The sequence below is a fragment of the Flavobacterium sp. genome, from assembly GCF_024710485.1.
Classification (GTDB): Bacteria; Bacteroidota; Bacteroidia; order Flavobacteriales; family Flavobacteriaceae; genus Flavobacterium.
Window position 1 is genome coordinate 115,344 of sequence record NZ_JANJUQ010000038.1, and the last position, 41,840, is coordinate 157,183.

Here is a 41,840-nt window from a genome sequence, read left to right on the forward strand (position 1 = left end):
AACCAAAGAAGATTACCTCGACCCGAACTTGGTTAAAAACACCGAAAGCCAACTCAAAGCCAAAGAAATGGCCGAGCAATCCTACGGTGGCAAAGTAGTTTCGTTAGAAGGCCAAATCCAAGCCATCCGCAAAGAACGTCAGCTGAAATTGCAACAAGCCAACAACAAAATCCGTCAAGCCATCTTAAAAGTCAAAAGCGACAGTATGGATTTGGTAGCCGTGCGTACCCAAATTAAAATTGCCACTACCCAATTCAATCGCTCCGTAGCATTAAATAAAGAAGGCTTGAAACCGATGACCGATGTGGAAGAAAAACGCTTGAAATTGCAAGAAACCGAAGCCAAAATCATCACACAGGAAAACAAATTATTGGCCAGCGAAAACGAATTGATTAACGCCAAGGTTGAAGTCAATCGCATCGTTGCCGAATACAACGAAAAAGAGCAAAAAGCCAGCAGCGACCGATTTACCGCCTTGAGCAGTCAGTACGATACTGAAGCGCAAGTTAACAAACTCAAAAACCAATACACCAATTACCAAATCCGAAACGGGATGTATTACATCAAAGCACCGCAAAGTGGTTATGTAAACCGTGCGTTGCAATCAGGAATTGGTGAAACCATTAAAGAAGGGACTCAAATTGTAAGCATCATGCCGGCCAAATACGACATCGCCGTAGAAACTTTTGTTTCGGCTACCGATTTGCCTTTATTGCACAAAGGAGAAAAAGTCCGAATCTGGTTCGATGGTTGGCCCACTATCGTATTCTCTGGTTGGCCAAACTTGTCTTACGGAACTTTCGGTGGTAAAATTGTAGCCATCGAAAACTTTATCAGCGACAATGGTAAATTTCGCGTTCTGATTGCGCCGGATGAAAACGAAGAAGCGTGGCCAAAACAAATCAGCATCGGTTCGGGTGCGCAAACCTTAGCGTTACTCGACAATGTTCCGGTTTGGTTTGAGATTTGGCGTACGCTGAACGGATTTCCGCCAAACTATTACCAGCCTAAAAACAGCACTTCAAAAGACAAAAAATAATGAAATCGATTCTCATAGGTTTTTTATTGTTCGGATTTTCGGTTTGGAGTCAAAACACTTCCAAAGAACTTACCTATAATGAGTTTTTGGGCTATGTTAAAAAATACCATCCGCTGGTGAAAAGCGCCAACTTAGAAATCAATCAGGCTCAAGCCAATTTAATGATGGCACGCGGCGGTTTCGACCCGAAAATTGAGGTTGACTTTGAACAAAAGAAATTCAAAGACAACGAATATTATTCGATTTTAAACAGCAGTTTTAAAATCCCGACATGGTACGGCGTAGAAATCAAGGCCGGATTCGACAATAACGAAGGGATTTACCTCAACCCCGAAAACACCGTGCCTAACCAAGGGCTGACTTCCTTAGGGATTTCGGTTCCGCTTGGACAAGGTTTATTTATCAACCAACGTATGGCCGATTTGCGAAAAGCTAAAATCCAAGTGAAATTGAGTCAGGCCGAAAGAAATTTAATGGCGGTTTCGGTTTTATACGATGCTTCGGTGGCGTATTTCAATTGGAAACGAAACTACAACGAAGTCACACTGTATCAAACCTATCTCAATAATGCCAACATCCGCTATCAAGGAATATCCAAGTCGATTGAACAAGGTGACAAACCCGCCATTGACAGTGTTGAAGCCGGTATAATCGTTAGAAACAGAAAATTGAGTTTGGAAGAATCACAGTTGAAACTGGCCAAAGCCAAATTGGAATTGGCCAACTTCCTATGGTTGGAAAACAATGTGCCGCTCGAGTTGCAAGACGAGATTATTCCGGAAGAGAATTTGATGCTGACCATCAAAGAAACTTTGCGTACTAACGACCTGATGTTGGACAATCCATCCTTGGAAAATCATCCGAAAATTAACGCTTTGGAACAAAAAATCGAAATGCTCGAAGTGGAACGAAAACTCAAAGCTAATATGTTGTTGCCGAAAATCGACTTAGGATATTCCTATTTATCCGAACCACGGTATTTTGATAATTATCGGTTTCAGGATTACAAAGTTGGTTTGAATTTTTACTTTCCCCTTTTTTTGCGAAAAGAACGCGGTAGTTTACAATTGGCTAAGTTCAAGTTACAAGATGTGAAATTCGATTTGGATTTGGAGCGCGTTTCCTTGAAAAACAAGATCAAAGCACAACAAACCGAAATCAGCTCCTTAGAAAAACAAAAACAGTTGATTGACAATCTGGTCGTAGATTACAATACGATGTTGACTTCGGAGGAACGATTGTTTTCCTTTGGAGAAAGCTCCATTTTCTTAATCAACACCCGAGAAAACAACTTGGTTTCGGCCCAATTATCCAAACTGTTGATAGAAAACCGTTACTTCGATTCGAATGCCAAACTGTTTAAAATCATGGCCAATCCTGAATAAGTAAGCTTAAAATAATTACTTTTGCAACCTCATTCACGGCAACAGGCCTGAAGTAAAAGTCAAATTACAGCAGATGATTATTCAAAAAACCGCAGAAGAAATCGAATTGATGCGCGAAAGTGCCTTATTGGTTTCCAAAACCTTAGGCATGATAGCCAACGAAATAAAACCGGGAGTTACTACGTTACAACTCGACAAATTAGCCGAACAATTCATTCGTGACCATCAAGCGGCTCCGGGATTTTTAGGTTTGTACGGCTGTCCGTCAACTTTGTTGACCAGCGTAAACGAGCAAGTAGTTCATGGTTTGCCTACCAATCGCCCTATCGAAGAAGGCGATGTGGTATCGGTAGATTGTGGCGTTTTGAAAAACGAATTCTACGGCGATCACGCCTATACTTTTGAAATAGGCGAAGTAGCTCCGGCGACCAAAAAATTATTACAGGTTACCAAAGAAAGCTTGTATGTTGGGATTCGCGAATTTAAAATCGGGAACCGCGTGGAAGATGTGGGTAATGCTATTCAAAAATATACCGAAGCACACGGTTACGGTGTAGTTCGTGAATTAGTCGGACATGGCTTAGGGCGCGTCATGCACGAAGCACCCGAAATGCCAAACTACGGTAAAAGAGGTCGTGGCAAATTATTTGTTGAAGGTATGGTGGTTGCCATTGAGCCTATGATTAATATGGGAAGTCGCAACATCAAAACCTTAAAAGACGGCTGGACAATAGTAACTGCAGACAAAAAACCAAGCGCGCATTTTGAACACAATGTAGCCTTGGTAAACGGCAAGCCTGAATTGCTTTCGACTTTTGCCTATATTTATAAAGCTTTAGGTATCGAGAGTAACGAAGAAGATGAATTCCGTCAAAAACCTCTGGTACTGTAATGAAAAAACTATTCAAATTCATCTTAAACACAATTCCGAGACCTATCTTAATTCGGTTAAGCATAGTGGTGCGTCCGATTTTGGCTTTTGTTTTGAAAGGCAGTCGTTTCACTGATCCGATTGACGGAAAAAGTTTCCGCATGTTTTTACCCTACGGTTACGGCAATCAGAGAAACAATGTGTTGTCGCCGAGTACACTTTCGTTGGAAAGACACCGTTTGTTGTGGTTGTATTTGCAAAACGAAACCGATTTTTTTACCGCTAAAGAGAAAAAGAAGGTCTTGCATTTTGCGCCCGAACAGGAATTTTACAAACGTTTTAAGAAACAAAGTAATATCGAGTATACGACTACGGATTTACTGTCGCCTTTGGCAGATGTGAAGGCCGACATTTGCAACTTACCTTTTGAAGACAACCACTACGATATCATTTTTTGCAACCATGTTCTGGAACACATTCCGGATGACACTAAAGCCATGCAGGAATTGTATCGTGTATTGAAACCGGGCGGCATGGGCATTTTCCAAATTCCGCAAGACTTGTCGAGAGCGGTAACTTTTTCAGATGACAGTATCACCGACCAAAAAGAGCGCGCTAAAATTTTCGGTCAATATGATCACGTTCGCGTGTATGGCAGGGATTATTTCGACAAATTGAGAAGTATCGGTTTTACTGTAGTTGAGGAAGATTACACCCATAAAATCGCCCCTGAATTGGTCGAGAAATACTGTTTGGCTAAAGGCGAAATCATTCCGGTTTGCTTTAAGTAAAATATAAGATTTGGCATTATTCTGGTTAAGAATATATTAGTATCTTTACTATTCTGATAAAAAAGCTATGATTCAAAGAATTTTTGCCTTTAGTATGCTGTTATTGACTTGCTGCGTTGCTGCTCAAGTTGAAAAAGAAATCCCGCCACCTTACAACATCAAAACCGTTAGCTTTGTTCAAAACGGCCAAAATGCTATCCCGATTTTCCGATTGGGAGATACGTTTCAATTCCAATTTGACGATTTATACGGTAACGAAGCCAATTATTTTTACACCATCACACATTGTGATTACGATTGGAAGCCTTCGCAATTGTTTAAAAACGAATACTTGAACGGTTTCGACGACCAACGCATTCAGGATTATACCAATTCGCTTACCACGCTTCAGCTGTATTCGCATTATCGATTGACTTTCCCCAACCGATTTACCCAATTTCGAGTAAGTGGCAACTACATTATCAAAATTTTAAACGATGACAAAGAAGTCGTTTTTACTAAAAAATTCATTTTATACGAAGAATTGGTAACCGTTCCGATGCAAGTCAGAAGAGCGCGAAACTTATCAGTCATCAACCAAAAACACAATCTCGATTTTACTATCAAATCGACTACTATTACCTTCCAAAGTCCGTTGCAAAACGTAAAAGTAATGCTGTTGCAAAACGGTAAATTTGACAACGCCATAACCGGAATCAAACCGCAGTTTACCATAGGTAACGATTTGGTGTACCGCTACGATACCGAAACCCAATTTTGGGCCGGGAATGAGTTTTTATTTTTTGAGAATAAAGACATCCGAGCCGCCAACAACAGTATAGGTCGCATCGATTCGAATGGTGGTATTTACAATGCACATTTGTACCGAAACGAAGCCAGAGCCAACGTACCATACACTTATTTCCCGGACATTAACGGGAACTTTATTGTAAAAAACATCAACGCTCAAAACAACGAAATCGAAGCCGATTACGCTTGGGTGTTTTTCACACTTTCAGCGCCAAATTACTTCGGTAAAAAATCCATTTATGTCAATGGTATGTTCAATGGTTTTGCCATAGGAGAAGAGAACAAAATGGAGTACAATGCCGAAAAAGGCGTTTACGAAAAAGCCATTATGATCAAACAAGGATTCACCAATTACCAATATGTTATTGCGGATGCCAATGGTAAAGTTGATGAAGAAAACGCTATCGACGGTAATTTTCATCAAACCGAAAACAATTATTTTGCCTTGGTTTACTATCGAGAAAACAACCAACGTTTCGATCGCATCATCGGTAAAGGAATTGCCAGCTCAGTCGATATTACTTACTAATCAAAATTTAACATCTAATTCACTTAAGCAAGCGTATTTTTTGTAAATTTGACAACCTAATAGAATGAATACTACATGGTTTCACAAATAACAAGAGGCATTAAAATTTCGGTTTTGACTAGTTTTGAAGGTACTTACTTCAAGAACTACAAGATTCATTTTGCCTTTAGTTACGAAATCACCATAGAAAATCACAGCAAAGATTCGGTACAACTTAACTCGCGTCATTGGGAAATTCTGGATTCGCTCAATGAGAAAGAAATCGTTGACGGCGAAGGTGTGATTGGTAAAAAACCGGTACTCAAACCGGGCGAAAAACACACGTACAATTCGGGTTGTTTATTGTCTTCTCCTTTCGGAGCGATGAGCGGTTACTTCAACATGATTAATTTTACGACCACCAAAACCTTCAAGGTAATTGTACCAACCTTTAAGTTGAGCGCGCCTTTTGCGTTGAATTAATTTTGGTCCAACATCTTACCGAAATTTCAAATTTTCCTTTGTACTTTTGTGTAAAATTCAATAATCTGCAGCGTTTGGATTATTTGACTTTAAAATTGTCTAATTTTCAAAAACAACATCACTATGCCAAAAGGATTTTTTCATGTCCCTAAAGCGGTCAATGAACCTGTAAAATCATACGCTCCTAATTCGCCTGAAAAAGCAGCCGTTTTAGCAGCCTACCAAAAAATGTGGAACGAAACAATTGATGTTCCTAACTATATTGGCGAGGAAGAAATTCGCACCGGAAACACTAAAAATATGACGGCACCACACGACCACCAACACGTGGTTGGAAAATACCATTTGGCCGAAAAAGTGCATATAGAAAAAGCCATTGCCACCGCCTTAAAAGCCAGAGAAAAATGGGCTGCCATGGCTTGGGAACAACGCGCCGCCATCTTTTTAAAAGCAGCCGAATTGATTGCCGGACCTTACCGTGCCAAAATCAACGCGGCAACAATGATTGCACAATCGAAAACCATTTTCCAAGCCGAAATTGACGCCTCTTGTGAACTTATCGATTTCTTGAGATACAATGTGCAGTTCATGACACAAATCTATAACGACCAGCCAAACTCTGTTTCTGATGTATGGAATCGTGTAGAATACCGTCCGCTGGAAGGATTTGTTTATGCCATCACGCCATTTAACTTTACTGCCATTGCCGGTAATTTACCATCAAGTGCCGCTTTAATGGGTAATGTGGTGGTTTGGAAGCCTGCAGCAACACAAGTCTATTCAGCTAACGTAGTCATGCAAATTTTCAAAGAAGCCGGCTTACCGGATGGCGTTATCAATATGGTAATGGGCGATTCGAGTATGATTTCGGAAGTGTTGCTAAACAGTCCACATTTAGCCGGTGTTCACTTTACGGGTTCAACAGAAGTGTTTAATGATATTTGGGCAAAAATCGGAAGCAACATCAGCCAATACAAATCGTATCCGAAAATCGTTGGAGAAACCGGAGGAAAAGACTTTATCATTGCGCATCCTAGTGCCAACGTAAAACAAGTCGTGGCCAATACCATTCGCGGTGCGTTTGAATTCCAAGGACAAAAATGTTCGGCTGCTTCGAGAGTGTACTTCCCTAAATCGCTTTGGCCGGCCATTAAAGAAGAAATGGGCAAAGAATTGGCTACCATCAAAATGGGAAGCCCTGAAGATTTCTCTAATTTCGTTACGGCGGTTATCAGTGAAGCTTCTTTTAATAAATTGACCAAATACATCGACCAAGCCAAACAAGACGCTGATACTGAAGTTATTTTTGGCGGCAATTACGATAAATCAAAAGGATATTTTATAGAGCCAACGGTCATTTTAACTTCAAATCCTAAATATACTACTATGGAGACCGAATTGTTCGGCCCGGTATTAACTATTTATGTGTATGAAGATTCTAAATGGAGTGAAACTTTAAAATTAGTCGATGAAACTTCGAACTATGCCTTAACCGGAGCGGTTTTCAGCAACGACCGTTACGCTATTGAAGAAGCTGCATCCGCATTACAAAACAGTGCCGGGAATTTCTACATCAACGACAAACCAACCGGAGCGGTTGTTGGAATGCAACCTTTTGGAGGTGCCAGAGCTTCGGGTACCAATGACAAAGCAGGTTCAATGCAGAATCTATTGCGTTGGGTATCGCCTAGAACCATCAAAGAAACCTTTGTTACGCCTGTTGATTATCGCTATCCTTTTTTAGGCGAATAATCGTATCTTATTCAAAATCAAAAAAGTCCGAGTATATACTCGGACTTTTTTTTATTCTCAGAATGGTATTTTTTGTATATTCGAACGTCAAAATCAAAAATTGAAACTATGAAAAAAATTACGTTACTGATTTTTTGCTTTGTATCACTGTTCTCAGCAGCGCAAAATCAATCTTGCGACTTACTCAGAGAATTAAGCGAAACCAAAATTATTTACGATCGGGTTTTCGGTATTTCCAACGCCACTCAAAGGCTACAAACCGAAATCAGTTCGAATGATTTTCTTCAAGTTTACCACGAAATACAAAGGGCCGATTTTTTGTCGCGTTTGCCTAAAGTCGAAGTACTGAGAGAAGCTGCCAAGTTAGGAGCCGTGAAAAACGAAATTCCTCTCGGAGTTTTAATAACCGATTTCGAAAGCTTAAGCCCCGATGCGATTCAAAAAGGTGCTGTTTTTTTGAATGCCCAACAACAATACCAACTTAAGAATGGCGCGACAGCTATTTTTCAACGCCACGCTTTGAATATGATATCACCGTTGGTTCTCAAATCCAAAACCAATGTGGTGACTTTCGTTTTGAAAGACGAGTTTATTTTCAACACTACCGCTCGAATCATTAGCAACATTGCTTACCAAACCAGTGAAGATAAAGAATGGAGAACTATCAAGCAAAACCAACCTTTTACCATTCATTTCAATAACGATGGCCAACAAACAGTAAATTGTCGTATTCAATTTAGCAATGGTGAAACGGTTCATCAAACATTTGTCATTCAGGTTGCAACTGGATTTAACAGTACCGCCAGAAACAATCAAAACTCCTATGCACCAAATGCGATTAATACGGTAACGGCCACCATTCCATACCAAGGTTTTGGGGAAACTGCCGCTTTCTTAGGTCAAGGTGAATACGAGATTTTTCCCGATACTGTTGACGGTATTTTGGACAAACCGGTTTTTTTAGTAGATGGTTTTGATCCGGGCGACTCCAGAAATATTCCTGCTTTATATGCCAGTTTAAATTACGGTACCAATCAAAATTTAGCCGATTACTTAAGATCACTCGGATTTGACATTGTTTTGGTGAATTTTCCAAACTATATACGTCCAAACTCTACTGTAGTAGTTGATGGAGGTGTAGATTTTATACAAAGAAATGCGTTTGTTTTGGTGCAAATAATTAATCTCATTAACGCACAAAAAGTAGGTGTTGAGAAAAACGTTATCATCGGACCAAGTATGGGCGGATTGATTTCGCGTTACGCGTTACGCTACATGGAAATGAATAATTTGGATCACGACACTCGTTTGTACATTTCGTTTGATTCACCACACCAAGGAGCTAACGTCCCTATTGGCTTCCAACACCTGTTTAATTATATGGCCTACGGACCCTTAGGCAGCACAGCAGTTCAACCGGTAGTGGACGGTTTAATTAAAAGTCCTGCGGCCCGACAAATGTTGATAGATCATTTAGAAGGTCATTTACAAACCGGAAGCGCTTTTGAATTCAACACTGCAAGCAATTCATTGTTACCAACCGGAGCACCTAACTTTAGAAACGCGTTTCAAAATGAATTGAACACTATGGGATTCCCTACTACCGTAAGAAACGTTTCTATTGCTAACGGAGCCGGAAACGGAACTATGAATTACACTCCGAATTTTGAGGTAATGAACCATACCTTCAACGTAAATTCTACACAACGCGCCATCATAAACCTGCGTTTTACCCCTGCAGCAAATCAAACGAATCAAGTGAGCCGATTCCGCGGACAAGCTTTTCTTTTTACTTGGCTAACTGTTTATGAAAGTTTAGCGAATTCTAAAGCCCCGACAGATACTGACGGATTGGACACAGCTCCAGGTGGAAGATTTGACATGAGTGGTTTTCAAGCCGATTTGGGAACCGACCCTTTATTAACGGAGTTCTTTAATAACTTAAACGCTGATTATTTTACATTTATTCCCACTTGGAGTTCGATGGCTATCTCCGGAACTAACAATTTGTATGCTCCGGTCACCGGTTCATCAACAACTCCGTTTGTGGCATCTTCAATACCAACAGTTAATGAAAATCACGTGACTTTAAACTCCAACAACGTGACTTTTGCTTTGAATGAAATTATCAGTGGCGCTTTATCTACCAATGACCAAGTACTAACTTCACTTTGGATCAAAAATCCGGCTGACAAAACCATCGAAATCAATAGTGATTACAGTATAGAAAATGCGGCTATTACAGTAACTGATATGTTAGGCAAAATCATTTATAGTGTGAAGCATCAAAACATCAACGGAACACTTGAGATTCCGGTGACCTTAACCAAAGGCATTTACCTGATAAACATCAATACCGAAAACGGAAGCATCACCAAAAAGATCATCAAAAACTAAAAAAAGCCTCTCGATCGAGAGGCTTTTTTATGGCTTAAATTGTAACGGTAAATGCACTACTTTTTTGGTTTCGAAAAAAGAATCAGAGAAAAAGTCGGCTATATTGTATTCGGTGGCTTTCGGAAAATCTTTTAATTCTACGGTTAAATCGCCACCTTTTAAATACAAAATACCGTTATGTAAGGTGTGTTTGTTTTGCTTTTTAATTTTGTCTTTCACCCAACCATAAAAATCAGGCATATTGGTCACGGCTCTGCTGACGATAAAGTCGTAGTCGCCTTTTACATTTTCGGCTCTCATTTGTTCTGCTTTGACATTTTTCAAACCCAAACTTTCAGTAACCGCTTGTACCACTTTGATCTTTTTAGCAATAACGTCAATCAGGTAAAAACGCGTTTCGGGGAATAAAATAGCCAAAGGAATCCCGGGAAACCCGCCGCCTGTACCTACATCTAAAATGTAAGTTCCGGGTTCAAAAGGTTGGATTTTGGCAATGGCCAACGAATGTAAAACGTGTTTGGTGTACAATTCGTCGATGTCTTTTCGGGAAATAACGTTAATCTTCGCATTCCAATCGTGATACAGCGCTTCCAATTTCTGAAACTGTAAAAGCTGATTATCAGTAAGATTAGGAAATTGTTTAATAATTTCTTCCATAAAAAGAGTTTTCAACAAAAATAGCGTTTTAGTTGATATTTATGATAGCTTTATCATCTTTAAAATAATTATATAATTATCTTTACAGAAATTTTTAGAATACCCTTTATATTTATGAATACCACAACACCTGTTTTCTCTAAGAACGATAACCTTAAGTTTTTCAGAACCCTAAACTCCAGAGTAAACAACTACTTCAAAGAAAACAACCTCGACAAAACCGGAAATTGGAAATTACACCTTAAAACCGTGGTGATGTTCACCATCTTCCTCACGCCTTATTTCATTTTATTAGCGATGGACATGCCGTTTTGGGCTTATCTATTGCTCAATGTTGTCATCGGAATCGGGATGGCCGGCGTTGGTATGAACGTAATGCACGATGGCAACCACGGCTCTTATTCCAACAAATCATGGGTAAACAAAATCATGGGTGGCAGTATTTATATCCTAGCCGGAAACGTATATAATTGGCAAGTACAACACAACGTTTTGCACCACACCTATACCAACATTTTAGGACACGATGAAGATTTGGAAGCCGGACGAATTTTGCGTTTTTCCAAAACCGCTAAATGGTATCGTTTCCACAAATTCCAACACTACTACTCGATTTTCCTTTACGGATTACTGACTTTCAATTGGGCCATTACAACAGATTTTCTTCAAATGAAACGCTATTTAAAAAGAAACTTATCTTATGGCGAATTCAAAAAACCGGTAATCCGCTGGACCACATTAATCATTACCAAAATCATTTACTTCACCATTTGGTTAGTTATTCCAATGGTTATGGGCATCACTTGGTGGAAAGTAGTTTTAGGCTTTTTAGTAATGCATTACACTGCAGGAGTAATTTTGAGCGTCGTATTCCAATTGGCGCACGTGGTAGAAGATACCCACAATCCTATCCCGGATGAAAACGGCGAGATTGAAAACACTTGGGCGATTCACCAATTGTTTACTACCGCTAACTTTGCCCCAAAAAACTGGTTGGTCAACTACTACACCGGCGGATTGAATCACCAAATCGAGCACCACATTTTCCCGAATATCAGCCACATTCACTACGGCAAAATCGCCGAGATTGTCAAACAAACAGCCAAAGAATGTGAGTTGCCTTATTACGAATTTAAAACCACGCGCGCAGCTATCATTTCTCACTTCAAACATTTGAAAGAACTGGGAAGACAACCTCAACTAGCCTAATACCAAAACAGACGCCACTTTGGCGTCTGTTTATTTAACCCCATTTTAAACACAACACAATGAGTATTTTATCGGACAGAATTAACAATCTATCTACCTCACAAACCTTGGCTATGGCAGCCTTGGCCAGAGAATTAAAAGCCCAAGGCAAAGACATCATCAGCTTGAGTTTAGGTGAACCCGATTTCAACACGCCCGACTTCATCAAAGAAGCAGCCAAAAAAGCCATCGATGACAACTACAGCACCTACACTCCGGTTGACGGATATGTAGAACTGAAAGAAGCCATCTGCCGCAAGTTTAAAAGAGACAACAATCTTGATTACAAGTCAGGTAACATTGTAGTTTCCACAGGTGCCAAACAATCCTTATACAACGTGGCGCAAGTCATGTTAAACGAAGGCGATGAAGTCATCCTTCCCGCACCGTATTGGGTTTCTTACTTCGAAATCATCAAATTGTCCGGCGGCGTTCCGGTAGAAGTCCCAACATCGGTTGAAAGCGATTTTAAAATCACACCCGAGCAACTGGAAAAAGCCATCACGCCTAAAACCAAAATGATGTGGTTCAGTTCACCCTGTAACCCAAGTGGTTCAGTGTACAACCGTGAAGAATTAGAAGCCATCGGCAAAGTCTTGGAAAAATACCCAAACATCTATATCGTTTCAGACGAAATTTACGAACACATCAACTTCTCAGGAACATTTTGCAGCATCGCTACTATTCCGGGCTTGTTCGACAGAACCATTACGGTTAACGGTGTCGCCAAAGCCTTCGCCATGACCGGTTGGAGAATTGGTTACATCGGCGCACCCGAAATCATCGCTAAAGCGTGTACCAAAATGCAAGGCCAAGTCACTTCAGGCGCTAACTCAATCGCACAAAGAGCCACCATTACTGCCGTAGATGCTGATCCAAGTGTGTTAAACGACATGGTTTCCGCCTTCAAAAATCGCAGAGACTTGGTAGTCGCCTTAGCCAAAGAAATTCCGGGCTTCAAAATCAACGTGCCCGAAGGTGCCTTTTACCTTTTCCCTGATGTTTCGGCGTATTTCGGTCAAACCTTACGCGGAAAAACCATCAACAACGCCGACGATTTCTCGATGTATTTGCTCTCCGAAGCCAACGTAGCCACCGTTACCGGCGACGCTTTCGGAAATCCAAACTGCATCCGCTTGTCCTACGCCACCAGCGAGGCCTTACTAACAGAAGCTTTCAAAAGAATCGCAGCAGCACTAGCTTAAAACCATACGCCTCAAGGAAACTTGGGGCTTTTTTATAGCGTTACCCTTTGGGTCAGGCTTTCGGCTTTATCTCTCCGCTACACTGCGAGGATATCGCCTCAATCCTTAACGCAAACCAGACAGCTTAGACATTTTAGAATATTAGACACTTTTGCAAAAGTTCTGATTTTTTTTTAGATCTAAGAAGTCTAAAAATCTAACAATCTAAAAAGTCTAAACATGTCTAAAAAAATACTACTCCTCGGTTCCGGCGAACTAGGCAAAGAATTCGTCATCGCCGCCCAACGCATCGGACAAACCGTTATTGCTGTCGACAGCTACGAAAACGCTCCGGCCATGCAAGTGGCCCACGACTTTGAAGTCATCAACATGCTCGATGGTGCCGAACTCGACCGTATCGTAGCCAAACACCAACCGGATTTTATCGTTCCCGAAATCGAAGCCATTCGCACCGAACGTTTTTATAATTATGAGAAACAAGGCATCACTGTTGTGCCATCTGCAAAAGCAGCGAACTTCACCATGAACCGTAAAGCCATCCGCGATTTGGCTGCCAAAGACTTAGGCTTGCGTACCGCCAACTATAGATATGCAACCTCAGCCGAAGAACTGCAAAAAGCAGTAGTGGAAGTAGGCATTCCTTGTGTCGTAAAACCGTTGATGAGTTCCTCCGGCAAAGGCCAATCCACCATCAAAACCGAAGCCGATATTTTAAAAGCCTGGCAATACGCCGAAGAAGGTTCGCGTGGCGACATCATCGAAGTCATCGTCGAAGCCTTTGTGAATTTTCATTCCGAAATTACTTTGTTGACCGTTACTCAAAATGGCAATCCAACGTTGTTCTGTGCCCCAATCGGTCACCGTCAAGAGCGTGGCGATTACCAAGAAAGTTGGCAACCGGCCAAGGTTTTCGACAAAGACCTTCAAGAAGCACAAGACATGGCTAAAAAAGTCACCGAAGCTTTAGGCGGCGCAGGTTTATTCGGCGTCGAATTTTTCCTGACCGACGAAGGGGTTTATTTCTCAGAATTATCACCACGTCCGCATGATACCGGTATGGTCACTTTAGCCGGCACCCAAAACTTCAACGAATTTGAGTTGCATTTACGTGCCGTTTTAAGCTTGCCCATCTTTGAAATTACGTTGGAAAAAGCCGGAGCCAGTGCCGTAATCTTGGCCGGTGGAAACTCGACTAACCCAACCTACAGCGGAATTTCCGAAATAGCGGCCTTACCCAAAACCGATTTTCGTATCTTTGGGAAACCAAGTGCTCGACCGTACCGCCGAATGGGCGTTGTATTGACTCACGATTCAGTAGCAACACCCATAGAAACCGTAGTGGAAAGAGCCAAAAAAACCGCAGAATTAGTAACCGTAAATTTATAATCATGAAAAAATTATTGTTAGTGGCTTTCCTAACTTTTGGAATCAACGCCATCAATGCCCAAGAAAAAAAACCACAAGTCGTTGAGGCTTCTTGCGGACAATGTCAATTCGGAATGAAAGGCAAAGCCGGTTGTGACTTAGCCGTTCGCATCGATGGAAAAGCCTATTTCGTTGACGGAACCGACATCAACAAACACGGCGATGCGCATGCCGAAGATGGTTTTTGCTCCGCAGTGAGAAAAGCCGAAGTAGTCGGAGAAATTAAAAACGGCCGATTCGTAGCTTCAAGTTTTAAGCTATTGCCTATGAAAAAAGATGACCATAACAATCACGACGGTCACAAACATTAAAAAAAACCAAAGCGGTCTTTCCCTTCTGAGAAAGACCGCTTTTTTTAGGGCTTATTTTCGTACTTTTGAAATCATGAGCCTGATTTTACAAAATATCGCCAAACACATTTCCTTAACACCCGAGGAGGAAAAACTATTTTTGTCTAAAACCGAAACCCGAAAAGTTAAAGCCAAAACGATATTGCAAAATGCCGGTCAAGTTTGCAAAGACGGCTATTTCGTGAATTCGGGCTTACTGCGCAGTTTCAATATTAATGACAACATAGTCGAACACGTGATGAGCTTTGCCTGCGAAGGTTGGTGGATCAGCGACATGTACAGTTTACTTTCTCAAAAACCCGGCAATCTGTTTATCGAAGTACTGGAAGATGCCGAAATTATTGTTCTTTCCAAAGAAAATCAGGAACAGCTTTACCTCGAAATCCCAAAATTGGAACGATTCTTCCGAATCTTAACGGAGAATTCTTTAGTAGCCAACCAAGAGCGTTTGATGGACAATTTAAGCCTGACTGCCGAGGAACGCTATGAAAAATTCTGCAAAAAATACCCAACGCTCATTCAAAAATTGCCACAAAAGCAAATCGCTTCTTATATTGGTGTTACACCGGAATTCTTCAGCAAGATGAAAGCGCGAATGCTTAAAAAATAGTCTCAGTACTCAGTCCCAGTTTACAGAAATACTAAACTGAAAACTGTGACTGCAACTGTAAACTCACTTCTTAATCTACATTAAGTGTCTCAGCCCATACTTGATTGTAAATTTGTATCATAATAATTACTAAATTTATACATCATGGCATCGAAACTTTGTTTCGATTGCATTTGACCATTAAAAAACAAACTAAAAAAGCAAATGAAAAATACTATTTTACACAAAGCCGAGACCAGAGGACATGCTAATCATGGTTGGTTAGATGCCCACCACACCTTTAGTTTTGCGAGTTACTATAATCCCGACCGAGTACAGTTTGGCGTATTACGCGTGTTAAACGACGACATCATTGCCGGCGGTATGGGCTTCGGAACGCATCCGCACGACAATATGGAAATCATTACCATTCCGCTCGAAGGCGATTTGGCGCATAAAGACAGTATGGGTAATACTGAAGTCATCAAGTTTGGCGACGTACAAGTCATGAGTGCCGGAACCGGAATCCAACACAGTGAGTTCAATCCGAATCACGACCGCAGAACCAACTTATTGCAAATTTGGGTCTTCCCGAAATACCGCAATGTGGAACCGCGTTACCAACAAATAACCTTAGACACCACCGACCGTCACAATAAGTTACAACAAATTTTATCTCCTAACACCGATGATGCCGGTGTTTGGATCCACCAAGATGCTTGGTTTCACATGGGCAATTTAGACCAAGGCGTAACTTTGGAATACAGCCGTAAATTAGAAGGCAACGGACTTTACGTATTTGTAATCAAAGGAAGTGTGAAAGTAGACGGACAAGACTTGGCCCAACGCGACGGTTTGGGGATTACTGATTTTGACAATGTAACTTTTGAAGCCACTTCCGATGCTGAAATCTTGTTGATGGAAGTACCAATGTTTCAATAATTCACTTGTCATTTCGACGAAAGAGAAACCTTTAGGTTCAGCGGAGCTAAATCGCATTGTATTAATCAAAGCTATGTGATTTCTCCCGTTGGTCGATTTGACAAAACCAAAAAAGCAACAAAATGCAAAACGAGGTACAACTTACAATAGACGGTAAAAAAGGATTCTTTTATATCGAAGTCGATGGTAAACAAGAAGCCATGATGACTTTTGTTTTTGCCGGTGATGACAAAATCATCATCGACCACACCGAAGTCAATCCCGGAAATGAAGGCAAAGGCTTTGGCAAAAAAATGGTCAACAAAGCCGTGGAATATGCTCGAGAAAACAATATCAAAATTATCCCGCTCTGTCCGTTTGCCAAAAGTGTATTTGATAAAGTTTCCGAATTCAGAGACGTTTTATAAACTTAAAATAGTATGGCAACACTTTTAGAAAACAATGTAGAAGGTAAAATCGGCACCCAAAAATACTTGTGCTCCATTACTTGGCGCAATGGTACTTTGCTGATGGATGAACCGGAAAACGTAGGCGGACAAAATATCGGTCCCGATCCGTTTTCGACTTTTTTAGCGTCGTTGGCCGGTTGTACTTTGTCTACCTTGCGCATGTACATCGACCGCAAAGGTTGGGACATTCCGGAAATTCATATTTCACTAAACTTGTCTCAAGAAAACAACAGTGGGTTGGTCACTACCATCACCCGTGATATTTCGTTTTCCAACGAAGTGACTCCGGAAATCAAAGAACGGTTATTGCTGATTGCCGAAAAATGTCCGGTCTCTAAAATTCTGAAAAACCAAATACAAATAGACACTAAAATCTAAAATCATGGATGCTAAAAACCTGACCAAAGAATACACCAACGGCGAAGTGACCATCGTTTGGCAATCCGGTAAATGCATACATTCCGGTAATTGTGTGAGAAACAATCCGGATGTTTTTAAACCGGCAGCAAAACCTTGGATTACCCCTGAAGGTTCCACCACTGAAAAAATCATCGAAACTGTAAACAAATGTCCGTCGGGCGCCTTAACTTATCATCTCAACAATAAAAAATGAAAAAGATACTAGCCTTTGGTGGTTCGTCGAGCAGAAACTCCATCAACAAACAACTGGCAGTTTATGCAGCAAGTTTATTTGAAAATTCTATTGTTGAAATTTTAGATTTAAACGATTATGATATGCCCGTTTTTTCAGTTGACCGTGAAAAGGAAAACGGGATTCATCCGTTGGCTCAACAGTTTTATGACCAAATCGGAAGTGCTGATTTCATAGTGCTTTCTTTGGCAGAACACAACGGCGCTTATTCAGCCGCTTTCAAAAATATCTTGGATTGGGCATCTCGTATCAACGCTAAAACCTTCCAACAAAAACCCATGCTTTTATTGGCTACTTCTCCCGGTGCTCGTGGCGGTGCCAGTGTATTAGAAATCGCTTCAAAACGATTTCCTTTTCAAGGCGCTGACCTGAAAGGAAGTTTTTCTTTGCCGAGTTTTCACGATAATTTTAAAGACGGAAAAATTGTTAATTCCGAATTGGATCAGGCATTGAAAGAAATAGTTTCGAACATCAACTTATAAAAAAAGCCCTAACAGTGGTTAGGGCTTTTTGATTATTGGTACGCTTTATTGTCAAATCGGGTGACATCGATTATTTTTTCTTCATCAATATCAAATGAAATTTCTACACTATCGCCCACTACCGTTATGGGTAACTCTCCGGATACTTGGGTAGAACCCACAAATATTCTCGGATAATCTTTGATAGTGAAATAGTAAAAACTATTACCGTTTTTCACATCATTCTGAATTCGAGTAATTACAGATTTTATGCTTTTTTTAGCTTCCGCACTACTCGGGTTTATTTTATTGCCGGAAGAGTTGTAGGCACTCTTGAAAGCCGTTAAAGTTTCTCTCATCGAGTTGCCAACACCTACTATAGTATAATCGTTAATGGCTACCATCGCGTACATTTTGACCAAACCGCCGTCATCTTTTAAAGTCATTACATAAGTGGGAATATTGTTGATGTTATAAGGAATGGGCAACGAAGCTCGATAACCTTTCTCTTGCACTTTCCCTTCAGCCGATTGCTGAGCGGCGTATTCTGTAGCACCACTTTGTTTGTAAAAAGTAGTTTCTTTGGTTCGGGTATCGACTAAAACAAAACCAACAGCACTTTCATCGCTGCCTACTGAAGTCAAACCGGTGTACCAATACGAACGGTCATTTTTGCCGTAAACCAAAGTCAACCCTTCGGTGATTTGCAATTTGTCTCGGTTGGAAAAATTCCAATAGCCGTTAATCAGTTCACCCCAATCGTTCAATTGCTCTTCGATAATTACCGCAGGTTGAATGCGATCTACCCAAGCCGGTGTATCGGTTATAGCATATTGTTGTATCACTCCGGTTTGGGCATCTACCACCAAAACACCGGTAGCATCTTTACCCGAAAACCCGATTTCTTTTTGGTAAGTGGAAATTACCCAATACGGATTTCCTTTTTCGTCAATTTCAAAAACAAAATCCTCCAAACCGGTAGATGCATAACCGTTAAAATAAACATGTCTGTGAATATCACTTTGGAAATAGGCACTCGGTTGGTATTTTATTTTGAGCGGTTTGTTGTCTATCGTTTCTACCAATCTAACATCGCGTTCGTTGGTGGCGGAAACCATCACATAGCCAGGTGTTCCTTCTTGGTTGTTAAACCATTTGAAAAATCCGGAGTGCAACAATGGCGCCACCCAAAACAATTCGTTGTTGACCTTTTGTATCGAAAATCTCCCCAATTGAATCTGACTTCCGAGAGCCGGTTGAGAACCGATAATTTTTTCTCCTAACAAATACGCTAACTCCTGATCGACTACTCTGATTTTGTCCATAGAAATCGGTGCTATATGTTTGGAAATCTCATTCCCTTTCTTCACTTCGCCAATCATTTTTTGATATTTGGAAGAGTACAAAAAGGTGGCTGAAGTGATTAAAGGCAATACCGTTACATAAGCCAGAACGACAGCCATAGTCAAAAGTATCCACTTTTTGGGCTTTTGATTTACAATAAATTTCTTTCCGGCTTTATCTGTAGTAATGCCCAAAGAAAACAAGAACAAGAAAAACAACAATACTAAAACAATGAGGCCAACACTGTAAAATCCGTAGTTGAGAACCGGCATTGCTAAATAAATGAGCAAAAAGAAAAGAATTACAAACAGTAAATACTTCTTCATAGTTTTTGGGTGTTAAGTTTGCTATTGGACGTAATACTACACTCAAAAGTTACAATTTCACCTGAGTTGTTCTTTATTCGACAGTTATCCTTATTTTTGTCCTCTAATTTTATTCCAATGAAAGCATACGTATTTCCCGGTCAAGGCGCTCAGTTCACCGGAATGGGCAAAGACTTATATGAAAATTCGGCTACCGCTAAGGCCTTATTTGAACAAGCCAACGACATTTTAGGCTTCCGTATCACGGACATCATGTTTGAAGGTACTGCTGAACAATTGAAAGAAACCAAAGTAACCCAACCGGCCGTGTTTTTACACTCGGTGATTTTAGCCAAAACCTTAGACAATTTCCAACCGGATATGGTTGCCGGACATTCGTTAGGTGAATTTTCCGCATTGGTAGCCAATGGCACTTTGTCGTTTGAAGACGGCTTGAAGTTAGTTTCCCAACGCGCGATGGCGATGCAAAAAGCTTGCGAAATTACACCTTCGACTATGGCCGCAGTTTTAGGCTTAGACGACAAAACTGTAGAAGACGTTTGCGCTTCTATTGACGGTGTTGTGGTTGCGGCCAATTACAACTGTCCGGGACAATTAGTAATTTCCGGAGAATTTTCTGCGGTTGAAAAAGCCTGTGAAGCAATGAAAGCTGCCGGTGCCAAAAGAGCTTTGTTGTTACCGGTAGGTGGTGCGTTCCACTCGCCTATGATGGAACCGGCACGCGAAGAATTGGCTGCGGCTATTGAAGCTACCACGTTCCACACACCAAGTTGTCCGGTATACCAAAATGTAACGGCCAGTGCAGTTTCGAATGCCGATGAAATCAAGAAAAACTTAATCATCCAATTGACGGCTCCGGTAAAATGGACGCAATCGGTACAACAAATGATTCAAGACGGTGCGACAAGTTTTACAGAAGTTGGCCCCGGAAAAGTATTGGTTGGCTTAGTCAACAAAATCGATCGCGAAGTGGAAACGATTTCTGCTTAATCGCATTTCAAAAATAATTACAAAATACAATCCTCGTGAAACATTGATTTTGCGAGGATTGTTTATTTTTGTGTACCATGAATCCAATACACGATATTTTACAACAAACCGAAGCGGCAAAAGTCATTGCTCCAGCAATAGAATATACAGATTATGTAGCTTTAGATTTATCGGTCAACAATGACTATTTGGCCAAACACAAACCAACTACTGCGGCCGATTATGAACATTACATTCAGCGGCATTTGGACCACCATCGAGCAAAAATTGCTTTCGGCGGCTACAACGAAATCCGAAATTTATACCAAAGAAGTACCGTTTTCAAAAACGAGAACACCGACGAGCGTAATATTCATATCGGCTTAGACTTATGGATCAACGAAGCTGCGCCGATATATGCCGCTTTAGAGGGTAAAATCCACAGCTTTCAAAACAATGCCGCTTTGGGTGATTACGGTCCGACTATTATTTTAGAACATGAAATTAATGGTTATTTATTTCACACACTTTACGGTCATTTGAGTTTAGACAGTTTAAAAGACAAAAGCGTGGGACAAACAATAGCGAAAGGTGAACAAATTGCCACCTTAGGTTTACCTCCGATAAACGGCGATTACGCACCGCATTTGCATTTTCAAATCATCATCGATATGGAAAACAAACAAGGCGATTATCCGGGTGTTTGCAGTGCAAAAATATTGGCATTTTATTTGCAGAATTGCCCTGATCCTAATTTATTATTAAAAATTAAATAAAATGAAAAAGATTGTTTTCTCCTTAACCTTATTGGCTTTGCTATCTTCTTGTAAAGATGCAACCCAAGAAAAATTAGATGCTGCCAAAGATGCTTTAAAAGAAGAAGTGAACGAAACCATAGATTCGGCCAAAATTAAAGCAGATATCAAATTGGATTCTTTGAAAGAAAAAACCAAATCAAAGATTGACAGTGCCAAATTAAAAAGTGCAGAAAAGATGATAGAGGCTGCTCAAAAATTAAAAGAATCTGTAGAAAAATAAAACCAAATCCCATGTGAGAGCGTGGGATTTTTTATTGGCGCTTGTAGTTGGTGATAAAAACCCCTAAAATAATCAACACTGCAGCAATCAGAAAATCGGAAGTGATTACCTCATCCAGCAACAGCCAACCTAAAAATACGGCAATGGCAGTGTTGAAATAATTCAGCACCGTAATTTGAATGGCTGACACCCGTTTCAATGCATAATGGTAAGCGAAAAAAGCAATCACCGAGCCAAAAACCGAAAGGTATAAAGTGGCCCAAATACTGCGAGCACTCCATGTTGTAAAATCTACATTTGGATTCAAGAATAAAGCCAACACCAATTGCACTACAGCGGCAATGGTAAACTGATAAAACAAATTCAGTGCAATGTTATTGGATTTGTGCGTGTGTATTTTGGTGTAAAGAGTCCCGAACGACCAGGATAAAATGGCGATACTGAGAAACAACACACCGGTTTTGTAATTCGGATCTAAGATATCTCCCAAACCATCCCGAAAAATAAAAACCACTCCCAAAAAACCAATCAAAACCCCGATAAATCCTTTGAGTGTTGGTTTTTGCAAACCGAACATAGTGCCGCCCAAAAAAACGATTAACGGAGAGAGTGCACTTAAAATGGAAGTCAATCCGCTGGGTAGGGTTTTTTCGGCTATAGTGGTAAAGCCATTGGCTACAACTATCATCAAAATAGCCGGAATAAATTGGAGTTTGAAGTTTTCCCAACCAATCCAAGCTAACTGTTTTTTGTACAATAAAATAGCCAATACAATTAAAGCGGCCAATCCTTGACGGCTAGAAGTAATGTACCATTCGGGGATGGTTTCAACAGCTACTCGAATTCCTAAATAAGTCGTACCCCAAACTACCGCTACAATGAATAAGCAGAGAAACAGTTTGAAATCGGGTTTTGGAGTCATTAAATAAATAGATTCGAAACGGTATTAGCTTCTGATTTTTTGTTCCCATTTCCAAGCAGAAGCCAAACTTTCTTCCAAAGTCAATTCGGCTTTCCAACCCAAAACGGTATTGGCTTTATCGGTGTTGGCAAAAGCCGAAGTAATATCACCTTCTCTTCTGCCTACTATTTGATACGGTAGTTTTTGACCGGATACTTTTTCAAAGGCTTGAATGACTTCCAGCACTGAACTACCTTTTCCTGTTCCCAAATTGAAAGTTTCGACTTTTTCGGCGTTTTGCTTGTTCAGTAATCGTTGCAAAGCCACCACATGTGCTTTGGCCAAATCTACCACGTGTATGTAATCGCGAATGGCTGTCCCGTCGGGCGTTGGATAATCGTTGCCGTAAACGGAGAGTTGCTGACGTAATCCCATACCGGTTTGCGTAATAAACGGCACCAAGTTTTGTGGAACACCATTAGGTAATTCTCCGATTTCTGCACTTTGATGCGCACCTACCGGGTTGAAATAACGCAATAAAATGGCGTTGATGTTGGTCACTTTAGCCGTATCGGTAATGATTTCCTCGCCAATTTGCTTAGTGTTTCCGTAAGGCGACATGGCCGGTTGCACAGAAGCGTCTTCGGTAATCGGCATTTTTTCAGCTTGCCCATACACTGTACAAGACGAACTAAAAATAAAATTAGCTTCCGGCATCTGGGACAATTCCTGAAGAATGTACACCAAAGTATTCAAGTTGTTCTCGTAGTACAATAAAGGATTTTCAACGCTTTCTCCCACGGCTTTGGAGGCTGCAAAATGAATCACACCAACTACATCTCGGTGTTGGGCAAAAAAATCTTGCACCGCAGCTTTGTCACGCAGGTCTATATTTTTGAAAAAAGGTTTGTGGCCGATGATTCGTTCAATTCCGTCTAAAACCGAAATAGAAGAATTGGATAAATTATCGATAATAACCGCTTCAAAACCGGCATTGTGCAACTCTACTACGGTGTGTGAACCAATAAAACCTAAACCGCCTGTTACTAAAACTTTTTTCATGATTAATTGAAGAATTCTAAAACACTGTCCGTAATGTATTTGATTTGCTCGTCATCAAGTTCAGTGTGCATTGGTAAAGAAATTACTTCTTTGACTAACTGATTGGTTACCGGAAAATCTTCTTCTTTATAGCGAGCATCAGCATAGGCTTTCTGACTGTGTAATGGAATCGGATAGTAAATAGCACAAGGAATACCTTTGGCTAGTAAATGTTCCATTAAACCATTTCGGTCTCCGTCTATGATTCTTAAAGTATATTGATGGAAAACGTGGCAATCGCAAATATCACAAATGCTTGGTGCGATGATATTTTTGTGTCCTTCAAAGGCTGCCGAATATTTACGAGCCGCATCTTGACGGGCTTTTCCGTAGGCATCCAAGAAAGGTAATTTGGCTTTTAAAACTCCGGCTTGGATACTGTCTAAACGCGAATTCACACCCACCACATCATGATGGTAACGCACATACATCCCGTGATTTACAATCCCTCTGATTTTATGTGCTAAATCATCATCGTTGGTGAAAATCGCACCGCCATCGCCGTAACAACCTAAATTTTTGGATGGGAAGAAAGAGGTAGATGCCACATGACCTATGGTTCCGGCTTTCTTTTTAGTACCGTCTGAAAATTTGCAATTAGCCCCAATGGCTTGCGCATTATCTTCAATAACGAATAAATTATGTTCTTTCGCAATGGCTATAATCGCTTCCATATTGGCAGCACGACCAAACAAATGCACAGGCACTATCGCTTTGGTTTTTGGTGTGATGGCTTTTTTGATGGCTTCGATAGAAATGTTCATGTTTACTATATCCACATCTACCAAAACCGGCGTTAATTGTAACAATGCAATTACCTCTACAGTGGCCGCAAAAGTAAAATCGGCTGTAATGACTTCATCGCCGGGCTTTAAATCTAATCCCATCATGGCGATTTGTAAAGCGTCGGTTCCGTTGGCACAAGGAATCACGTGTTTAACCCCCAAATATTCCTCTAAATCTTTTTGAAATTCGTGCACCAAAGGCCCATTGATGTAAGTAGTGGTATCTAAAACTTCCTGAATAGAAGCATTAACAGTTTCTTTAATTTTATCGTATTGACTTTTTAAGTCAACCATCTGAATTTTTCTCATCTTGTAAAAAATTATGCGAAGCAAAAGTAAGAAATTCTAAAGTAGAATTTCCTATTCGGCAAAAGAAACGTATTTTAGCGGTTCAAATTTTTCGGGATGTATTTTTTGTACCATTTTATCCTTCTTTTAGCTTCTGCAGCGGTAAAGATTTTGGCGCTTTTCAGTCCGAAAATGAAGTTGTTTGCGGATGGTCGCAAAACCGTTTTCAGTACCTTATCCGAAAAAATCCAACCGGGCGACAAAACGATTTGGTTTCATGCCGCTTCCTTGGGCGAATACGAGCAAGGATTACCGGTAATGGAAAAGATTAAAGAACAATATCCCAACCATAAAATAGTGTTGACTTTTTTCTCCCCTTCCGGTTATGAAGTCCGAAAAAACAATACGGTTGCCTATGTTACAGTTTACTTACCCTTGGATTCAGAGCGAAACGCTAAAAAGTTTGTGCAATTGGTACAACCCGAATTGGTGTTTTTCATTAAATACGAATACTGGCCTAATTACCTCAAAATCTTGAAAAATTCAGGCATTAAAACCTATTTGATTTCGGGAATTTTCAGAGAAAGTCAAGCTTTTTTTAAATGGTACGGCGGTTTTTACCGAAAAGCATTGGAAACTTTCGACCATTTTTTTGTGCAGAATGAAAGTTCCAAAATGTTGTTGCAACGACTCGGCTATCACAATGTAAAAATTTCAGGCGATACAAGATTTGACCGAGTAGTTTCGATATTGGATCGCGATAATAGTTTGGACTTCATCGAACAATTCAAAAACAATCAAACCACTATTGTTATCGGAAGTTCTTGGCCGAAAGACGAAAGTTTGTTGGTAAATTACATTAACCAATGTAACGACGAAGTGAAATTTATCATCGCTCCACACAACATCAAAGCGGACCAAATTGCCAATTTACAAGCGCAACTTACCAAACCAACAATATTGTTTTCTGAAAAAGACAGCAAGAACTTATCCGATTATCAAGTTTTCATCATTGATACTGTCGGAATTTTGACGAAAATTTACAGTTATGCCGACATAGCTTATGTTGGTGGCGGTTTTGGTCAACCGGGTGTTCACAATATATTAGAACCGGCTACATTTGGCGTTCCTATAGTAATTGGTCCGAATTACAGTCATTTTGCCGAAGCCACGGCTTTAGTCAATATGGAAGGTTGCATAACTATTGCTACTCAAGAACAACTGAACGATGCGTTCGATAATTTGATTATGAATGCTGACATTCGCCACGAAAAAGGCCACATCGCCAAAACCTTTGTCAAAATGAATAAAGGCGCTACGACTGTGATTTTAGACCATCTTTGTAACAATTAATTTTTTTAACAAACAAACACTTCAAATACACAAACACATGAGATATATGAAATTTTTAAGACTGCTGGTCCTGTTTATTGTAGTTCAAGTTCAGGCGCAACAAGGCGGAATGTGGATTCCATCACTTTTAAAAGGAATGAACGAAAGCGAAATGAAAAACTTGGGCATGAAAATTTCTGCCGAAGACATTTATTCAGTTAATCAATCCAGTTTGAAAGATGCCGTTCCTCATTTTGACGGAGGCTGTACCGCCGAAGTAATATCGGACAAAGGTCTAATTTTAACCAATCACCACTGTGGCTACGACAATATCCAAAGTCATTCGACCGTTGAAAACGATTACCTGACCAATGGGTTTTGGGCATACAAAATGGAAGACGAACTGCCTAACAAGGATTTATTTGTAACCTTTATTGTTCGTATTGAAGATGTAACCACTAAAGTGTTGGAAGGCACTAGCGGCATAGCTTCGGAAAGCGATAAACAGAAAAAAATCCAGGAAAACATCAGTTTACTGAGCAAAACCTTACCTAAAGAATCATGGCAAGAAAACAGTATTCGAACCTTTTTTGACGGTAACCAATACATTTTATTTGTAACCGAAACGTTCCGCGATGTGCGTTTGGTTGGCGCACCACCGAGTTCCATAGGTAAATTCGGCTCCGATACCGACAACTGGGTTTGGCCACGTCATACAGGCGATTTTTCTCTGTTCCGAATTTATGCGGATAAAAACAATAAACCGGCAGCTTACTCTAAAGACAACGTGCCATACAAACCGAAGCACTTCTTCCCGATTTCATTAAAAGGATTGAAGGAAAACGACTTCACGATGGTGATGGGTTATCCGGGAAGAACTCAGGAATACTTGCCGGCTGTTGCGGTGGAGCAAATTGTAAACACGCTAAATCCTACTAAAGTGACCATCAGAGACGCCGCGCTGAAAGTACAAAACGAATTTATGCGCAAGGACAATGCGATTAAAATTCAGTACGCTTCTAAAAATGCAAGCATTGCTAATGCCTGGAAAAAATGGATGGGAGAAACCAAAGGTTTGAAAAAAGCCAACGCCATAGGAGTAAAAAAACAGTTTGAAGCCGATTTTCAACAAAAAGTTACCGCAGCCGGAAAACAAACCGAATATGGAAATTTATTGGCTGATTTTGAAAAAAATTACAAAGAGATTCAGGAATATGCTTTGGCGCGCGACATCTTTAGTGAGATTGCCCTTCGAAATACCGAGATTTTAAGTTTGGGCTACAAATTGTACCAATTAGAACAAATTTACAACACCAAAGGCGAGCAATCATTTAACGACCGTAGGAACAATTTGATTACTGGTTTGGGCGACTTTTACAAAGACTTCAATGCTAAAGTAGACGAGAAAGTATTTGAACAATTAATTGCTATTTATGCCGAAAAATATCCTAAACCCTTTTTACCGGCTGAATTTGAAAAGTTAAATGCGGCCAATTTAACCGCTGATGTTTTCACTCAATCTCAGTTAGTAAGCTATGATAAGATTAAGGAATTACTTACCGGAGACAGCAAAACGGTTTTAGAAAAATTAAATAACGACCGCGGTTTTAAAGTGATAAAAGCAATGGCCGACAGTTATTTGAAAAAAGTAGCTCCGAAATTCGACGAAATCAATCTAAGAAATATCGCTACTCAAAGAATATATATGAAAGCAATTATGGAATTGAGTCCGAAATCGGCTCGTATCTTCCCGGACGCCAACAGTACATTAAGAGTAACTTACGGAAAAATCAAAGGCTACAAGCCTAACGACGCTGTGGTTTATGAACCGTTTACTTATTTAGACGGCGTAATGGAAAAATACATTCCGGGCGATTACGAATTTGATGTACCACAAAAGTTAATCGATTTATATAATGCTAAAGATTACGGCAAATACGGTGTAAAAGGAAAAATGCCGGTTGCCTTTATTGCTACCAACCATACTACTGGAGGAAACTCCGGAAGCCCGGCTTTAGATGCCCATGGAAATCTAATCGGATTGAACTTTGATAGGGTTTGGGAAGGAACCATGAGCGACATTTACTACTCTCCGGAAATCTGTAGAAATATTATGGTAGATTTACGTTATGTATTATTTATAGTAGACAAATTCGCCGGTGCCAAAAACTTGATAGAGGAAATGAAAATTATTTATCCTAAAGAGAAAAAATAATTTTAACAAATATTTTTGTTTTGGCATGATTGTTGCTAAGTAAATTGCCGGAAGCGAAATAGGAATTTTAAAAAAAGTTAAATAAAAGTTTTTCCGAATAAAAAAATTTATATCTTTGCTCCGAATTAATAATTAACCTTTTATAATTAAGTAAGATGAAAAAAGTATTTTTAAGTTTAGCTGTTGTTGCTACATTAACTGTAGTTTCTTGTAAACAAGCTGACGCTGCTGCTGAGCCAGCTGCTGACACAACTGCTGTTGAGACTGTTGACACAACTGCTGTTGACACAACTGCTGCTGCTGATACAACTGCTGTTGACACAACTGCTGCTGCTAAGTAATTTTAAATTACAGAAAAGAATCAAAGCCACGCAATGCGTGGCTTTTCTTTTTTGGTCTGCACTTCAATCTAAATATCGGAAAAAATAGAATCTCCTGAAGAGAAATCAAGAATCTCTGCTTGAGAGGCGTACTTTACGATTTCATCTATCCCTTTTTGCATCATCAGTTCGGTGGAATATTTTCGGCTCACCGCAAAAATTTGATCGCTTTTCATCAGCTTAAAGAAACACTTCCCTTTTGCCGTTTTAAACCTAAGAAACGCATAAGTTTCAATAGCCGACTTAAACGACTCTATAGCTTCTTCACATTCAAAACGCAATTCATAGTTGACACTCGTGAAAATAGGCTTTCCTTTTCTGGAAACAAATTCAAATTTATATTCGTCACTAAGGCGTTTACTGATTACAAAAGTCCCCATGAGATTTAAAAAAGAGATTAAAACAAAAAAGCCTCTAACTATGTTAGAGGCCTTTGTACTCAGAGCGGGACTTGAACCCGCACGAACATTGCTGTTCACTGGATTTTAAGTCCAGCGTGTCTACCAATTTCACCATCCGAGCGTATTGGATATTGAGCGAAAAACGGGGCTCGAACCCGCGACCTCAACCTTGGCAAGGTTGCGCTCTACCAACTGAGCTATTTTCGCATGTCAAATTTTATAAGAACCGCAACACTTGTTCCGTATTGCGGATGCAAATGTAACACTAAAATTGAATTATACAAACCTTTTTTTGAAAAAAAAGTTCATAAAATCTAATTCGCTGATTAGCAAAATCAAGCGATTGATTATTTTTTCAACAACATTCTTTTTAACTCATTTAACTTCATCAAAGCTTCAACCGGAGTCAAAGTATTGATGTCTAAATTTAGGATATCTTCCCTGATTTCTTCCAATAACGGATCGTCCATACTGAAGATATTGAGTTGCATCTCATCTTTAGCTGACTTAATGGTGTTTAAGGCATCACTCGAATGGTTTTTCTCCAACTTCTTTAAGAGCTTTTGCGCCTTTTGAATCACCATTTGCGGCATTCCCGCCATCTTGGCCACATGAATCCCAAAACTATGCGCACTACCGCCTTTCACTAATTTACGGATAAAAAGCACAGTGTCTTTTAATTCTTTAACTGATACATTGTAATTCTGAATTCTCGGCAACAACTCGCTCATTTCATTTAATTCATGATAATGTGTTGCGAATAAAGTTTTGGCTCGAGCCGGATTTTCGTGTAAAAACTCCGCAATCGCCCATGCAATTGAAATTCCGTCATAAGTACTGGTTCCGCGACCGATTTCATCCAATAACACCAAACTTCTGTCGGATATATTATTTAAGATAGAAGCCGTTTCATTCATTTCCACCATAAAAGTCGACTCTCCCATCGAAATGTTATCACTGGCGCCAACTCTGGTAAATATTTTATCAACCACGCCCATTCTGACTTTTTCCGCCGGCACAAAACTTCCCATTTGCGCTAATAGCACAATTAAAGCAGTTTGTCGTAAAATAGCGGATTTACCCGACATGTTCGGACCGGTAATCATAATAATCTGCTGGGTTTCTCTATCCAAAAAAACATCATTAGCCACATAAGGAACACCAACCGGCAGCTGTTTTTCAATCACAGGATGTCGACCATTAGTAATTTCCAACTCAAAACTTTCATCAATTATCGGACAAACGTAGTCGTTTTCGATAGCCAATTGAGCGAAAGACGTCAAGCAATCCAATTGCGCTATCAAATTTGCATTCAACTGTACTTGCTTGATGTATGTCCCAATCCAAATCACCAATTGCTCAAACAAATGGCTTTCGATCTGGTGGATTTTTTCTTCGGCACCGAGAATTTTGGTTTCGTATTCTTTTAATTCTTCGGTTATATATCTTTCCGCATTGACTAAAGTTTGTTTGCGAATCCATTCGGAAGGCACTTTGTCTTTGTGGGTATTCCTAACTTCAATGTAGTAGCCAAACACATTGTTGAATGATATTTTAAGCGAAGAAATTCCGGTTCTTTCCGATTCTCTGGCTTCGATACCTTCCAAAAATTCTTTCCCCGAAAACGCAATATTTCTCAGCTCATCCAACTCAGCATGAACACCCGTTGCGATAGCATTCCCTTTGGCTATAGAAACCGGCGCTTCCTGATTGAGTGTGGCTTTTATTTTCTCACGAAGCAAGTCGCAGGCATGCAGATTATCACCAATTACCCTTACCGCTTCTTGCTTACTTTCCAAGGCAATGGTTTTTATCGGAATAATGGCATCGAGTGACTCTTTCAGATAAATCACTTCACGCGGAGAAATTTTTCCGGTAGCCACTTTGGAAATCAAGCGTTCTAAATCGGAAATTTGTTTGATTTGGTATTGGATTTTTTGAAGGATTTCTTGATTGTCCTTCAAATAAGTAACCACTTCATGACGACCTCTTATCTTATTGATATCCTTTAAAGGTAGTGCCAACCAGCGTTTCAACAAACGCGAACCCATAGGCGAAAGCGTCCTGTCGATTACATCCAAAAGCGTGACTGCGTTTTGCGAATGACTGTGGTACAACTCTAAATTGCGAATGGTAAATCGGTCCATCCAAACGTAGGCATCTTCGGCTATGCGCTGGATGTTAGTAATATGCTGAATTTTATTGTGCTGTGTCTCTGATAAATAATAAAGAATAGCGCCGGATGCAATGATGCCGTCCTGCAATTCTTCAATCCCAAAACCTTTTAAGGAATTGGTTTGAAAATGATTTTGCAGTGTTTCGACAGCATAGTCTTCTTTATACACCCAATCCTCCAGATAAAAAACATTATAATCTTCTCCAAAAGCATTTTTAAATTGGGTTTTGGTGTTTTTCTGAATCAAAATCTCACTCGGGCTGAAATTTTGCAATAACTTATCGATATACTCTTCATTGCCTTGTGCCGTTAAAAACTCACCGGTAGAAACATCCAAAAAGGCCACACCTAATTGGCGTTTGCTAAAATAAACTGAAGCTAAGAAGTTGTTGGATTTAGCCTGTAAAACCTCATCATTCATTGCCACTCCGGGTGTAACTAATTCAGTTACGCCTCTTTTGACAATGGTTTTGGTCATTTTCGGATCTTCAAGCTGGTCACAAATGGCCACGCGCAATCCGGCTTTTACCAATTTAGGCAAATATGTATTGAGAGAATGATGCGGAAATCCGGCCAAAGCTGTTTCGCTGTCAGAACCTGCACCTCTTTTAGTTAAAACAATGCCTAAGATTTTAGAGGCTCTAATGGCATCATCTCCAAAGGTTTCATAAAAATCACCTACTCTAAACAACAAGCAAGCATCGGGATACTTTGTCTTGATCTCGTTGTACTGTTTCATTAAAGGGGTTTCCTTGGCTTTACTTTCTTTGGCTGACAATGTAATTTGGATTTAAATAAATAAGATAGCGAATTTAAAAATTTTAGCACTAATAGCCGTCTAAAAAATTAATTTAATATTAAGGCAAAAAAAAAGACTCAATTTTAATTTTTAAATAGATTTGCTTTTGAAACTTAAAAACATAATAAGATGAAAAAAATAATTTTACTTGCTGCCTTAGTAGCTTTTGGTGTTACCTCTGCCAATGCTCAAGCCAAAAAAGCAGCTGCAAAACCGGCAGCTAAAACAGAAACCCCAAAAGTGGACGGACCTGGAATGTTATTTGAAAACGAAACAATCGATTACGGTACAATTCCTGCCAATTCTGACGGAAAAAGAGAATTTGTATTCGTAAACAACGGTACTAAACCTCTTATTATTGAAAGCACTCAAGGATCTTGCGGATGTACCGTACCTTCAAAACCGGAAAAACCAATCCAACCGGGAGAAAAAGGAGTTATTGGAGTAAAATATGATACTTCAAGAGCCGGACAACCTTTTACCAAAACAGTAACTGTAAAATCAAACGCTGTTGGTCAAGAAACTAAAGTTTTGACTATCAAAGGAAATGTATTACCTGCTGAACCAAAAGTTGAGCCTACAAAAAGTTAATTGTACTTAATATAAATTCGAAAGAGTCCTGATTAATCGGGACTTTTTTTTTGAATATATTTGCCAAAAAAAAGATGCGAAAGCTTGAAAATAAAGAATTAGAGCGCAAATCAGTAACTGATTTTAAACAAGCCGAAAAAACACCAATTATTATCCTGTTGGATGACATCCGAAGCCTGCACAATATTGGTTCCGTATTCCGAACTGCCGATGCTTTTTTGATTGAAAAAATTTATCTGTGCGGCATTACGGCAACGCCACCACACAAAGAAATTCACAAAACGGCTTTGGGCGCTACCGAAACTGTAGCTTGGGAATATCACAAAAATGTGACGGATGTCATTACCCAACTAAAAGAAGACGGTGTTCAAGTTTTTGCCGTAGAACAAGTAGAAAACGCTGTTTTCCTTCAGAATTTTAAAATCCAAAAAGACACCAAATATGCCTTGGTATTTGGCAATGAAGTATATGGTGTATCTCAAGAAGCCATTGCGCTTTGTGACGGCTCTATCGAAATCCCGCAATTGGGCACTAAACATTCTCTAAACATCTCTGTAAGTACCGGTATTGTAGTTTGGGACTTGTTTCAAAAGTTAAACTACTAACTTTTAAGAAAGTTTGATGTAATAAATTACAGCGTTTTCTTTACTTTTATAACATGAAAAATAGCATTTTACTGTTTTGGCTGATTCTACTCTTTGGCTCAAATCGCGGCCATAGTGCAGCTCAAATTATTGCTCTGCAACAACCTGTAAGCAATGTTGCGCCAACTTTAATAGCCACAGGTAATCAAACCTATTGCCCTGGAACATCTATGAAAATTGTGACTAGTATGACCATCACTGATCCGGACGACAGCGGTATTGATGCAATATACATTCAAATTTCATCAGGATACGCGCTTGGGGAAGACTTGTTAACGCTAACAGGAACGCATCCCAACATTAGTACTTCATGGAACGCTACAACTGGAACATTAACCCTTTCTGGGATTACTGTTCAACCCTCCCATACAGAACTGATAGCCGCAATTGAAGACATTGAATTTTCTTCCAGCGCAACCAATCCTACTGGAGTAAGAAATTTTTCCATCACGGTCGGACAAGCCAATTATCTTCCCTCGAACGGCCATTATTATCTATACATTCCTAATATCGGAATCACTTGGTCGGCAGCTAAAGTGGCCGCACAAAACAGCACTTATTACGGGCTACAAGGCTATTTGGCCACCATTACCTCTGCTGAAGAGGCTCAAATTGCCGGAGAACAAACTACCGGTGCCGGTTGGATTGGCGGCAGCGATGAACAAACCGAGAGTGTTTGGAAATGGATGACAGGCCCGGAAAACGGCACCACTTTCTGGAACGGAAACTTCAACGGCTCTACCCCTAATTATGCCTTTTGGAACAATGGGGAACCCAACAACGCCGGCGATGAAGATTACGCTCACATTACTGCTCCCGGTGTGGGAATTCCGGGTTCTTGGAACGATTTATCCAATACCGGTGAATCCGGAGGCGATTACCAACCCAAAGGATATATAGTAGAATATGGCGGAATGCCCGGCGATCCGATACTGAATATTTCAACCAGTACAACCATTACGATGGCGTCAATCACTTCATCAACTAATGGTTCGCGCTGTGGCTCAGGAACAGCAATACTGCAAGCGATTTCGAACACCGGAACCGTAAACTGGTATGACGCCCCAATCGGCGGTAATTTTTTAGGTAACGGAAACTCGTTTACCACACCAATCATCAGTGCGACCACAGTATTTTATGCTGCAGCTTTTTCAAATGGTTGTGTTACCAATTCGAGAGTAGCCGTCACTGCATCGGTAATTCCGAAACCTCAACTGACCTATACAACACCTTATACTATTTGCGAAGAAAGTCAGGAAATCATCCAAGTACAAACTACTTCGGGGATTTTGAATTGGTATGAAAGTCTAACAGATAATACGCCTTTTTTTTCGGGCACAAATTTTTCAACAAACAATCTCAGCCAAAACACAACCTTTTTTATCGAAGCCAATTTTAACGGCTGTTTGTCTGACAGAACAGCGATTGATATCCAAGTGTTTCCTGCACCGATTTTGGCTGATGAAACCATCGAATTGTGCGAAGGCGAAACCATACTTTTAGACGCCGGAAATCCAAATATGATCTATTTATGGTCTAATGGCGCTACTGGTCAGCATATCAACTCCGACGGTCAAACCAATTATTCGGTAACCGTTACCACGCCGGCACCCGGAAGTTGTGCTAAAACCAAAAACTTCACCCTAATTTATCATCCTGATCCGATAATTTCTACTGTAATAACCAATGATTTAGAGGTCACAATTCAAACGGTTCAAACCGGAAATTTTCAATATTCTTTAGACGGAATTCACTATCAAAACGCCAATACTTTTACTGTAACCGAAGGCGGATTGTACACGGCTTATGTTAAAGAGCCTAACCAATGCGGTGAAGACCAAAAACCTTTTGTAGTGATTTCCATTCCGGCATTTTTTACACCAAATAATGATGGAATAAACGACCGCTGGCACATTAAAGGAATGTCCTATTTCAACAATGCTGAAGTGAAGATTTTTGATCGTTTCGGAAAGTTGATTACAGTCTTAAACAGTTCCAATCCTTCATGGGACGGCACTTATAACGGACAGCTCTTACCTTCAACAGATTATTGGTTTGTGGCTAAACTTGAAGGATTAATGCCGGAAACCAGAGGGCATTTTTCAATGAAAAGATAACTATTGAATTTTATTTCGAATTTCTTCCAACACAAACACATAGTCTTCCTGATTGTTTAAGAAATCGCGATTGGTCACATCGATAATCAAGACATTGAGGTTTTTTTGTGATTTGATGTAATCCAAATAGCCATTGTTGATTTTTTCCAAATATTCCGCCGGAATTTCCTGCTCGTAACTTCTGCCTCGAGTTTTAATATTGGCCAAAAGACGTTCGGTGTTTTGATACAAGTAAATGTACAAATCGGGCTTCGGCATTTCTTTGTAAATGATGTCAAACATCGTTTTGTACAAACGGTATTCGTCTTCCGCCAAAGTGACTTTCGCAAAAATCAACGATTTGAAAATATGATAATCGGCTACAATAAAATCCTTAAACAAATCGAATTGCGCCAAATCGTCGGAAATTTGTTGGTAACGATCGGCCAAAAACGACATTTCCAGCGGAAAAGCATAGCGACTCTGATCTTCGTAAAACTTCGGCAAAAACGGATTATCGGCAAAGCGCTCCAATACAGTTTTTGCATTAAAATCTTCCGCTAATTTATTCGTCAAGGTAGTTTTTCCTGCGCCGATATTACCTTCGATGGCGATATAATTAAAATGATCTAACTTGATTTTGGCTATCGGGATTTCCAAATTTTGCACTACTTTACAATTGCTTTTGTCTTCGGACAACACCAATAATTCGTGCAGGTATTTTTGCAGAATCGGATGACGCCAATCCAAGTTTAAATCTCGCATCGGCAACAATACAAACAAACGATTTTGCATTTGCGGATGCGGCACTTGTAATTTTTCGGAAGCAATGATTTCTTCATCATAAGCAATCACATCAATGTCAATCATTCGGGCTTGGTAACCGGTAACATCTTCTCGGACTCTGCCCAAAGCTTCTTCCAACAATAGCACTTCTTCCAAAAGCTGATGGGCCGATTTGTGCGAATTCATCACCACGGCACAATTGTAAAACGGCTCACTTTCAAAACCCCAAGAAGGTGTTTCGTAAAGCTTGGAAACCTTAATAATAGTGCCTATTTCTCTGTGCAAAAAATCGATGCACCGTTCTATATTTTCGAGACGATTGCCTTGGTTGGTTCCTAAAGATAAAATGACTTGATGCTGCTTATTCATAGAAGCACAAATTAACTAAAACTATTTCAGACTATCGGCAAAAACTGCGTCACTGTTAATAACATTTTCTCAACAAGGCAAACGGTTCAAAATCATAAAACTTCTTTAAATGATAACCGCATTGTAAGTAAAAGGCATTATTTTTGTTTAGTCAACGCGTAATTAAATCTGTCACATTATGGTAAAGAAAGTCCTCAAAATTGTTGGTATCATCCTATTGCTTTTAGTGGTTTCCGCTTTTGCAATTCCGTATTTCTTTAAAGACCAAATTAAAGCCAAAATCGAAAAAGCCATCAATGAAAAAGTCGATGCTAAAGTCGCTTTTGACGATGCCGATTTGAGTTTGTTTAAAAACTTTCCGAACGCCAGCGTGACTATTGAAAAATTATCCATCGTGAACAAAGCACCGTTTGAAGGCGACACCTTAGTCGCTTTTGACGAATTGCATCTGAAAATGGCAATCGGACAATTGTTCAATAGTGAAAACGAACCGATGCAAATTGACGGCATCGATTCTAAAAACGGCTTAATCAACATCATCTTCAACAAAGACGGTGTTGGCAATTTCGACATCGCTTTGAAAGAAGATGAAAAGCAAACCGATGAGAGCAAAAGCAAACCTCTTTCGTTGAAAATCAAAGAATACTCGGTGGAAAATTTCCAATTCAGATACTACGACGAACGTTCAAAAATCAAAATGGTTTTGGACAGCATCAACCACGAAGGAACGGGCGATTTTGCGGCCTCTAAACTCGATTTGACCACCAAAACCACCACCAAAGTATCGCTGGACATGGACAAGGTAAATTATATGAAAAACGTTGCGATTTCATTGGATGCGATTTTGGGTATCGACTTAGACCAAAGCAAATATACCTTCAAGAAAAACGAAGCCAAAATCAACGAATTGCCTCTGAAATTTGACGGTTTTATCCAAATGGTTGATGACGGACAAGTCTATGATTTGACGTTTCAAACGCCGACTTCTTCCTTTAAAAACTTCTTGGGTTTGATTCCGGCTCAGTATTCGAGCAATTTGAAAGACGTAAAAACCAATGGCGATTTTACCGTAAAAGGTTTTGCTAAAGGAAAATTAACCGACACTACGGTGCCGAAATTCAACATCGATATTGCCTCGAACAACGCTTCGTTCCAATATCCGAATTTGCCGAAATCGGTGCAAAATATTGTCATCGACACCAAAATCATCAACGAAACCGGTTTGATGAACGATACTTATGTAAATTTAGACAAACTCTCGTTTCAAATCGACCAAGACGTATTCAATGCCAAAGCCAACATTAAAAATGTAGCCGAAAATGCTTTGGTGAATGCCGAACTCAAAGGCACGATTAATCTGGCCAATGTAACCAAAGCGTATCCTGTGAAATTAGACAAACCGTTAAGCGGCGTTTTAAAAGCCGATGTGAAAACGGAATTCGACATGCAATCGGTAGAGAAAAGCGATTATGCCCGTATCAAAAATGCCGGAACCATCGACTTAACCGGATTTAATTACACCGACGAGAACGGCAAAGCGATGAAAATCAGTCGCGCCTTGGTATCTTTTGATCCAAGTCGCGTAAACCTGAAACAGTTCAATGCCGTAACCGGAAAAACGGATTTGGCTTTAAATGGTGTCTTGGAAAACTTCTACGGCTTTGTATTCAAAAACCAAGAGCTGAAAGGCAACTTTAACTTACAATCGAATCAGTTAGCGGTCAACGATTTTATGACCACGGAAGCCGATACGAAAAAAGAAATCAAAGCGAGCGAACCGATGAAAATCCCGGCCTTCCTGAATTGCTCTTTAACCGCTAAAGCCAATACGGTTTTATATGACAATTTGGTGTTGAAAAATGTTTCGGGTAAAGTGATTATAAAAGACCAAAAAGCGACTTTGGAAAATGGAAAAACAGATATTTTCGGGGGTTCGATTGCCTTTAACGGCGATGTTTCGACCAAAGAAAAAACACCGAAATTCAACATGGATTTGGGATTGAACAGTGTCGACATCATGCAAACATTCACGCAATTAGAAATGATGAGAAAGATTGCGCCAATAGCAGGAGTCATCAACGGGAAACTGAACTCCAAAATCAAATTATCCGGAAACTTGAACGCCACCGAAATGACACCGGACTTGAACAGTTTATCAGGGGATTTGTTGGGACAATTGCTTTCGACTACCGTGAATTCAAGCAATTCAACTTTGCTGACCGCTTTGGATGACAAGTTGAATTTTGTGGATTTGAAAAAGCTCAACCTCAACGATTTGAAAGCGGCTGTAACTTTCAAAGACGGAAAAGTGAATGTAAAACCATTCGACATCAAATACCAAGACATCAAGGTAACGGTTGGCGGAACGCATGGTTTTGACCAAAACATGAACTACAATTTGAAATTGGATGTGCCGGCGAAATATTTAGGTACAGAAGCCAATAATTTATTGGCTAAATTGTCTCCGGCCGACGCTAAAAAAGTAGAAAATGTGCCAATTAATGCCAGTTTGGGTGGTAATTTTAAAAACCCTAAAATCACTACCGATGTGAAGCAAGCCACAACTAACTTAGTAACCAACTTGGTCAAACAACAAAAAGACAAATTGGTTTCGGGTGGAAAAGATGCGGTGAATTCGATTATTTCCAATGCTACCAAACCGAAAAATGACACCACCAAAACGGATGTAAAAACGGATGTAAAAAACAAGGCCAACGATTTGCTGAAAGGACTTTTAAACAAGAAGAAAAAAGAGGCACCGAAAACAGAGACGCCTACAAATTAGTCTATTTGTAATTCCGACGAAGGAGGAATCTCATTCTATATATTGTTATGAGATTCCTCCTTCGTCGGAATGACAGTTTATACAGCAACCTTTATATATTGATTTTCACCACATAACCTTCAAAAGTCCGAACATTAAAAACAGTTCCGTCTTCAAATAATAGGTATTGGCCTTTAACACCGGTAAGTTTTCCGGAAAAATTAGGTGACTTGTCTAAATTCAAGCTATTCACTTTGGTTGGATATTGTAAAACCGGATATTGCAATTCGCATAAATCTTCTTTAGTAGAAAAGAAATAGTCATGTACTTCATTTGGAATGAGGTTTTCCAATTTTAACCGTTCGGCTACCAAATCTACCGAAGGCACATCATTCTTGAGCATTTTTTGCCAATTGGTTTTATCGGCATAATGGTTTTTCAGGGCAACCTCGGTGATTCCGGCCAAATAACGATTCGGCACTTCTACAATCGGAATGGCTTGCACAGCACCTTGATCTATCCAACGCGTAGGCACTTGGGTTTTGCGGGTTACGCCAACTTTCACTTCGCTCGACAACGCCAAATACACGATATGCGGTTGCAATTGGACTCTTTTTTCGTATTCCAAATCGCGGTCTTCGATGTCTAAGTGCGCGGTACTTAATTCGGGTTTCATAATCCAATCGCCGGCTGCAGCAGAACTCATGAAGCAATCGTAGCAAAATCCCTGACGGAAAATCTTTTTCTTTTTACCGCAATTTAAACACTGGTAACCTTGAAAAGAAATTTCAAGCGATTTGTCTAATAACTGATTCAAGCTTAAAAAACTGTTCTCAAATACCAAATAGTATTGGATTGGGTTGGAGAATTCGGTTTGCATTTTGGTTAAAACCCCTTCGTATGTCATGGCTACTTTTAAAAATATTGCTATATTTGGTAAAGTTATAAATCCTAAATCGCAATTCCTAAATCCTAAATCAAAATGCCGTTTCCCATTATTAATTCTATCGCGTCCTGGGTTTTGAAGCAACGCATTCATCAGATTGAGTTGTTTTTAAAATACCCGAATGAAGTTCAGAATGAATTATTAATGAACTTAATACGAACTTGTGACGAAACCGTAATGGGAAAAAAATACGATTTCGACAGCATCAAATCGTATGAAACTTTTGCCGAACGCATCCCGGTTTCTTCTTATGAAGACCTAGAACCGATGATTGAAGAAACACGTAAAGGCTATCAAAATGTTTTTTGGAATACACCCATTAAGTGGTTCGCCAAATCGAGCGGCACAACGAATGCCAAAAGTAAATTTATCCCGGTAAGCAACGAAGCGCTAGAAGATTGTCATTACAAAGCCAGCAAGGATTTGTTGTGCATGTATTTGAACAACAACGAAAATTCGGAGATGTTTTTGGGCAAAAGTTTACGACTCGGCGGCAGTTCACAGATTTATGAAAACAACAACACTTACTTCGGCGATTTATCAGCTATTCTAATTGAAAACATGCCGATGTGGGCGGAGTTCAGCAGTACACCCAGTAACAAAGTATCATTGATGAGCGAATGGGAAAGCAAACTCACCGCTATCATCAACGAAACCAAAACCGAAAACGTGACCAGTTTTGCCGGAGTACCTTCGTGGATGTTGGTTTTACTGAACCGAATATTAACCGAAACCGGAAAAGAAAACCTATTTGATTTGTGGCCGAATTTGGAAGTTTATTTCCACGGCGGGGTGAGTTTTGAACCGTATCGCGAGCAATACAAAAAGATTTTACCGAAAGTCGATTTCAAATACTACGAGATTTACAATGCTTCTGAAGGCTTTTTTGCCATTCAGGATTTGAATTACTCCAATGATTTGTTGTTGATGTTGGATTACGGCATTTTCTATGAGTTTATTCCGATGGATACATTTGGGACGCCAAATCAAAAAATAGTGCGTTTGTCGGAAGTGGAATTGTTTAAAAATTACGCCATGGTCATTACCACCAACTCCGGCTTATGGCGTTATATGATAGGCGATACCGTGCGGTTTACATCTTTGAGTCCGTATCGCATTCGCGTTTCCGGCCGAACCAAACACCATATTAATGTTTTTGGTGAGGAATTGATGATTGAAAACACCGATACCGCCATTGCGAAAACTTGTTCGGCATTGAATTGTGAAGTCATTGATTATACCGTAGCGCCGATTTTTATGGACGGTAAAGAAAAAGGCGCCCACGAATGGATGATCGAATTCAAGAAGCGTCCGGAAAGCATAACTTTATTTCAAAAAACATTAGACGAAAATATCCAATCGGTCAATTCCGATTATGAGGCGAAACGCTACAACAACATGACGCTCAATGAACTCAAAATTAACGTAGCCCGAGAGCATTTATTTTACGATTGGCTCAAAGAAAACAACAAACTCGGCGGTCAACATAAAATACCGAGATTATCCAACCAAAGAGATTATTTGGAACAATTGAAAGCCATGCAAGAGGATATAAAATCTAAATTTTAAAACTTAAATTCCAAGAAAATTAAAAAT

At 39.9% G+C, this 41,840-nt stretch carries 38 protein-coding genes and 2 tRNA genes (1 of these 40 only partly in view); 29 read left to right on the forward strand and 11 right to left on the reverse strand.

The window, feature by feature from the left end; genetic code table 11:
* The 8 genes from Q0M21_RS10480 to Q0M21_RS10515 form a co-directional block, all read left to right on the forward strand.
* A protein-coding gene (locus Q0M21_RS10480; RefSeq protein ID WP_295337901.1) for an HlyD family efflux transporter periplasmic adaptor subunit crosses the window boundary here: on the forward strand, window positions 1-1,039 show its 3' portion. The gene continues 308 nt to the left of window position 1, outside the view; the window shows 1,039 of its 1,347 coding nt (coding positions 309-1,347); its start codon lies beyond the left edge, outside the window; the stop codon is at window positions 1,037-1,039.
* Entirely contained in the window at window positions 1,039-2,424 is a 1,386-nt protein-coding gene (locus Q0M21_RS10485) for a TolC family protein (RefSeq protein ID WP_295337903.1), read from the forward strand. Before Q0M21_RS10480 ends, Q0M21_RS10485 begins: the two co-directional genes overlap by 1 nt.
* Before the next feature lie 73 nt (window positions 2,425-2,497).
* Window positions 2,498-3,316 carry a type I methionyl aminopeptidase gene (gene map / locus Q0M21_RS10490; RefSeq protein WP_295337905.1) on the forward strand — a complete coding sequence of 273 codons (819 nt, stop codon included), beginning with the start codon at window positions 2,498-2,500 and terminating at the stop codon, window positions 3,314-3,316.
* Window positions 3,316-4,086 (forward strand): class I SAM-dependent methyltransferase, encoded by a 771-nt coding sequence (locus Q0M21_RS10495; protein WP_295337907.1) that lies wholly within the window; start codon window positions 3,316-3,318, stop codon window positions 4,084-4,086. The genes map and Q0M21_RS10495 overlap by 1 nt, the downstream gene beginning before the upstream one ends.
* Window positions 4,087-4,153: 67 nt before the next feature.
* Window positions 4,154-5,404 carry a type IX secretion system plug protein domain-containing protein gene (locus tag Q0M21_RS10500; RefSeq protein ID WP_295337909.1) on the forward strand — a complete coding sequence of 417 codons (1,251 nt, stop codon included), beginning with the start codon at window positions 4,154-4,156 and terminating at the stop codon, window positions 5,402-5,404.
* 75 nt (window positions 5,405-5,479) lie between these two features.
* Window positions 5,480-5,866 (forward strand): Co2+/Mg2+ efflux protein ApaG, encoded by a 387-nt coding sequence (apaG, locus tag Q0M21_RS10505; RefSeq protein ID WP_295337911.1) that lies wholly within the window; start codon window positions 5,480-5,482, stop codon window positions 5,864-5,866.
* A 123-nt stretch (window positions 5,867-5,989) separates the two neighbouring features.
* Entirely contained in the window at window positions 5,990-7,618 is a 1,629-nt protein-coding gene (gene pruA / locus Q0M21_RS10510; protein WP_295337914.1) for an L-glutamate gamma-semialdehyde dehydrogenase, read from the forward strand.
* A gap of 108 nt (window positions 7,619-7,726) precedes the next feature.
* Window positions 7,727-10,015, forward strand: coding sequence for a T9SS type A sorting domain-containing protein (locus Q0M21_RS10515; RefSeq protein ID WP_295337916.1), 2,289 nt, complete (start codon window positions 7,727-7,729; stop codon window positions 10,013-10,015).
* Between the two features lie 27 nt (window positions 10,016-10,042).
* On the opposite strand, the gene rsmG is transcribed toward Q0M21_RS10515, so the two are convergent.
* A complete protein-coding gene (gene rsmG, locus Q0M21_RS10520; RefSeq protein ID WP_295337918.1) occupies window positions 10,043-10,672 on the reverse strand; it encodes a 16S rRNA (guanine(527)-N(7))-methyltransferase RsmG in 630 nt (209 codons plus the stop codon).
* 114 nt (window positions 10,673-10,786) lie between these two features.
* Here rsmG and Q0M21_RS10525 point away from each other — a divergent pair, with 114 nt between their 5' ends.
* The 10 genes from Q0M21_RS10525 to Q0M21_RS10570 all read left to right on the forward strand — a co-directional run bounded on the left by Q0M21_RS10525 (window position 10,787) and on the right by Q0M21_RS10570 (window position 18,014).
* Complete coding sequence (locus tag Q0M21_RS10525) at window positions 10,787-11,881, forward strand: acyl-CoA desaturase (RefSeq protein ID WP_295337920.1); 1,095 nt, start codon at window positions 10,787-10,789, stop codon at window positions 11,879-11,881.
* Between the two features lie 59 nt (window positions 11,882-11,940).
* Window positions 11,941-13,125 (forward strand): pyridoxal phosphate-dependent aminotransferase, encoded by a 1,185-nt coding sequence (locus Q0M21_RS10530; protein ID WP_295337922.1) that lies wholly within the window; start codon window positions 11,941-11,943, stop codon window positions 13,123-13,125.
* Between the two features lie 219 nt (window positions 13,126-13,344).
* The gene (gene purT, locus Q0M21_RS10535; protein WP_295337924.1) at window positions 13,345-14,511 is read left to right on the forward strand and encodes a formate-dependent phosphoribosylglycinamide formyltransferase; all 1,167 of its coding nucleotides are present in this window, start codon (window positions 13,345-13,347) and stop codon (window positions 14,509-14,511) included.
* A 2-nt stretch (window positions 14,512-14,513) separates the two neighbouring features.
* The gene (locus tag Q0M21_RS10540; protein WP_295337925.1) at window positions 14,514-14,861 is read left to right on the forward strand and encodes a DUF6370 family protein; all 348 of its coding nucleotides are present in this window, start codon (window positions 14,514-14,516) and stop codon (window positions 14,859-14,861) included.
* A 73-nt stretch (window positions 14,862-14,934) separates the two neighbouring features.
* Window positions 14,935-15,510: a Crp/Fnr family transcriptional regulator gene (locus tag Q0M21_RS10545; RefSeq protein ID WP_295337927.1), complete on the forward strand. Its 576-nt coding sequence runs from the start codon at window positions 14,935-14,937 to the stop codon at window positions 15,508-15,510.
* 204 nt (window positions 15,511-15,714) lie between these two features.
* Window positions 15,715-16,431, forward strand: coding sequence for a pirin family protein (locus Q0M21_RS10550; protein WP_295337928.1), 717 nt, complete (start codon window positions 15,715-15,717; stop codon window positions 16,429-16,431).
* A gap of 122 nt (window positions 16,432-16,553) precedes the next feature.
* Window positions 16,554-16,838 carry a GNAT family N-acetyltransferase gene (locus tag Q0M21_RS10555; RefSeq protein ID WP_295337930.1) on the forward strand — a complete coding sequence of 95 codons (285 nt, stop codon included), beginning with the start codon at window positions 16,554-16,556 and terminating at the stop codon, window positions 16,836-16,838.
* A gap of 12 nt (window positions 16,839-16,850) precedes the next feature.
* The gene (locus Q0M21_RS10560) at window positions 16,851-17,258 is read left to right on the forward strand and encodes an OsmC family protein (RefSeq protein WP_295337932.1); all 408 of its coding nucleotides are present in this window, start codon (window positions 16,851-16,853) and stop codon (window positions 17,256-17,258) included.
* Window positions 17,259-17,262: 4 nt separating this feature from the next.
* Window positions 17,263-17,493, forward strand: coding sequence for a (4Fe-4S)-binding protein (locus tag Q0M21_RS10565; protein WP_295337933.1), 231 nt, complete (start codon window positions 17,263-17,265; stop codon window positions 17,491-17,493).
* Complete coding sequence (locus Q0M21_RS10570; protein WP_295337935.1) at window positions 17,490-18,014, forward strand: NADPH-dependent FMN reductase; 525 nt, start codon at window positions 17,490-17,492, stop codon at window positions 18,012-18,014. The genes Q0M21_RS10565 and Q0M21_RS10570 overlap by 4 nt, the downstream gene beginning before the upstream one ends.
* Before the next feature lie 32 nt (window positions 18,015-18,046).
* On the opposite strand, the gene Q0M21_RS10575 is transcribed toward Q0M21_RS10570, so the two are convergent.
* The gene (locus Q0M21_RS10575; RefSeq protein WP_295337937.1) at window positions 18,047-19,663 is read right to left on the reverse strand and encodes a hypothetical protein; all 1,617 of its coding nucleotides are present in this window, start codon (window positions 19,661-19,663) and stop codon (window positions 18,047-18,049) included.
* Window positions 19,664-19,780: 117 nt separating this feature from the next.
* Between Q0M21_RS10575 and fabD the strand changes: the two genes are divergently transcribed.
* The 3 genes from fabD (at window position 19,781) to Q0M21_RS10590 (ending at window position 21,670) form a co-directional block, all read left to right on the forward strand.
* Window positions 19,781-20,653, forward strand: coding sequence for an ACP S-malonyltransferase (gene fabD / locus Q0M21_RS10580; protein ID WP_295337939.1), 873 nt, complete (start codon window positions 19,781-19,783; stop codon window positions 20,651-20,653).
* A gap of 77 nt (window positions 20,654-20,730) precedes the next feature.
* Window positions 20,731-21,408, forward strand: a complete 678-nt coding sequence (locus Q0M21_RS10585; RefSeq protein WP_295337941.1) for a peptidoglycan DD-metalloendopeptidase family protein — start codon at window positions 20,731-20,733, stop codon at window positions 21,406-21,408.
* A gap of 1 nt (window position 21,409) precedes the next feature.
* Window positions 21,410-21,670, forward strand: coding sequence for a hypothetical protein (locus Q0M21_RS10590; protein ID WP_295337943.1), 261 nt, complete (start codon window positions 21,410-21,412; stop codon window positions 21,668-21,670).
* A gap of 31 nt (window positions 21,671-21,701) precedes the next feature.
* Here the strand turns inward: Q0M21_RS10590 and Q0M21_RS10595 are convergent, their stop codons facing one another.
* From Q0M21_RS10595 to Q0M21_RS10605, 3 genes are read right to left on the reverse strand one after another with little or no spacing between them, the layout of a single operon-like run.
* Window positions 21,702-22,592, reverse strand: coding sequence for an EamA family transporter (locus Q0M21_RS10595; protein WP_295337945.1), 891 nt, complete (start codon window positions 22,590-22,592; stop codon window positions 21,702-21,704).
* 24 nt (window positions 22,593-22,616) lie between these two features.
* Window positions 22,617-23,633 (reverse strand): UDP-glucose 4-epimerase GalE, encoded by a 1,017-nt coding sequence (gene galE, locus Q0M21_RS10600; protein ID WP_295337947.1) that lies wholly within the window; start codon window positions 23,631-23,633, stop codon window positions 22,617-22,619.
* 2 nt (window positions 23,634-23,635) lie between these two features.
* The gene (locus Q0M21_RS10605; protein WP_295337949.1) at window positions 23,636-24,766 is read right to left on the reverse strand and encodes a DegT/DnrJ/EryC1/StrS aminotransferase family protein; all 1,131 of its coding nucleotides are present in this window, start codon (window positions 24,764-24,766) and stop codon (window positions 23,636-23,638) included.
* 96 nt (window positions 24,767-24,862) lie between these two features.
* Here Q0M21_RS10605 and Q0M21_RS10610 point away from each other — a divergent pair, with 96 nt between their 5' ends.
* From Q0M21_RS10610 to Q0M21_RS10620, 3 genes are all read left to right on the forward strand, one after another.
* Window positions 24,863-26,098 carry a glycosyltransferase N-terminal domain-containing protein gene (locus Q0M21_RS10610; RefSeq protein WP_295337951.1) on the forward strand — a complete coding sequence of 412 codons (1,236 nt, stop codon included), beginning with the start codon at window positions 24,863-24,865 and terminating at the stop codon, window positions 26,096-26,098.
* 46 nt (window positions 26,099-26,144) lie between these two features.
* The gene (locus Q0M21_RS10615) at window positions 26,145-28,292 is read left to right on the forward strand and encodes a S46 family peptidase (RefSeq protein ID WP_295337953.1); all 2,148 of its coding nucleotides are present in this window, start codon (window positions 26,145-26,147) and stop codon (window positions 28,290-28,292) included.
* A 155-nt stretch (window positions 28,293-28,447) separates the two neighbouring features.
* Complete coding sequence (locus Q0M21_RS10620; protein WP_295337955.1) at window positions 28,448-28,633, forward strand: hypothetical protein; 186 nt, start codon at window positions 28,448-28,450, stop codon at window positions 28,631-28,633.
* Window positions 28,634-28,701: 68 nt separating this feature from the next.
* On the opposite strand, the gene Q0M21_RS10625 is transcribed toward Q0M21_RS10620, so the two are convergent.
* The 4 genes from Q0M21_RS10625 to mutS form a co-directional block, all read right to left on the reverse strand.
* Window positions 28,702-29,052 carry a DUF1508 domain-containing protein gene (locus Q0M21_RS10625; RefSeq protein WP_295337957.1) on the reverse strand — a complete coding sequence of 117 codons (351 nt, stop codon included), beginning with the start codon at window positions 29,050-29,052 and terminating at the stop codon, window positions 28,702-28,704.
* Between the two features lie 56 nt (window positions 29,053-29,108).
* A tRNA-Leu gene (locus Q0M21_RS10630) sits at window positions 29,109-29,194 on the reverse strand.
* A gap of 13 nt (window positions 29,195-29,207) precedes the next feature.
* A tRNA-Gly gene (locus tag Q0M21_RS10635) sits at window positions 29,208-29,280 on the reverse strand.
* Between the two features lie 140 nt (window positions 29,281-29,420).
* Window positions 29,421-32,027: a DNA mismatch repair protein MutS gene (gene mutS, locus Q0M21_RS10640; RefSeq protein WP_295337959.1), complete on the reverse strand. Its 2,607-nt coding sequence runs from the start codon at window positions 32,025-32,027 to the stop codon at window positions 29,421-29,423.
* Between the two features lie 150 nt (window positions 32,028-32,177).
* Here mutS and Q0M21_RS10645 point away from each other — a divergent pair, with 150 nt between their 5' ends.
* The 3 genes from Q0M21_RS10645 (at window position 32,178) to Q0M21_RS10655 (ending at window position 35,400) form a co-directional block, all read left to right on the forward strand.
* Window positions 32,178-32,639: a DUF1573 domain-containing protein gene (locus tag Q0M21_RS10645; protein WP_295337961.1), complete on the forward strand. Its 462-nt coding sequence runs from the start codon at window positions 32,178-32,180 to the stop codon at window positions 32,637-32,639.
* 74 nt (window positions 32,640-32,713) lie between these two features.
* On the forward strand, window positions 32,714-33,244 hold the full coding sequence (locus tag Q0M21_RS10650; RefSeq protein WP_295337963.1) for an RNA methyltransferase: 531 nt from the start codon (window positions 32,714-32,716) through the stop codon (window positions 33,242-33,244).
* Window positions 33,245-33,297: 53 nt separating this feature from the next.
* The gene (locus tag Q0M21_RS10655; protein WP_295337965.1) at window positions 33,298-35,400 is read left to right on the forward strand and encodes a T9SS type B sorting domain-containing protein; all 2,103 of its coding nucleotides are present in this window, start codon (window positions 33,298-33,300) and stop codon (window positions 35,398-35,400) included.
* Here the strand turns inward: Q0M21_RS10655 and folK are convergent, their stop codons facing one another.
* On the reverse strand, window positions 35,401-36,534 hold the full coding sequence (gene folK, locus Q0M21_RS10660; protein WP_295337967.1) for a 2-amino-4-hydroxy-6-hydroxymethyldihydropteridine diphosphokinase: 1,134 nt from the start codon (window positions 36,532-36,534) through the stop codon (window positions 35,401-35,403).
* Window positions 36,535-36,712: 178 nt separating this feature from the next.
* Here folK and Q0M21_RS10665 point away from each other — a divergent pair, with 178 nt between their 5' ends.
* Complete coding sequence (locus Q0M21_RS10665) at window positions 36,713-39,319, forward strand: AsmA-like C-terminal region-containing protein (RefSeq protein WP_295337969.1); 2,607 nt, start codon at window positions 36,713-36,715, stop codon at window positions 39,317-39,319.
* 91 nt (window positions 39,320-39,410) lie between these two features.
* On the opposite strand, the gene Q0M21_RS10670 is transcribed toward Q0M21_RS10665, so the two are convergent.
* The gene (locus Q0M21_RS10670) at window positions 39,411-40,205 is read right to left on the reverse strand and encodes a DUF2797 domain-containing protein (RefSeq protein WP_295337971.1); all 795 of its coding nucleotides are present in this window, start codon (window positions 40,203-40,205) and stop codon (window positions 39,411-39,413) included.
* A gap of 75 nt (window positions 40,206-40,280) precedes the next feature.
* Between Q0M21_RS10670 and Q0M21_RS10675 the strand changes: the two genes are divergently transcribed.
* Window positions 40,281-41,813, forward strand: coding sequence for a GH3 auxin-responsive promoter family protein (locus tag Q0M21_RS10675; RefSeq protein ID WP_295337973.1), 1,533 nt, complete (start codon window positions 40,281-40,283; stop codon window positions 41,811-41,813).
* Window positions 41,814-41,840 lie beyond the last annotated feature (27 nt).

Coding starts and splice junctions, on each gene's coding strand:
- apaG (WP_295337911.1), top strand. CDS start 5,480: ATGGTTTCACAAATAACAAGAGGCATTAAAATTTCGGTTTTGACTAGT.
- Q0M21_RS10675 (WP_295337973.1), top strand. CDS start 40,281: ATGCCGTTTCCCATTATTAATTCTATCGCGTCCTGGGTTTTGAAGCAA.
- Q0M21_RS10610 (WP_295337951.1), top strand. CDS start 24,863: ATGTATTTTTTGTACCATTTTATCCTTCTTTTAGCTTCTGCAGCGGTA.
- Q0M21_RS10605 (WP_295337949.1), bottom strand. CDS start 24,766: ATGAGAAAAATTCAGATGGTTGACTTAAAAAGTCAATACGATAAAATT.
- Q0M21_RS10500 (WP_295337909.1), top strand. CDS start 4,154: ATGATTCAAAGAATTTTTGCCTTTAGTATGCTGTTATTGACTTGCTGC.
- Q0M21_RS10615 (WP_295337953.1), top strand. CDS start 26,145: ATGAAATTTTTAAGACTGCTGGTCCTGTTTATTGTAGTTCAAGTTCAG.
- Q0M21_RS10555 (WP_295337930.1), top strand. CDS start 16,554: ATGCAAAACGAGGTACAACTTACAATAGACGGTAAAAAAGGATTCTTT.
- Q0M21_RS10545 (WP_295337927.1), top strand. CDS start 14,935: ATGAGCCTGATTTTACAAAATATCGCCAAACACATTTCCTTAACACCC.
- rsmG (WP_295337918.1), bottom strand. CDS start 10,672: ATGGAAGAAATTATTAAACAATTTCCTAATCTTACTGATAATCAGCTT.
- Q0M21_RS10485 (WP_295337903.1), top strand. CDS start 1,039: ATGAAATCGATTCTCATAGGTTTTTTATTGTTCGGATTTTCGGTTTGG.
- Q0M21_RS10570 (WP_295337935.1), top strand. CDS start 17,490: ATGAAAAAGATACTAGCCTTTGGTGGTTCGTCGAGCAGAAACTCCATC.
- Q0M21_RS10560 (WP_295337932.1), top strand. CDS start 16,851: ATGGCAACACTTTTAGAAAACAATGTAGAAGGTAAAATCGGCACCCAA.
- galE (WP_295337947.1), bottom strand. CDS start 23,633: ATGAAAAAAGTTTTAGTAACAGGCGGTTTAGGTTTTATTGGTTCACAC.
- Q0M21_RS10645 (WP_295337961.1), top strand. CDS start 32,178: ATGAAAAAAATAATTTTACTTGCTGCCTTAGTAGCTTTTGGTGTTACC.
- Q0M21_RS10540 (WP_295337925.1), top strand. CDS start 14,514: ATGAAAAAATTATTGTTAGTGGCTTTCCTAACTTTTGGAATCAACGCC.
- Q0M21_RS10550 (WP_295337928.1), top strand. CDS start 15,715: ATGAAAAATACTATTTTACACAAAGCCGAGACCAGAGGACATGCTAAT.
- Q0M21_RS10655 (WP_295337965.1), top strand. CDS start 33,298: ATGAAAAATAGCATTTTACTGTTTTGGCTGATTCTACTCTTTGGCTCA.
- Q0M21_RS10590 (WP_295337943.1), top strand. CDS start 21,410: ATGAAAAAGATTGTTTTCTCCTTAACCTTATTGGCTTTGCTATCTTCT.
- purT (WP_295337924.1), top strand. CDS start 13,345: ATGTCTAAAAAAATACTACTCCTCGGTTCCGGCGAACTAGGCAAAGAA.
- Q0M21_RS10620 (WP_295337955.1), top strand. CDS start 28,448: ATGAAAAAAGTATTTTTAAGTTTAGCTGTTGTTGCTACATTAACTGTA.
- Q0M21_RS10670 (WP_295337971.1), bottom strand. CDS start 40,205: ATGACATACGAAGGGGTTTTAACCAAAATGCAAACCGAATTCTCCAAC.
- Q0M21_RS10565 (WP_295337933.1), top strand. CDS start 17,263: ATGGATGCTAAAAACCTGACCAAAGAATACACCAACGGCGAAGTGACC.
- Q0M21_RS10665 (WP_295337969.1), top strand. CDS start 36,713: ATGGTAAAGAAAGTCCTCAAAATTGTTGGTATCATCCTATTGCTTTTA.
- pruA (WP_295337914.1), top strand. CDS start 5,990: ATGCCAAAAGGATTTTTTCATGTCCCTAAAGCGGTCAATGAACCTGTA.
- fabD (WP_295337939.1), top strand. CDS start 19,781: ATGAAAGCATACGTATTTCCCGGTCAAGGCGCTCAGTTCACCGGAATG.
- Q0M21_RS10515 (WP_295337916.1), top strand. CDS start 7,727: ATGAAAAAAATTACGTTACTGATTTTTTGCTTTGTATCACTGTTCTCA.
- Q0M21_RS10595 (WP_295337945.1), bottom strand. CDS start 22,592: ATGACTCCAAAACCCGATTTCAAACTGTTTCTCTGCTTATTCATTGTA.
- Q0M21_RS10625 (WP_295337957.1), bottom strand. CDS start 29,052: ATGGGGACTTTTGTAATCAGTAAACGCCTTAGTGACGAATATAAATTT.
- Q0M21_RS10495 (WP_295337907.1), top strand. CDS start 3,316: ATGAAAAAACTATTCAAATTCATCTTAAACACAATTCCGAGACCTATC.
- Q0M21_RS10530 (WP_295337922.1), top strand. CDS start 11,941: ATGAGTATTTTATCGGACAGAATTAACAATCTATCTACCTCACAAACC.
- folK (WP_295337967.1), bottom strand. CDS start 36,534: ATGAATAAGCAGCATCAAGTCATTTTATCTTTAGGAACCAACCAAGGC.
- Q0M21_RS10525 (WP_295337920.1), top strand. CDS start 10,787: ATGAATACCACAACACCTGTTTTCTCTAAGAACGATAACCTTAAGTTT.
- Q0M21_RS10650 (WP_295337963.1), top strand. CDS start 32,714: ATGCGAAAGCTTGAAAATAAAGAATTAGAGCGCAAATCAGTAACTGAT.
- Q0M21_RS10575 (WP_295337937.1), bottom strand. CDS start 19,663: ATGAAGAAGTATTTACTGTTTGTAATTCTTTTCTTTTTGCTCATTTAT.
- Q0M21_RS10585 (WP_295337941.1), top strand. CDS start 20,731: ATGAATCCAATACACGATATTTTACAACAAACCGAAGCGGCAAAAGTC.
- map (WP_295337905.1), top strand. CDS start 2,498: ATGATTATTCAAAAAACCGCAGAAGAAATCGAATTGATGCGCGAAAGT.